This window comes from Arachnia rubra (assembly GCF_019973735.1).
Lineage (GTDB): Bacteria > Actinomycetota > Actinomycetes > Propionibacteriales > Propionibacteriaceae > Arachnia > Arachnia rubra.
The window spans coordinates 2733907-2790645 of record NZ_AP024463.1; the positions used below are offsets into that span (position 1 = coordinate 2733907).

Annotated in this window: 52 protein-coding genes, 1 tRNA gene and 1 pseudogene (2 of these 54 cut by a window edge); 21 read left to right on the plus strand and 33 right to left on the minus strand. The window is 65.3% G+C overall.

Annotated elements, in window-relative coordinates:
• Nucleotides 1-872: the 5' portion of an NmrA/HSCARG family protein gene (locus tag SK1NUM_RS12475; protein ID WP_212322494.1), read on the minus strand. The gene continues 82 nt to the left of window position 1, outside the view; the window shows 872 of its 954 coding nt (coding positions 1-872); it begins with the start codon at nucleotides 870-872; its stop codon lies off the left edge, out of view.
• 121 nt (nucleotides 873-993) lie between these two features.
• Between SK1NUM_RS12475 and SK1NUM_RS12480 the strand changes: the two genes are divergently transcribed.
• The 4 genes from SK1NUM_RS12480 to SK1NUM_RS12495 all read left to right on the plus strand — a co-directional run bounded on the left by SK1NUM_RS12480 (nucleotide 994) and on the right by SK1NUM_RS12495 (nucleotide 4081).
• Nucleotides 994-1359 (plus strand): winged helix-turn-helix transcriptional regulator, encoded by a 366-nt coding sequence (locus SK1NUM_RS12480; protein WP_212322498.1) that lies wholly within the window; start codon nucleotides 994-996, stop codon nucleotides 1357-1359.
• A gap of 192 nt (nucleotides 1360-1551) precedes the next feature.
• Nucleotides 1552-1839 (plus strand): transposase, encoded by a 288-nt coding sequence (locus tag SK1NUM_RS12485; protein ID WP_212320937.1) that lies wholly within the window; start codon nucleotides 1552-1554, stop codon nucleotides 1837-1839.
• Nucleotides 1830-2720: an IS3 family transposase gene (locus SK1NUM_RS12490; protein ID WP_212327380.1), complete on the plus strand. Its 891-nt coding sequence runs from the start codon at nucleotides 1830-1832 to the stop codon at nucleotides 2718-2720. Before SK1NUM_RS12485 ends, SK1NUM_RS12490 begins: the two co-directional genes overlap by 10 nt.
• A 239-nt stretch (nucleotides 2721-2959) precedes the next feature.
• Complete coding sequence (locus SK1NUM_RS12495; protein WP_212322501.1) at nucleotides 2960-4081, plus strand: DUF4185 domain-containing protein; 1122 nt, start codon at nucleotides 2960-2962, stop codon at nucleotides 4079-4081.
• Between the two features lie 110 nt (nucleotides 4082-4191).
• On the opposite strand, the gene SK1NUM_RS12500 is transcribed toward SK1NUM_RS12495, so the two are convergent.
• The 7 genes from SK1NUM_RS12500 to SK1NUM_RS12525 form a co-directional block, all read right to left on the minus strand.
• Nucleotides 4192-4671: a GNAT family N-acetyltransferase gene (locus SK1NUM_RS12500; RefSeq protein WP_212322504.1), complete on the minus strand. Its 480-nt coding sequence runs from the start codon at nucleotides 4669-4671 to the stop codon at nucleotides 4192-4194.
• Nucleotides 4672-4752: 81 nt separating this feature from the next.
• Entirely contained in the window at nucleotides 4753-5160 is a 408-nt protein-coding gene (locus SK1NUM_RS12505) for a type II toxin-antitoxin system VapC family toxin (protein WP_212322507.1), read from the minus strand.
• Entirely contained in the window at nucleotides 5157-5438 is a 282-nt protein-coding gene (locus tag SK1NUM_RS12510) for a type II toxin-antitoxin system Phd/YefM family antitoxin (RefSeq protein ID WP_212322511.1), read from the minus strand. The genes SK1NUM_RS12505 and SK1NUM_RS12510 overlap by 4 nt, the downstream gene beginning before the upstream one ends.
• A 128-nt stretch (nucleotides 5439-5566) precedes the next feature.
• Nucleotides 5567-5809 carry a PIN domain-containing protein gene (locus tag SK1NUM_RS15485; protein WP_338579725.1) on the minus strand — a complete coding sequence of 81 codons (243 nt, stop codon included), beginning with the start codon at nucleotides 5807-5809 and terminating at the stop codon, nucleotides 5567-5569.
• 165 nt (nucleotides 5810-5974) lie between these two features.
• Nucleotides 5975-6202: a type II toxin-antitoxin system VapB family antitoxin gene (gene vapB, locus SK1NUM_RS12515; protein WP_212322514.1), complete on the minus strand. Its 228-nt coding sequence runs from the start codon at nucleotides 6200-6202 to the stop codon at nucleotides 5975-5977.
• A 278-nt stretch (nucleotides 6203-6480) separates the two neighbouring features.
• A complete protein-coding gene (gene ychF, locus SK1NUM_RS12520; RefSeq protein ID WP_212322534.1) occupies nucleotides 6481-7554 on the minus strand; it encodes a redox-regulated ATPase YchF in 1074 nt (357 codons plus the stop codon).
• Nucleotides 7555-7783: 229 nt separating this feature from the next.
• Complete coding sequence (locus tag SK1NUM_RS12525; protein ID WP_212322536.1) at nucleotides 7784-9055, minus strand: M18 family aminopeptidase; 1272 nt, start codon at nucleotides 9053-9055, stop codon at nucleotides 7784-7786.
• A 152-nt stretch (nucleotides 9056-9207) separates the two neighbouring features.
• Between SK1NUM_RS12525 and SK1NUM_RS12530 the strand changes: the two genes are divergently transcribed.
• Nucleotides 9208-10395: a DNA recombination protein RmuC gene (locus SK1NUM_RS12530; protein ID WP_212322538.1), complete on the plus strand. Its 1188-nt coding sequence runs from the start codon at nucleotides 9208-9210 to the stop codon at nucleotides 10393-10395.
• Between the two features lie 247 nt (nucleotides 10396-10642).
• Complete coding sequence (ilvA, locus tag SK1NUM_RS12535; protein WP_223927583.1) at nucleotides 10643-11911, plus strand: threonine ammonia-lyase IlvA; 1269 nt, start codon at nucleotides 10643-10645, stop codon at nucleotides 11909-11911.
• A gap of 325 nt (nucleotides 11912-12236) precedes the next feature.
• Here ilvA and SK1NUM_RS12540 read toward each other — a convergent pair whose 3' ends face one another.
• The 7 genes from SK1NUM_RS12540 to SK1NUM_RS12570 all read right to left on the minus strand — a co-directional run bounded on the left by SK1NUM_RS12540 (nucleotide 12237) and on the right by SK1NUM_RS12570 (nucleotide 20006).
• Nucleotides 12237-14639: a S8 family peptidase gene (locus SK1NUM_RS12540; protein WP_212322540.1), complete on the minus strand. Its 2403-nt coding sequence runs from the start codon at nucleotides 14637-14639 to the stop codon at nucleotides 12237-12239.
• Nucleotides 14640-14763: 124 nt separating this feature from the next.
• Nucleotides 14764-15732 carry an AAA family ATPase gene (locus SK1NUM_RS12545; RefSeq protein ID WP_212322541.1) on the minus strand — a complete coding sequence of 323 codons (969 nt, stop codon included), beginning with the start codon at nucleotides 15730-15732 and terminating at the stop codon, nucleotides 14764-14766.
• A 153-nt stretch (nucleotides 15733-15885) separates the two neighbouring features.
• Nucleotides 15886-16479: a hypothetical protein gene (locus SK1NUM_RS12550; protein WP_212322544.1), complete on the minus strand. Its 594-nt coding sequence runs from the start codon at nucleotides 16477-16479 to the stop codon at nucleotides 15886-15888.
• Between the two features lie 347 nt (nucleotides 16480-16826).
• Nucleotides 16827-17213, minus strand: a complete 387-nt coding sequence (locus SK1NUM_RS12555) for a hypothetical protein (RefSeq protein WP_223927585.1) — start codon at nucleotides 17211-17213, stop codon at nucleotides 16827-16829.
• A 406-nt stretch (nucleotides 17214-17619) separates the two neighbouring features.
• On the minus strand, nucleotides 17620-18672 hold the full coding sequence (locus tag SK1NUM_RS12560) for a 4-hydroxy-3-methylbut-2-enyl diphosphate reductase (RefSeq protein WP_212322547.1): 1053 nt from the start codon (nucleotides 18670-18672) through the stop codon (nucleotides 17620-17622).
• Between the two features lie 53 nt (nucleotides 18673-18725).
• Nucleotides 18726-19523, minus strand: a complete 798-nt coding sequence (locus tag SK1NUM_RS12565) for a YwiC-like family protein (protein WP_212322550.1) — start codon at nucleotides 19521-19523, stop codon at nucleotides 18726-18728.
• A 105-nt stretch (nucleotides 19524-19628) separates the two neighbouring features.
• On the minus strand, nucleotides 19629-20006 hold the full coding sequence (locus SK1NUM_RS12570) for a hypothetical protein (protein ID WP_212322553.1): 378 nt from the start codon (nucleotides 20004-20006) through the stop codon (nucleotides 19629-19631).
• Between the two features lie 53 nt (nucleotides 20007-20059).
• Between SK1NUM_RS12570 and xseA the strand changes: the two genes are divergently transcribed.
• The 4 genes from xseA (at nucleotide 20060) to SK1NUM_RS12590 (ending at nucleotide 23149) form a co-directional block, all read left to right on the plus strand.
• Nucleotides 20060-21277: an exodeoxyribonuclease VII large subunit gene (xseA, locus tag SK1NUM_RS12575; RefSeq protein WP_212322556.1), complete on the plus strand. Its 1218-nt coding sequence runs from the start codon at nucleotides 20060-20062 to the stop codon at nucleotides 21275-21277.
• Nucleotides 21274-21486 (plus strand): exodeoxyribonuclease VII small subunit, encoded by a 213-nt coding sequence (locus SK1NUM_RS12580; protein ID WP_212322559.1) that lies wholly within the window; start codon nucleotides 21274-21276, stop codon nucleotides 21484-21486. Before xseA ends, SK1NUM_RS12580 begins: the two co-directional genes overlap by 4 nt.
• Nucleotides 21487-21572: 86 nt before the next feature.
• Nucleotides 21573-22247, plus strand: a complete 675-nt coding sequence (locus tag SK1NUM_RS12585) for a hypothetical protein (protein WP_212322562.1) — start codon at nucleotides 21573-21575, stop codon at nucleotides 22245-22247.
• Nucleotides 22244-23149, plus strand: a complete 906-nt coding sequence (locus tag SK1NUM_RS12590) for a hypothetical protein (protein WP_212322565.1) — start codon at nucleotides 22244-22246, stop codon at nucleotides 23147-23149. Before SK1NUM_RS12585 ends, SK1NUM_RS12590 begins: the two co-directional genes overlap by 4 nt.
• Before the next feature lie 13 nt (nucleotides 23150-23162).
• On the opposite strand, the gene SK1NUM_RS12595 is transcribed toward SK1NUM_RS12590, so the two are convergent.
• The 11 genes and pseudogenes from SK1NUM_RS12595 to SK1NUM_RS12645 all read right to left on the minus strand — a co-directional run bounded on the left by SK1NUM_RS12595 (nucleotide 23163) and on the right by SK1NUM_RS12645 (nucleotide 36794).
• On the minus strand, nucleotides 23163-23963 hold the full coding sequence (locus SK1NUM_RS12595) for an isoprenyl transferase (RefSeq protein WP_212322568.1): 801 nt from the start codon (nucleotides 23961-23963) through the stop codon (nucleotides 23163-23165).
• Between the two features lie 84 nt (nucleotides 23964-24047).
• Nucleotides 24048-25685: an alpha/beta hydrolase gene (locus SK1NUM_RS12600; RefSeq protein ID WP_212322571.1), complete on the minus strand. Its 1638-nt coding sequence runs from the start codon at nucleotides 25683-25685 to the stop codon at nucleotides 24048-24050.
• Nucleotides 25685-26527 carry a PSP1 domain-containing protein gene (locus SK1NUM_RS12605; protein ID WP_212322573.1) on the minus strand — a complete coding sequence of 281 codons (843 nt, stop codon included), beginning with the start codon at nucleotides 26525-26527 and terminating at the stop codon, nucleotides 25685-25687. The genes SK1NUM_RS12600 and SK1NUM_RS12605 overlap by 1 nt, the downstream gene beginning before the upstream one ends.
• 52 nt (nucleotides 26528-26579) lie before the next feature.
• On the minus strand, nucleotides 26580-28100 hold the full coding sequence (locus tag SK1NUM_RS12610) for a DoxX family membrane protein (RefSeq protein ID WP_212322582.1): 1521 nt from the start codon (nucleotides 28098-28100) through the stop codon (nucleotides 26580-26582).
• Between the two features lie 109 nt (nucleotides 28101-28209).
• Nucleotides 28210-29365: pseudogene (locus tag SK1NUM_RS12615) on the minus strand (DNA polymerase III subunit delta').
• A 43-nt stretch (nucleotides 29366-29408) separates the two neighbouring features.
• Complete coding sequence (tmk, locus tag SK1NUM_RS12620; protein ID WP_212322589.1) at nucleotides 29409-30038, minus strand: dTMP kinase; 630 nt, start codon at nucleotides 30036-30038, stop codon at nucleotides 29409-29411.
• A complete protein-coding gene (locus tag SK1NUM_RS12625) occupies nucleotides 30035-31357 on the minus strand; it encodes a CYTH domain-containing protein (protein ID WP_212322602.1) in 1323 nt (440 codons plus the stop codon). The genes tmk and SK1NUM_RS12625 overlap by 4 nt, the downstream gene beginning before the upstream one ends.
• A gap of 78 nt (nucleotides 31358-31435) precedes the next feature.
• Complete coding sequence (gene topA / locus SK1NUM_RS12630) at nucleotides 31436-34147, minus strand: type I DNA topoisomerase (protein WP_212322604.1); 2712 nt, start codon at nucleotides 34145-34147, stop codon at nucleotides 31436-31438.
• Nucleotides 34148-34328: 181 nt separating this feature from the next.
• The gene (locus SK1NUM_RS12635) at nucleotides 34329-35471 is read right to left on the minus strand and encodes a DUF7926 domain-containing protein (protein ID WP_212322606.1); all 1143 of its coding nucleotides are present in this window, start codon (nucleotides 35469-35471) and stop codon (nucleotides 34329-34331) included.
• Nucleotides 35472-35690: 219 nt separating this feature from the next.
• Nucleotides 35691-36587, minus strand: coding sequence for a hypothetical protein (locus tag SK1NUM_RS12640; protein WP_212322608.1), 897 nt, complete (start codon nucleotides 36585-36587; stop codon nucleotides 35691-35693).
• Between the two features lie 136 nt (nucleotides 36588-36723).
• Nucleotides 36724-36794 (minus strand) — tRNA-Gly (locus SK1NUM_RS12645).
• A gap of 112 nt (nucleotides 36795-36906) precedes the next feature.
• On the opposite strand from SK1NUM_RS12645, the gene ppgK reads away from it, so the two are divergent.
• Nucleotides 36907-37674 carry a polyphosphate--glucose phosphotransferase gene (gene ppgK / locus SK1NUM_RS12650; protein WP_212322610.1) on the plus strand — a complete coding sequence of 256 codons (768 nt, stop codon included), beginning with the start codon at nucleotides 36907-36909 and terminating at the stop codon, nucleotides 37672-37674.
• Nucleotides 37675-37907: 233 nt separating this feature from the next.
• Here the strand turns inward: ppgK and SK1NUM_RS12655 are convergent, their stop codons facing one another.
• The 4 genes from SK1NUM_RS12655 to argS all read right to left on the minus strand — a co-directional run bounded on the left by SK1NUM_RS12655 (nucleotide 37908) and on the right by argS (nucleotide 43290).
• Nucleotides 37908-38537: an ABC transporter ATP-binding protein gene (locus SK1NUM_RS12655; RefSeq protein ID WP_212322624.1), complete on the minus strand. Its 630-nt coding sequence runs from the start codon at nucleotides 38535-38537 to the stop codon at nucleotides 37908-37910.
• Between the two features lie 10 nt (nucleotides 38538-38547).
• Nucleotides 38548-39783: an ABC transporter permease gene (locus tag SK1NUM_RS12660; RefSeq protein ID WP_212322627.1), complete on the minus strand. Its 1236-nt coding sequence runs from the start codon at nucleotides 39781-39783 to the stop codon at nucleotides 38548-38550.
• Between the two features lie 10 nt (nucleotides 39784-39793).
• Nucleotides 39794-41116, minus strand: a complete 1323-nt coding sequence (locus tag SK1NUM_RS12665; RefSeq protein ID WP_223927587.1) for an ABC transporter permease — start codon at nucleotides 41114-41116, stop codon at nucleotides 39794-39796.
• Nucleotides 41117-41655: 539 nt separating this feature from the next.
• Entirely contained in the window at nucleotides 41656-43290 is a 1635-nt protein-coding gene (gene argS, locus SK1NUM_RS12670; RefSeq protein ID WP_212322633.1) for an arginine--tRNA ligase, read from the minus strand.
• 69 nt (nucleotides 43291-43359) lie between these two features.
• Between argS and SK1NUM_RS12675 the strand changes: the two genes are divergently transcribed.
• From SK1NUM_RS12675 to SK1NUM_RS12685, 3 genes are all read left to right on the plus strand, one after another.
• Nucleotides 43360-44190: an aldo/keto reductase gene (locus tag SK1NUM_RS12675; protein WP_212322636.1), complete on the plus strand. Its 831-nt coding sequence runs from the start codon at nucleotides 43360-43362 to the stop codon at nucleotides 44188-44190.
• Between the two features lie 37 nt (nucleotides 44191-44227).
• Entirely contained in the window at nucleotides 44228-45568 is a 1341-nt protein-coding gene (locus SK1NUM_RS12680) for a UDP-glucose dehydrogenase family protein (RefSeq protein WP_212322638.1), read from the plus strand.
• A gap of 127 nt (nucleotides 45569-45695) precedes the next feature.
• Nucleotides 45696-45965 (plus strand): HU family DNA-binding protein, encoded by a 270-nt coding sequence (locus tag SK1NUM_RS12685; protein WP_212322641.1) that lies wholly within the window; start codon nucleotides 45696-45698, stop codon nucleotides 45963-45965.
• Between the two features lie 164 nt (nucleotides 45966-46129).
• Here the strand turns inward: SK1NUM_RS12685 and SK1NUM_RS12690 are convergent, their stop codons facing one another.
• The 3 genes from SK1NUM_RS12690 to SK1NUM_RS12700 are packed head-to-tail and all read right to left on the minus strand — an operon-like array spanning nucleotide 46130 to nucleotide 48812.
• Nucleotides 46130-47119 (minus strand): Gfo/Idh/MocA family protein, encoded by a 990-nt coding sequence (locus tag SK1NUM_RS12690; RefSeq protein WP_212327815.1) that lies wholly within the window; start codon nucleotides 47117-47119, stop codon nucleotides 46130-46132.
• On the minus strand, nucleotides 47119-48210 hold the full coding sequence (locus SK1NUM_RS12695; protein ID WP_212322644.1) for a DegT/DnrJ/EryC1/StrS family aminotransferase: 1092 nt from the start codon (nucleotides 48208-48210) through the stop codon (nucleotides 47119-47121). The genes SK1NUM_RS12690 and SK1NUM_RS12695 overlap by 1 nt, the downstream gene beginning before the upstream one ends.
• Nucleotides 48207-48812, minus strand: coding sequence for an acyltransferase (locus SK1NUM_RS12700; protein WP_212322646.1), 606 nt, complete (start codon nucleotides 48810-48812; stop codon nucleotides 48207-48209). The genes SK1NUM_RS12695 and SK1NUM_RS12700 overlap by 4 nt, the downstream gene beginning before the upstream one ends.
• Nucleotides 48813-49040: 228 nt before the next feature.
• Between SK1NUM_RS12700 and meaB the strand changes: the two genes are divergently transcribed.
• The 7 genes from meaB to pknB form a co-directional block, all read left to right on the plus strand.
• A complete protein-coding gene (gene meaB, locus SK1NUM_RS12710) occupies nucleotides 49041-50063 on the plus strand; it encodes a methylmalonyl Co-A mutase-associated GTPase MeaB (RefSeq protein ID WP_212322651.1) in 1023 nt (340 codons plus the stop codon).
• Between the two features lie 173 nt (nucleotides 50064-50236).
• The gene (locus SK1NUM_RS12715; RefSeq protein WP_212322653.1) at nucleotides 50237-50944 is read left to right on the plus strand and encodes an FhaA domain-containing protein; all 708 of its coding nucleotides are present in this window, start codon (nucleotides 50237-50239) and stop codon (nucleotides 50942-50944) included.
• Nucleotides 50945-50947: 3 nt separating this feature from the next.
• Nucleotides 50948-51409: an FHA domain-containing protein FhaB/FipA gene (locus SK1NUM_RS12720; protein WP_212322655.1), complete on the plus strand. Its 462-nt coding sequence runs from the start codon at nucleotides 50948-50950 to the stop codon at nucleotides 51407-51409.
• Nucleotides 51409-52836, plus strand: a complete 1428-nt coding sequence (locus tag SK1NUM_RS12725; RefSeq protein ID WP_223928010.1) for a PP2C family protein-serine/threonine phosphatase — start codon at nucleotides 51409-51411, stop codon at nucleotides 52834-52836. Before SK1NUM_RS12720 ends, SK1NUM_RS12725 begins: the two co-directional genes overlap by 1 nt.
• Nucleotides 52836-54224, plus strand: coding sequence for an FtsW/RodA/SpoVE family cell cycle protein (locus tag SK1NUM_RS12730; RefSeq protein ID WP_223927590.1), 1389 nt, complete (start codon nucleotides 52836-52838; stop codon nucleotides 54222-54224). Before SK1NUM_RS12725 ends, SK1NUM_RS12730 begins: the two co-directional genes overlap by 1 nt.
• Complete coding sequence (locus SK1NUM_RS12735; protein ID WP_212322659.1) at nucleotides 54221-55648, plus strand: peptidoglycan D,D-transpeptidase FtsI family protein; 1428 nt, start codon at nucleotides 54221-54223, stop codon at nucleotides 55646-55648. Before SK1NUM_RS12730 ends, SK1NUM_RS12735 begins: the two co-directional genes overlap by 4 nt.
• 63 nt (nucleotides 55649-55711) lie before the next feature.
• Nucleotides 55712-56739, plus strand: the 5' portion of a protein-coding gene (gene pknB, locus SK1NUM_RS12740) for a Stk1 family PASTA domain-containing Ser/Thr kinase (protein ID WP_212322661.1). The gene runs 1015 nt beyond the window's last position; only the first 1028 of its 2043 coding nucleotides appear in the window; its start codon is at nucleotides 55712-55714; the stop codon falls past the right edge of the window.

Below are 56739 nucleotides of genomic sequence, written 5' to 3' on the forward strand. Positions count from 1 at the left end.
ATGCTACGGCTCCACTCCAGGTCACGCTCCGGTTTGAAATAGCCGTAGTCCACTGCGTAGTTCACCATGCCCAGCACCTCTCGCAGATGTAGTTCATCATTGGCGATCTCAGGAAGATTCCGGAGCATGCCCTCGCGGGTGAATGCATCTCTATATTCGGCTTTTATTCCAGTTACTTCCTGGAATGTCTCCACCATCTCACGCGGTGAGATGACATCTCCCACCACGGCGAGCGTCTCACCCTGGTATCTTTCGGGATTTGAAAAGATCTCCAGTACCGCAGGGCCTGTTGCCGTCAGCGGATCCACGAAGGGCGCGCGGAATTCCTCGGGCAGATAGATGGGAAGCAGGAGCGTATCTCCCATCATACGCGGAGTGTAATATTCCAGGAGATTTGTGTAGAAGAAGGAGAGGATCACGAAGGTGTGCGTGACGGGCAATGTGCGAATATAGTCCGCGACCCGCGCCTTATCGGTGAAATGTGGGGCGAACTGCCGCCCACCCGAGATGTCCTCCACGTTCTCAAGAGTGCTGAACACGAGGTGCCTGACGCCTGCCTGGGCGGCAGCATCGGCCAAGCGGCACCCGAGCTCGTACTCCCGTGAATGCTTCGGCGGGGTGGGTGGGGTCACCAGGAACGCTCCCGCGGCCCCAGCGAAAGCCGCAAGCCACTGGTCATCATGCCCCAGCTCAAGAGGAGCCACGATGATCTCCGCACCCATACGCGCGAGATGTTGCGCCTGCCGGGAAGAGGGACTACGCGTGAGAGCACGCACCTGGAAAAGCCCGCTGCCCAACAGCGCCCTGACAACGCTGCGGCCCTGCTTGCTGGTGCTACCGGCAACGGCAATAATCGGCTTGGGGGACGTCACGGGGGTTCTCCTTAGGCGTCGAGAGGCGAGCTTCTTTACAAGCCCCACCTTGGGACCACCATCCGACTGGGTCAAGAACTATCCTCTGCGATAGGTACCCTCAAGAGAGCAGGTGCACGGTATGAAAACGGAATGTATCAGCGACTTCGTCAGTTTGAATGGGAAGAAATACCCCTGCCCGATCAGCGTCGTCATGGACCTGGTGGGCGGAAAATGGAAAGCAGTCATCCTCTACCATCTACAGGAAGGCCCGAAGCGTTTCAGCGATCTGCGGCGCGCTCTCATATCACCGACAGAGACAGTATTGAGCAACCAGCTCAAGCAGCTAGAACAGGACGGATTAATATCACGACAGGTCTTCGGAAGCAAACCACCTCTCAAAACGGTGTATTCGCTCACCGATTTCGGACTCACCTTCCTACCAGCACTGAAGGCGTTGACACAGTGGGGCAACCAGGTGGTGTCGGAGCGAGGACGATTTGAGTGACCATACCCGAATAGCTATTGGCTCATTTAGATAATCACAGAATTTATCAAAGCCACAGAAAACAGAACTCCACACGATCGCAGATCATATGGACAAAACCCTTGGATAATAGTCTCATTGGAGTGCCCGGCGTTTCGTGGACAGTGGTGAAAAACCTGAGTTTATTCGAACATGTGAGGTAAAATCTGTACTATGCCGGCTTCGAAATTTAGTAAAGAGTTTAAAGAACAAATCATCGCGGAGGTTCTTGAGGGGTCTCGGCCGATAGCGGAAGTGGCGAAGTCCTACAATCTGGTTCCGCAAACTGTGGGTAACTGGGTGAGAATATGGCGGAAGCAGCATCCCGACCCAGGTATGGTAGAAGCCTCGTCGGATCAGGTGGCGGAGAACAAGCGCTTGCAGGCTGAGTTGCGTGAAGCGAAGATGGAGATCGAGTTTTTGAAAAAAGCGGCGGCCTTCTTCGCGCAGGAATCCCGGTAGCAGCGAAATATGTTTATATTCACCGCGAGGAAGGCAGCTATCCTGTGTATCTGATGTGCCGCTGGGCCAGAGTGTCTCGTTCCGGCTACTACAGATGGCGGAATCAGGGTTTATCCGAGACGCAGAAACGCCGGGAAGAACTCACTATTTTAATTACGCATTTCTTCCACGAGTCTGAGCAAACCTACGGGTATCGACGTATCCACGCAGCTCTGGTTGAACGGGGAATCCACGCGAGCCCAGAGCTGGTGCGTCAGCTCATGCACCGGGCTGGCTTGGTGGCCTGTCAGCCCCGGAAACGGGTCCGTACCACCATCCCGGCCCAGGATCTTCACCACCGCCCGGATCTGGTGAAAAGGAATTTTACCGCCAACAAACCAGGGCAGAAATGGGTAGGCGATATCACCTACATCCCCACCTGGGAAGGATTCACTTATCTAGCAACCGTCATGGATTGCTACTCGAAAAAGATCATCGGTTATGCGATCGCCGGGAATATGCGCACCCGGCTTGTTGCCGAGGCTTTACACATGGCAGTCAGAAATTGCCCAGTAACCCGAGGTGAAACCGTCTTCCATTCGGATCGTGGTTCGCAATACACCTCAGCTGATTACGCGGAAATCATGAACACATATGGTATCCGTGCCTCGGTAGGTAGAACTGGGTCGTGTTACGACAATGCCGCAGCGGAATCATTTAATGCCACCTGCAAGAAGGAGGTAGTGAACCGGAAGATCTACCCAACACGGAAACATGCTATAAAGGATGTGACAGCCTGGATCGAGTTACGTTACAATCAGAAACGACTTCACTCGGCGTTAGGGTACCGAACCCCCAACCACGTCCACCAAGAATGGAGCCAACACCAGAAAGCAGCCTAGAAATCCCATTTTTCAGTAGTGTCCACAAAACCCATAGCACTCCACATCAATGCGCCGTGTTGACATCACACCATGACACAAACTTGCTGAAAATAGAACGGCATGAGCGATGAGGATTCTCGTACTCACCACCTGGAAGCGCTGGTGCAAGATTCCATCACATGACACCACGCCTCCCAGAGCGTAGGCTTAAAGCGCATCCGGTCTTTGTCAAATTATAAAATAATAGGGAGGGTTTTATGCCTTTCGTTGATCGTCGCGGCTTCGGCAAGATCGCTGCTGGCAGTGCTGTGCTGGCTGGCGCCTCGCTCGTTGCCCCGGTCGGACCAGTACCGCAGGCATCCGCTTTTGGCCTTGCCACCTCGAAAAAGCGTCTGACAGGCGCAGACATGTACACCGCGTCCAACTGGAGGGTGGCAGGCACCGACCTCGGGATCCCCTACGTGCTTGAGAATGGGTCGATCGGGTATCTCTTCGGGGACACCTTCAGCAGCGCCTGGCCGGAAGGTGGCAGCGATCACCGCTCTCCGGTCATGCTCCGTTCCGCCTCCGCCCCAGGTTCCAGCGAGGGCATCGTCTTCGACAGCGCCGCGAAGGTATATGGCAACGGCTTCGCCCCTGAGCTCATGTACAACGCCCACGGAGGCAGAGTCGGGAACACCACCGAGCTCACCGTGATCCCCAATGACGGCATCTCGTTCCCGGAAACAGGACGGCAATTGGTCTCCTTCATGAGCATGGAGAGCTGGGATAGCGGCCAATCCGGCGCAGGCATCTTCAAGTCGGGATTCGCCGGGCTGGCCTACTCCGACAACGGCAACGACTTCCAGCGCACGAATCTACGCTGGGACAACAATGCCGACAACACAGATCCCTTCCAGATGTGGACGATGCAGCGAGATGGCGAATACGTGTACATCTTCTCAGTGCGCGCCGGCCGCCAGGACGGCCCGATGATGCTTCGCCGCGTCAAATGGGAACGCATGTTCTGGCCTAATGAGTACGAGGGCTGGGGATGGAATGGGACAGACTGGGGCTGGAGACGGCCCTGCACCCCGATCCTCACCGCCCGCTTCGGGGAGCCGTCGGTGAAGAAACTTCGTGACGGCACGTGGGCCATGGCGTACATGGATTACAAAGAAAATAAGCTGGTGACCCGTACCGCGAGCCGCCCCGACGGCGTGTGGAGTGATCCGAAGACCCAGGTCGAGAACATCGCAAACTGGAATCTCTACGGCGGTTTCATCCATCCCTGGTCGACCCGCGGATTCGGCGGGCTGCACCTCATCGTGTCCCGCTGGGCTCATGAGGGGAATAGGAGCACCGCTTATCATGTCGAGCAATACCAGGGAACCCTCTGACCAACAGGGTACCCATCACGATCCCGTGGCGGCATTGGGAATCAATGACGCCACGGGATTATGTGGTATTTTCCAGTCTCTATTCGACCCCCGCAAGACCATTTCCTGATCTATTCCTGGATTTTCTCCGACCCCAGCACCATGAGATTCTGCGGCTCAGGAAACGGGATGAATCCCGTCTTTGCATATAGCTCGTGGGCATCTTTCGTCGAAAGCATAAAACGCCTAAGACCCAGCGGCCGGATGAAATCGACGATCACCCTCGACAGAGCGGTGCCGAGCCCACGACCTCGTATCTCCGGCACGAGGTAGACATCGCACAGCCAACCCGATGTCACACCATCGGTGACCACACGCGCGTACCCGGCCTGCGTACCGTCCGGGCCATACAGGCCAAAGTTGATGGAGGCATCAGCCGCCCGCTTCACAACCTCAAAGGACCGCCCCATTGCCCAGAAGGCATCTGTCGACAACCACTTATGGACCCGGACGAGATCGAGCCGGGAACGATCAGTGTCTACGACGAAGTCATCGCGCAGGTTCACTCTTAGGCGCGGACCTGATGTGATCACATTTATCTCAGCAGACATCGCGGCTTCCTCTCGCTGCTGGAGCGGACATTGAGCTAGAGCCTCACCCACAGTACCCACTTCGCTACCGGGGGGAGGGAATCACTCACGCGTTACTCCAGGTGCGATCACCTGGAGTCCCAGGGAGCGGGCCGCGTCGCTGAGCCTGCAGTCGTAGGTAAGGATGGCAGCAGCATCAAGTCGCAGGGCTGCCTCCAGGTGTATTGCGTCAAGAGTCCGCAGATAAGGCATGGGCAAAAGACCTGCGCTGCGGTAGACGGCCCGGTCAAGGGCGGCTAGCGCGACACCGTCGAGAATCCGAGTCACATCAGCCTGGTCGATGTCTTCCCTGACGGCGAGGCGACGCAGTTCGGTTTCAAGCAGATCGCTGGAGACCAGTATGTCCGAGGATCGGTCAAGCCACCTCAGCACAGCGTCGCTCTCGGACTGTTCGATCAGCAACGCCCCGAGGGCCGAGGGGTCCACATAGACAACCCGCTGTGAGGTCACTGCCTATCCTCACGCAGGTCATCGAGAGTCTCGGCAAGGTTCCGCACGCCAGTCTTCCGCGCAATCCCCAAAGCCGCCCATCCGCCCTGACGCCGCGCTGGACGAACGATCCTCAGCGCGGGAGCGGGCTGCTCAAGCGGCACGATCCGTCCCACAGGAACCCCGCTATTGGTCAAGATGAAAGACCGTCCCCCACTCACCGCACGCAGCACCCGGCCGGACTCATTGCGCAACTTGCGCTGCGACAAACTCTTGATCGGCGACTCGGCATCACTCATGGCATACGACCGTAGCGCATGCGCTACGAATACTGCATATTACCAAAATTTATCTTCACCTACCGGAAGCCTGAAAGCCCATTTAGCAATGCGATTAAACCTCCCATTCTGGCCAAGGTATTACTCTATTAGGGTGATGACAACCCAAGCTGCTCCACTGGCTGTTTCGTAACCTCGGAGATAGGATCAAAATCCTTATCAACTGCAAGCACTGTCAATCCTAGCCTCTCCGCCGTAGCCGCAATGAGAAGATCAGGGATTGACGGTGCGCGATGCTGCCCACGATCGGCAAGCAGCATTTGCACTTCCCATGCCCGCTCCTCCAATGTGGGCGTCAGGAATTCAAGCGGCATAAGCGATAGAGGTGGCATGGCGAACGCCTTCCGGGCGGCCTGAGCAGAGCGCGCGGAAAACCCAATTCAAGCCTTGTGACGGTTGACAGCCGTACTAGGCCACGCTCGCTGCCCCATTCCTCAAGCTCGGCGGCTTGCCCCAGCTGCATCCGCACATACGCCGACTTATCGACAGCCATCCCCTTACTGCCATGCTGACTCCATGACATGAGGATCCGCAAGATCCTCGAATGCGGCTGCCGATCGACTCCAATCCTCCGCAGTCACCGATACGCCAACAGCAGGTGCCACAGCGCCCCCTTCAAGCCTGCGTCGCAGGAACTCGTTGCGCGACAGCCCCAGGGAACACGCCTCGGCATCAATGCGCTCAATAGCTATTTCACTGAGACCACGAATGATGACATCTGCCATATAGCTCACCTCCCATCCCGGTGATATCACATGATATCACCGTAGTGTTAAACACTTCTCTATGAAGATTCTATTTGCATAGATAATTTAAATAGAATAAAGTCATTTGCGAGCCACTCGCCTGGATAACCAGACTGGTCAGAATTTACGCAAAAAGCTCTTTGAGTTTCATCAGCGCCGCAGGTCCAGGATTTGCCGCTGCCTCCGACGGCAGCGAACTGGCCGGGCTGGGAACCTGCTGTTGATGACCAGGCACCCTGCGGCTGTTGCGAGATACTTCACACGTTGAACCGGAACTCCACGACGTCGCCGTCTTGCATGATGTAGTCCTTGCCCTCCAGGCGGACTTTGCCTGCGGCTTTGGCGGCTGCCTCGGAGCCTGCGGCGATGAGGTCGTCGTAGCTGATCACCTGGGCTTTGATGAAGCCCTTCTGGAAGTCGGTGTGGATGACGCCCGCGGCCTCGGGGGCCGTCGCTCCCTGCGGAATGGTCCAGGCCCTGGCCTCCTTCGGACCCGCCGTCAGGTAGGACTGCAGACCGAGGGTGGCGTAGCCGACGCGCGCCAGCACGTCGAGACCGGGTTCGTCGACGCCGGCGTCGGCCAGGAACTCCCGTGCCTCGTCCTCGTCCATCTCCACCAGCTCGGATTCGAACTTGGCGTCGAGGAAGATCGCCTCCGCGGGGGCGACGACCTGGCGCATGCGGTCCTTGAGGTCGTCGTCGGCCAGCTCATCCTGGTCGCAGTTGAACACGTACAGGAAGGGCTTCGCGGTGAGCAGGAACAGTTCGCGCAGCAGCTCCGTCTCAAGACCGGAGCCGTGAATCCGCCGGCCGTCCTCCAGGACCTTCACAGCTGCCTGCATGGCCTCCAGCTTCGGCCGCGTCTCCTTCTTGATCCGGGCCTCCTTCTCGACGCGCGGCAGCGCCTTCTCCAGGCTCTGGAGGTCGGCGAGGATCAGCTCCGTGGTGATCGTGTCGATGTCGCCCGCCGGATCGACCTTGCCGTCGACGTGCGTGACGTCGACGTCCTCGAAGACGCGGGTGACCTGGCAGATGGCGTCGGCCTCGCGGATGTTGGCGAGGAACGCGTTGCCCATGCCCTCGCCCTTCGAGGCGCCCCGCACGATGCCCGCGATGTCCACGAAACTCACCGTCGCGGGCAGGATGCGCTGCGAGTCGTACAGCTTCGCCAGCACCGGGAGCCGGGTATCCGGCACCCCGACCACACCGACGTTCGGCTCGATCGTCGCGAACGGATAGTTGGCCGCCAGCACATCATTGCGGGTCAGCGCGTTGAACAGAGTCGACTTGCCGGCGTTCGGGAGACCGACGATTCCAATGGTGAGAGCCACGAGCGACGAGTCTACGGCACACCACCCCCCCAGAACCGCGGCGTCGCACCCAATATTTACGGACCCCTTGCCTTTCCCAAATCCGCTGAGTTAGGGTTGCCTCAGTGAGAGACATTGTTGATCACAGGTGTTCAGGACCACCGCATTGCGCTCTGCCACAAGCGCTCAGCAGGCCCGTCACACCGGCCTTTCTCTCCTTGGGCTGGTTCCGGCGGGCCTGTATGATGTTTCATCCTGCCAGATAGGCGCGCAGCGCACCCGCCAGGTGATGCGGATCATCCGCCCCGCACATCTCCCGGGCCGAATGCATCGACAGCAGCCCGATACCGACATCCACCGTCGCGATCCCCAGCCGGGTGGCCGTGATGGGGCCGATGGTCGACCCGCACGGCATCGCATTGTTCGAGACGAACACTTGGGACGGCACCCCGGCAGCCTCGCAGGCCCGCAGCCAGAGGGCCTCGCCCACGGCGTCCGTCGCATACCGCTGGCTGGCGTTTACCTTCAGCATGGGGCCGCCGCCCGGCACCAGCTGGGCGCGTGGGTCGTGGTGCTGGGGATAGTTGGGATGCACCAGGTGTCCGGCATCCGCCGAGATGCAGGAGCCCCGGGCGAGCAGGGCCTTCGTCGCATCAAGGCCGAGGCCGGCGACGGCGGCGATCCGCTCCAGCACGTCCCCGAGGAATGGCCCGGCCGCCCCGGAGCTGGTCGCGGACCCGATCTCCTCGTGGTCGAAGGCAGCGAAGATCACCAGGTCATTCCCATCCGCCAAGTCCTCCATGGCCGTCAGCCCGGCGTGGGTGCTGGAGAGGTTGTCCAGGCGTCCCGACGCGAAGAACTCGCCGTGCAGCCCGAAGCGGGCGGGCGGCTGGGAAGAGTAGGTGAACAGGTCGTAGCCCAGGACGTCGCTGGCCTTCACCCCGGCCTGCTCGGCGAGGGCCGCCAGCAGATCGGGTTCGGCGTCGAGGGTGAACACCGGCTGGGTGTTGGCCTGGCGGTCGAGCGTGAGGCCGTCGTTGACGCCCCGGTCCAGGTGAATGGCCAGCTGTGGGAGGCGAGCGACGGAGTCGAGCCGCACCAGGTGCTGGGCGCCGTCGCGGGTGACGATGCGCCCGGCGATGCCGAGCTCCCGGTCCAGCCACGAGTTGAGCAGCGGGCCGCCGTAGATCTCGACGGCTATCTGCCCCCAGCCGCGGCAGCTGAAGCTGGCCTCGGGCTTGACCTTCAGCGCCGGGGAGTCGGTGTGGGCTCCGATGATGCGCAGCCCGGTGGTATCGCCGATGCGCTCCGGCTGCCGCCAGGCAATCACAGCACCGTGCCGGACAACGAAGAACCGGCCGGCCCCTTGCGGGAACCGCGCCCGCTCGTCTACCGGATTGAAACCGGCATCGACGAGGCGCAACGCGATGCTCTGGGCCGCGTGATAGCTCGTTGGGGAGGCTGTCACGAAAGCAGCTAGGTCATCCAAGTGGGAGGTGGGATCCGCGAACACGGTATCCATTCAACACCCAGCCCCTGACATTCCCGCACCGGCGTCGAAGGTTCACTGGCCTCGTTGCCGTCTGTCGGCATCACGACAGGCAAAAGTGCATAAAGCCAGCGACCCAGGACCAGGGAAAGAAAAATGTCGGTGGCATCTGCGAGGCTTCCGCCATGGACACTTCCTCACTGCTTCTGGCCCTGGTGATGCTGCTGGTCGGCATCGCCCTGGGCTACCTGCTCGCCCGTCAGGGCGTTGCCTCCCGCACGGCCCGCGCAGAGGCGGAACGTGACGCCGCGCAGCAGCGGGCTGCGGAGGTCACTGCAGACCGCCAGCAGCTCGCCCACCACTTCCGGGTCTTGTCAGCGGACACTCTGGAGCAGCAGACCCGGCAGGCCGACCGGGCTGCTGACATCCGGCTGACCCCCATCTCCGAGGCCCTCCGACAGCTGCAGCAGCGTCTCGCGGAGGTGGAGAGGCAGCGAACCACCCTGGCCGCGGAGCTACGGCAGCAGGTGGAGGGGGTGCGGGTCTCAGGCGAGGCGGTGCGCAAACAGGCGGCAGCCCTGGAGACGGCGCTGCGTGTCCCACAGGTGCGGGGCGCCTGGGGTGAAGCCAGCCTGCGGCGGATAGCGGAGATCTCGGGCCTGGTGGAGCACTGCCATTTCGAGACGCAGACCACCTACACATCTTCCGACGGCAGACGTCTTCGTCCCGATATGCGCGTCGACCTCGCTGGCGACCGGGTGGTGTTCGTGGACTCGAAGGTGCCGCTGGCCGCGGTACTGGAGGCCTGCCAGGCTGACGACGAGGAGCAGCAGACCATGCACCTGCGGCACTTCGCGAAAAACGTGCGCGCCCACATCGACCAGCTCTCCGCGAAGGAGTACTGGGCGCTGGACGCGGGCAGCCCTGAGTTCGTGGTGTTGTTTCTGGGCAGTGACGAGTTCTACCGGCTGGCTCTCGAACAACAGCCGGACCTGCATGAGTACGCGGCTAGCCGCCGGATCACCCTGGCCGGCCCGGGGCTGCTGATCCCGTTGCTGCAAATCATCTCGCACGGCTGGCGGCAGTCGCAGCTGGCGGAGTCGGCGGCGGAGGTCAGCGCCCTTGGACGTGAGCTGTACTCGCGGCTGGCTACGCTCGGAGCACACTTCGAGAAGCTGGGGTCGGCCATCAACAGCACGGTCCGGAACTACAACGCGGCAGTGGGCACCTTAGAGGCACGGGTGCTGGTGTCGGCGCGGCGGTTCCACGCGTTGAAGGTGTCCACAGACGACCTGCCGCGGCTCGGCACCGTCGATGAGGGGGTCCGGGTTCCCGTGGCACCGGAGCTCGTGGAGTCCCCTGACGCAGGGTGAGGAGCGTCGCCGCCCGGACTGTGGTGTCAGGTGTCGTTCATTCGCCGGTGTTTTCCTTCCCCGGATGCGGCGCCTGGCCTCGCTCACCTTATTCAGGTGCGACCCGGTAGCGTTTCACTAGGCTGCCGTGGCCACAGTATCCGCCCCGGAACCGTCTCCCATCAAACTCCCGGCGCACGACACCAGGTCGCGTGCCGCCCGGGGTTGCGGAGTGCGAATTTTGCCTCCGGCTAGCACAATGAGGGCCGTGACTGTGCTTTCCGACCTAGCGGACCTCGTACCCGACGCCCGAACCCGGTTGAACGGAGTGGCCCGCGTCACTCCCGTTGAGCTGAACCAGCGCCTCACCGACGCCACCGGATGCGAGGTGTGGCTGAAGCGGGAGGACCTCCAGCCGGTGCGCTCCTACAAGCTGCGAGGCGCCTACAACCTGATCTCGCAGCTCTCCCCGGAGGCGCTGGAGGCCGGCGTGGTGTGCGCATCGGCCGGCAACCACGGGCAGGGGGTTGCGTTCGCCGCCGCGGCGCTCGGCATCAGCGCCGTGGTCTACGTGCCCACCACCACGCCCCGCCAGAAACGGGATCGCATCCACGCGCTGGGGCGCGGGCACGCTCAGCTCGTGATGGAGGGCTCCACCTACGACCAGGCCTCGGAGGCCGCCGCGCGATTCGCCGCGGAGACCGGACGCACCGTCGTCCCCGCGTTCAACGATCCGCGCACCGCCGCGGGGCAGGGCACGGCGATCGCGGAGGCGGTCGAGCAGCTTGGTTCCGTGCCGGACGTCGTCGTGCTGCCCGTCGGCGGGGGTGGCCTGATGTCGGGGGCGGCAGCTTGGCTGCGGACCCACCACCCGCAGGTCCGGATCATCGGTGTGGAGCCGGACGGGGCGCCGTGCGTGGCGGCCGCGATCTCGGCGGGCCGTCCGTTCCCGCTCACCAACATCGACACCTTCGTTGATGGCGCCGCCGTCAGTCTCGTCGGCGACTACACCTTCGAGGTCATCAGGGAGGCCGAGATCGAGCTGACCCGTATCCCGGAGGGGCAGGTGTGCTCCGAGATGCTGGAGATGTACCAGAGCGATGGCATCATCGCCGAACCCGCCGGTGCGCTCGCCGCTGCTGCCCTGCCCACCGGGGGCGTAGGGTCGCGCGTGCACATCCCCCACGGGTCGCGGGTCCTGAGCATCGTCTCGGGCGGCAACAATGACGTCGCCCGCTATGCGGATGTCGTGGAGCGTTCGCTGCTGCACGAGGGTCGCAAGCACTACTTTCTGGTCAACTTCCCCCAGGAGCCGGGGGCGCTGCGGCGCTTCCTCGACCAGGTCCTGGGTCCCGAGGACGACATCACCTATTTCGAGTACGTGAAACGCTCCAGCCGGGAGGTCGGTCCGGCGCTGGTCGGCGTCGAGCTCAGCAACCCCGGCGACTACCGCTTCCTCCTGGCCCGCATCACCGACTGCGGCATGGAAGTCAACGAAGTGGACTCCACCAGCCCATACTTCCGTTTCCTGGTGTGAATTCAGTCGACCGTAATTAGCCGGTACATCCCACTCAGAATCGAGATTTCCAGAGTAAGGGTGGATCTGGACTCCAATCATCATGAGTGGCCTGGTGGTAATCAGCGTGGCTGTTATTTCCCATTTCGCCACGATCCTCGTGATTTTCTCAGCTAGAACAACCTGGAACGGTATCCGACTCGATACTGACACCCTGAGACGCGGCATCGGAACACTGAGCACTGGCACCACAACTTACGAAGTCACCTGCTGGCAGTCGGCGGCACAATGTGATATTGCTCCATGGATATTTACAGAACATGCGATCACCGTCAGCAGACAATCGTTACGAACCCAGGATCTGCGTAGTCACGGGGATACGGAGCTGGGTAGCGATTGGGGTGTAGAGGTCGATACCTTGTTCCTTAGTCTGTAGAGACAATATCAGCGCATATCGAATCGGTAGGTCACGGCGGTCTTTTCGGCTGTTGTTCTTCCACCAGCCGCCGACCGGGTAGACGGCGATGTTGTTGCAGTGGGCCAGTTCAGCTCCTGTACCGGTCCACTCATCTTGATGGAGGGAGCCCAGATGCCGGCCTCGTTCTCCTAAGAACCATCGGTCAGACTCGCTCAATCGTGAGCCGCCCTCTTCGTTCTGCGCTTGGCGGTTGATACGCTGAACAAACTCAGTTTGGTTTTCCAGTCTTCCTTGCAGGTCAAATCGGAGGCCATGAGATGCGTAGGCGTATTTGTTGCGCCAGCCACGACGTGAGGCTGAGGGCTCAATGAAGTATGACAGCGTGATACGGAGTCGCACTGGGCTTACACCGAGACTCTGTAGAACGTCTGTGGGCCAGGGCAACGGATGAAGCCGGAAGTGCCGCATGGAATACTTGTCACCGACGAATGGCACGAAGCGATCCTGCGTGACGAGCGTTACCGCGCCCAACCCCGAATTCAGCACGGCTTCCTCCGTTGGAACGCCCCAGCCGAACTCTCGAAGTAGGTGCTGGCGGGCTCTCTTGCTCTGGTCAGCAGAAAGGCGCTGGACCATGGTTTCAGTCCATTCTGCGGAGTGAGTCAACAGCCCACGAACCGTCTCGGGCCAGTACGCCGGATACCGGATCATGACGAGGACCGCTAGCCGTGCAGCTAGCGCACTGGCGGCGCTTGTAGCATTCGCCGACGTGAGGGCGACATTGGTGTGGTGTCCAGTGGAGCGCAAAGACAATGACGGCAGCCGGGTTTCAAAGAGCCCACTACGGTCGCTGAGGACGTTGCCGCCTTCCATGCAGATGTCTGGCTTGATTGGCCATCGCGTCATGTTGAAGTAGAGCGAGGTCGTCGTGTGTGGCGAGGTGTCCCCGGCTGCCGCCACAGTCGACCACCCCGCATACTGCGGGTGAGAAGGTACCTGCGTCAGGTCGGTGTAGGCGCCGACGGTAAGGGCGTTCCATGCTTGCGCAGGGTCCTGGATAGGCGAGTTCACTGAGTTCGTGTGGTGGTCGTCGTCATACTGCGGAACATTTCCTGCAGCAACCACGATCAGACGAGCCGCGTCTGGGTTTGGCGTAGAGATTAGCTGAATAGTGCCCCCAGACCGCGCTATGTCAGTTCCCACCGCAAGGGCATCAACCGCGGCCGACCAGAGGGTCGGTTCGCCAGGCTTGTCTGGGTCAGTACTCAATGTCAAGCAGAACGCGCGCCTCCGATCACTCCGGACTGTCTCCGGGCGGGACACGGCCTCCGCGGTTGCGGTGCCGTAGTCGAGCGGATTGAGTTGTGGCGAACCCAGCGCGGGTGTCATGCGCACTGACTCCAAACAGTGCCGGAGCAAGACGCTCCCGCTGCTGGCCAGCAACGGTTCCAGATTTCCATAGAGCGCAAGCCCCGCCATCGATGTACCATGGCCGCGGCGATCAACGTCAGTGCCTGAACCGCTAAAGATGGAATGATGGTCGTCAGGCGCTAGGGATTTCCCCAACAAGATGTGGGTCCGAAAGACGCCGGTGTCGAGGTGGCAAACGGCAGGCGCATCACCAGGAGCAGGGGTGACGCGTGAAACGAGGTCTTCAACATACTCAGTCTGTTCGTCCGCGGGAAGGTCTTCGACAGTGTCGACAAACTCCGGACGCCGGATCTCGGTGAGCGGAACTGAAGTGAAAGGCAATATTCGCAGTTGTGCCCAGGTCGCTTCAATCCAAACGATGAGCCGATCACCGAAACGCAGTTCCCTGCGAAGAGACCGCAGCCTGCAGGAAGCGACGAAGGTCTCCCAAGCATCGATATGGGGACTGTTCGCATCAAGCCATAACTCCCACCAATGCCGGCCAGAGTTCGGCGGGGCTGAATCAGACGTCCAGAGGTCATTGAGAACCGCGTCGCGAATCCGGCAGATATTGGCGACGAGGGTCTGATTCCTTGGACGACCATTCTTGCTGTTTTTCTTGTCATCCAAGTAGTCTTCGAAGAGCTTCAAGAACTCTTGCCGGTATGCGTCAGAAACCCACACGGTTGCCGTTTCCGGCGCTTCATCAATAGCCTCGCGCACGGAGAGCAGCAGCCATTTTGGCTTGCTGACTCGCCCGCTGGCGCGCTGGTTGAGGGAATCGAGCTTCAGCGGGTGCGCGGCACCTTCACCTTCGAGGACGATCACCGTTCCTGCTGCACGGAGTTCTTCATCACTCGGCACCATGACCATGCGCTGCCGGTCGCAGTTCTCAAAGACTCGTTCGGCTGAATGCTTCAAGCTCGCCCCATGCGTGTAGCGGTCGACATCGCGGGGTGACTTATCCGGTCCCCCACCTTGTCGGTGGAAGTCGACTGATTCTGCGTGACCTTGAACGTAGAGGTGGTCGAGGCCTCGTGAAACCTTAGCCAAGGCTCGCCGCTCTTCGCGAGATCAGTGCAGTGATAAGATCCTCTCGGCGAACATGGGTCTCACCTCGCATCAAAACGGTTTTGGCTGCTGTCTCTGCCGCTTTAACGAGTTCTGCGTGACTCAAGCCCACTGTGTATTCTCCAAGCTTCACCATGCTCGTACCCGCAGCGAGCGTCCCTAGACGTGCTTTCATCACAGCAGTTGCTTGCCTCGTATCGGGTAGCGTGTAGGTCAAGACAGCGTCAAAACGGCGAAACAACGCGTGATCCAAGATCGCTCGATGATTCGTCGCCGCCAGCACCAAAGACTCAGTACTCGCCTCTTCGAGAAAGACAAGGAAAGAATTGAGAATACGGCGGGCTTCGCCAACATCATTGCTACTACGGCCCGCACCAAGTGCATCAAATTCATCAAAAAGATAAACCGCACGACGTTGATCAACAGCATCAAAAACGAGCCGTAGCTTACTAGCAGTCTCCCCCATGAATTTGCTCAGCAAACTATCTAAACGGACCGTTAGCATCGGAATTTCGAGTTCAGCGGCCAGTACCGCCGCGGTCATTGTTTTACCTGTTCCTGGGGGACCCTCCAGGAGAAGACGGTGCGCAGGAGCAAACCCGTAGTCCAAGAGGTTCTTTCGTTGCCTCTGCTCCGCTAGTACCTGTTTAATCTGCGCTACTAGCTCGGCTGGTGCGACCAGCTGGCACAGCTTCACGCCCGGGTGCGTGGCTTCAACAAGTTCAGCCAGCTCTCCGCGTGGTTGCGCCAGCGTCGTAATCTTGCCTAGGGGCTGACGTTCGCGTGAAGCGTCCACCGCTTTCTTGATGTCGTTAGCGAGGACATGGTGCCCGGCCTTGGCTTCTCGTGCAGCGACCTGAAGCGCAACAGAGTAGAAGCTGGCGTCATCGCCAGCTGCGTGGCTGCGCACCATCGCGGCGATGTGCTGTCCTGTGCCAGCCATAGTGCACCTCTTCTTCGCTAGCAAGTACGTCAACTGTGGACACAAGCCTACTGGCCAAGAGACGATGACAGGGAGTGGGCACGCATGCAATACGACTGGGGATGGAACCGGCGCGACCAGGAAACCCTGACAGGCAGTATCCGGTGTTCCGGTTTATCGTCGTCGGGTGGGTGTGGTGGTGGGGCGGCTATTACGGTCGGGGATGGTGACGACGTGGGCTTCGATCACATTCACCTCCAGCTGGGACGACAACTCAAGCTTGATGGTGCCGGTTTGTCCCATCCCGGACCAGACAACAGTCCAATAACTAGTAGCCGTCACCGTATACGTGCCACGCTTGGGGTACTGGTAGCCGCAGAACGGTGATGCTTCATCCCGGGTTTTATTCGCTGGGTGTGGCACTCCCTTCCCACACATCTTGTGGTGGCCATCACCCATATCCCAGTCCAGGCGAGTGACGCTGGCGGTAGCGGTGACGCTGTAGCCGTCCTGGGACGCGGTCTTGACAATTGGTCCCCAGGTGTTAGGGGCGGGATCAGTGACCCACAGCCAGTTACGCCACCCCACCAGAGTGTGCCGGCCGGGGAAGCCCTCAATCCGATCCGGCCACATCCCCATCCCCACCGGCCGCAACTCCATACGCTCCACCGCGATCTTCGCCAAAACCTCAGGATCCGGGGGCTGGGCTTCTTCTGGGCCGGGTTCCCAGTAACTATACGGGGAGTTCCCTGCGACATTACAGCTCATCACCACCCCACCACTGTGCCCGGTCCAGATCGGATCCGTTTTCGGCGGCTGCGGATCAGCCGGCCGGGCATAACACATACGCCCGGGATTCCACTGCCCACCATCAATACGGCAAGGAACCTCAGTCTTACCGTCATAGCTATAACACCTCTGCTCCCCCGACCCCCCAGAACCCTCAGACTGCGAACCACCAGACCCACCAGAACTCCCCGGAACCCCCACCTCAAGCTCACAAACACCTTCTCTACCATTCCTGCCACAGCGGACATCAGCATGAGCCTGCTGAACCGGCAAACACGACAAGATCAGCAAGAATGCCATCAAGAGACTGGACTGGATTTTCATGATCAGCACCCACCAACGACTTCATTCGTGGCATCACCCATCAACCACGCCGCCGCCGGTTTGACCACCTGCATATCCCACAACAGAAAACGCGGTCGCGTGGGATTAAGAACCTTCTCGCCAGTCTTCGAATCAACAAATTCTAGTTTTGTACCATCCGTACAAAACTGAATCATTATTACTTTTTGACCATCCACTTCAGTCGGCTCCGCAGCCCCTTTAATACTCACTCCAGTGAAACCAGTTTGCACCCAGCCTTTGCTGCGGTACTCACCAACCTGCCGCGTATCGAGTATCTGGCTCTGCCCCGTAGTGATATCCGCCAATGGCTGAATCGAAGCATCCGGATTCGTGCTCACCTCATCAAGGATCCGGAAATACTCAATCACCCGATCAGCAGCCTCCTGCTGCTCCGGACTGAACGTCTCCGACGGCTGCGGCGACACACTAGAAGGAGACGGACCAGGAAACGCAGACGTCGTCACCATCGTCGGCGACGGCGATGCCACCGACGACCTACCGAAAGTTAAGGGACTCTTCGGAGCAGAAGACCCATCACCACCACACCCTGACACCATGACCATCACCGTCACAGCCGCAGCAATCCGCATACCCGACCGAACCATCACCCACACCTCCATTGGTGCACCACAACTCATCCCACCCCCGAAATAGGGGCCGTGGGAATGATCCTAAACACAAACCACCCACCACGGCAGAGGTTTCGGGAAAGAGATTGCAGGAAATCGTCAGGGCATCCGCGGGCTTTGGTGACCCCAGCGGCCTACGGACCTATCAGTCAGCGGCCGCAGGAGGCTGCTCGTCGTCCACGGCGACCGGCTCTGAGGCACGATCAGTTGCCCGCCGCGCTGAACGTCGGGGAGCGCGCCGCTGGTCTTTCTTGCTGAGGTCGCGGCGTAGTTCCGGCGGCAGGGCAAAGGTCAGGTTCTCCTCGATGAGGCGTTCCTCGTCAGCCTGCGGGAAGCCGCGGTCCGCCAGGATGACGAGCACACCCTGCACCAGCTCGTCGGGAACCGACGCACCGGAGGTGACCCCGATCGTGGAGATCCCCTCAAGCCACTCGTCCTGGATCTCCTCCGGGTAGTCGATGCGCTCGGACCGTTTCGCCCCGGCCTCGCGCGCCACCTCCACCAGGCGCACCGAGTTCGACGAGTTCCGCGACCCGACCACGATCATCAGGTCGCAGTGCGGGGCGATCTGCTTGACCGCCTGCTGCCGGTTCTGGGTGGCGTAGCAGATGTCGTCGGACGGCGGGCTCACCAGCAGCGGGAACTTCTGCCGCAGCCTGGAGACGGTCTCCAGGGTCTCGTCGACGCTGAGCGTGGTCTGCGACAGCCAGACGAGGGGCTTGTCGGTGGGAAGTTCGAGGTCGTCGACGTCGTCGGGCCGCTGGACGAGGGTGGTGCGCTCCGGCGCCTCCCCCATGGTGCCCTCCACCTCCTCGTGACCGGCGTGCCCGATCAGGAGGATGTCGGTGTCCTGGGCGGCGAACCGCTTGGCCTCGCGATGCACCTTCGTCACGAGCGGGCAGGTGGCGTCGATGGTCCGCAGCTCACGGCGCGCCGCCTCCTCACGGACCGCCGGCGAGACCCCGTGCGCGGAGAACACCACCAGGGCGTCGGCGGGCACCTTGTCCAGCTCGTCGACGAAGATCGCGCCGCGCTCCTCCAGGGTGGAGACGACGTGCTTGTTGTGCACGATCTGCTTGCGCACATACACGGGCGGGCCGTAGGTCTCAAGGGCCTTCTCCACGGTGGCGACAGCGCGGTCCACGCCCGCGCAGTAGCCGCGTGGCGCAGCGACGATGACCCGCTTGGTGATGCTCATGCGGGCCAGTGTACGAGTTGAACACCAATCCACGGCCTCCATTCACCCACCGGTCAGGAGGTCAGCACCCCCGCTATGAGGATCGCGAGCAGCACCAGCGTGGCGATCATCTCGGTGTAACCGAGCTGTTTGGTGGTCACCTTCCGTCCGCGCATCACCCCGAGCGACGGCACCAGCCACGCCCGCAGAGTGCAGATCCCGAAGAACCCCACCAGCCACCAGCGGGGCAGGCCGAAACCGGCGACGGCGAACAGCACCGTGCAGGCCGCATGCCAGGAGACAGAGTAGACGATGTACGCCACATGCCCGCGTTCCCGGACGTTGGTCTTGACGTAGAAGACAGTGCCGAAGAAATACCCGAAACACGCCAGCGAAATCCCCAGCAGCACCGGCAGGCCGCCGAGGCTCAGCGGCCCCTCCGAACCGAGCACCAGCGGCAGCGCGCAGGCGGCCAGCACCGTCACAAGCCCCGACAGCATCGAGCGTTCCCGCCGCCGCCACGCCTCCCACAGCCCGATCCCGGTCAGCGGACCGAACACCAGCCCCCACGCCCACCAGGACGGCATCAAGATCAGCAGCAGGACCCCCAGCACGACGGTGATCATGCTGTAGGTGACGACGGCGCGGCGGTAGCGGGGCTTGAAAGCCGACTTCAGCCACGTTGCCGCCGCGAAGAAAGCGAAGTAGCCGATCACCCAGACCGGAGCCAACAGCACCAGCGCCCAGGAGAACCGGCCGGCACCGATGGCCCAGACCAGACCGGTCAGGTAGGGCATCACCAGCATCGCCCAGGCTCCGTGGTGGTTAGGCACCCAGCCCTGCGAATGCCTGGAGCCTCTCGTCCTGTTCACAGGAGGATAGTAGGCCAGCCCCGGCACGAGGACGATGGCGGGTTGGAACACAACAGCCGGGCACCCGCCACAGCACAGTTTCTCGGCGGGCCAGGCTGGCTGGGGTCAGCGTTGCTGAGTGAATGCCCCGAAGGCAGCTGCCACATTGATGCCGAGGATACAGGCCCAGGCCACCAGGCCCATGAAGAAACCTCCTATGGAGAGCGAGATCGCGGTCAGCGGCACCGCCAGGACCATCGAGACGATCGCGAGTGCCATCGGGCTGTAGGAACGGTTCCGGCGGTCGCTGCGCGCCTGCTGCGACGGGGTGAGGCTCCCGCGGGGGAACCTGCCGTCCGGGGCCTGGGCCTGCTGGCGCCGGATCTCGGCCACCACCTTTGAGGCGAACGACTCGACGAGCTCGGGCTCCAGCTGCTCCCCAAGCTCCTTGCGGGCCGAGAGGGCGGCTTCGAATTCGGACTTGTCGAGAGGTGGCTGCGTCATGGTCCCAAGCGTAGCTTCCGGGATTCACGGGAAGCATCGGTAGGCTCCCTGACATGACCCTGACGAGTTCTCCAGACAGGCCGCAGCCGCTGGCGCGCATCGTCGGAGCCGTCGCGGACTGGGTCGGCAGGCTGGGCGAGATCTGGGTGGAGGCGCAGGTCATCGAGATCAAACGCCGCGCCGCACCCACCCAGTTCCTCACCCTGCGGGACCGTTTCGCCGACGTCTCCTGTTCGGTGACCACGTCGGCCTTCGTACTGGACTCGGCAGGCCCGCTGCCAGAGGGGTCGCAGGTTAGGGCGCGCCTGAAACCACGGGTGTGGGAGCCGAACGCGTCGCTCAGTTTCGAATGCCTGGAGCTGCAGGTCGCGGGGACCGGAAGACTCCTGGCGGAGTTGGACGCGCGCCGCCGCAAGCTCCAGGCCGAGGGACTGTTCGACGCACACCGGAAGAAGCGCCTGCCGCTGCTGCCCCGCCGCATCGGCCTGATCACGGGCAAGGACTCCGACGCTGAGCACGACGTGCTGCGCAACGTCTCCCGCCGCTGGCCCGCGCGTTTCACGGTGGCGCACTCGCTGGTGCAGGGACCGACTGCCGCCGCGTCGGTGATGCAGGCGCTCCACAGCCTCGACGACGACCCTGAGGTGGACGTCATCGTCATCGCCCGCGGCGGCGGTGCGCTGGAGGACCTGCTGCCGTTCTCCGACGAGGGCCTGGTGCGGGCCGTCTCCGCCTGCCGCACCCCGGTGGTCTCGGCCATCGGGCACGAGTCCGACACCCCGCTGCTGGACTTCGTCGCCGACCTGCGCGCCTCCACCCCAACCGATGCGGCATCGCGCGTCGTCCCCGACTTCACCGCCGAGCAGGATCTCATCGCCGCCGCCCGGACCCGTCTCACCGCGGCCATCACGGCCCGGCTCGGCCAGGCCGCGCAGGAACTCGCGGAGCTGCGGCGGCGTCCCGTCCTGGCGAGCCCCGCCGCAGCACTAGAGGGGCACCGCGACCGCCTGGCGCTGCTGCGCCACCGGCTCCACAGCGCCGTCGAACGCCAGCTCACCAGCCGGCAGGCCGAGCTGGCGTCCCAGCTGTCCACCGTCCGGGCGTTGTCCCCCGCCGCCACGCTGCAACGCGGCTACGCGCTGCTGACCGACGGCGACCGCACCATCTCCAGCGTCGCCGACGCCCCCGCCGGGGGCACCCTCACCGCGCACCTGGCCGACGGCGACCTCACCCTCACCACGCAGGCCAGCCACCCGAAGGAGCCTCGATGACCAAGAGCAAGAAACCGTCCTACGAACAGGCCCGCGATGAGCTGGCCGAGACCGTCGCCAAACTGGAGTCGGGAGGCGCGACGCTGGCAGAGTCGATGGCGCTGTGGAAGCGCGGGGAGGAACTCGCCGCCATCTGCCAGGCCCATCTCGACGAGGCGAAGGCCGAGGTGGAGAAAGCTGGGGTGGAGACGCAGGCAGCCAAGGAGTGAAAGGCCCGGGCGAATCCCTTCACTGCTGATCCTGGGATGATCCTGGGAGTGTTGCAGGCCTTCCGGCAGAGGTCGGTTACGCGACAATGGGTTTCGTGGACTTCTTCGGCTGGCTGATGACCATCTGGGATGTGGCGTCGCTCCGGGTAATCGAGGACCCCTCCCTGGGGCTGCCCGATCTACTGACCTCCGGCCTGATCGCGCTGGTGGCCGGGATCTCCACCCTGCTCGGGCACTGCGCCATCCTGTTCATCAACCGGGTGCGGGGCCTGAGGTTCGTGGCGGTGCTGATCGTCGGCGGCCTCTTCCTGACGCTGCTCTACACCATCCAGGCGCTCATCCTGTGGGTTGTCGCGGGACCCATCACCCAGCATCGCCTGCACCTGGCCGAGCTCGTCTCGGTGACGCTGTCCTCCACCGCTCCCCTGGCCTATGGATTCCTCGTGTTCATCCCCTACCTCGGGGGGCTGATCGGCCGCATCCTGCAGGGCTGGAGCGCAGTGTGCCTGTGGCTGCTGGTGATGGCTGCGATGGACACCACCTGGTGGCAGGCCCTGATCGCGACCGGCCTGGCCTGGGTGATCATGCAGCTCGCCTCGCGGCTGCTCGGACGTCCTGCCGGTCTCCTCGCCGGGAAGGTGTGGACCCTGGTGACGGGCCACCCGACGATGCTCGACCCGAAGGATGTGCTGGCCGGGACGCCCTTCGTCCCCGTCGGACGGGCGGCAGCCGTATCCACCGAGCCGAGGCCCGCCCGATGATCCTGGTCCTGCTGCAGGTGACGCTGCTGGTGATCCTGGCCCTGGCTCTGCTGGCGCCCCTGGAATCCCTCGAATGGTGGTCCCGCCGCCACCCGGCGCCGTCGCTGCCACCGCCTGCCGCCGGGCAGGCCCCCGCCGCGGGGATCCGGAGGTTCGCCGTCTACCTGTCAGGCATCGCGGTCATCGACGGCGCGTCGATCTCCCGCCGCGAGCACGCGATGCTGGAGGAGGTGCGTCGGCGTGTTCCCGACGTGGTGATCACCGAGGACGTCTTCCCCTACGCGATGGAGAACCGCGGCCTGCCGCAGCGCGCCACCGCCTGGCTGTGGCGCCGCCTGGACCGGGCGCGCCGCCGGTTCCGGTGGTGGCCAGCGCCGTTCCTGATCAACCTGCGCAACATCATGCAGGTGCTGGTCTCCGCCGACCCGCGGTACGGCGGCACCTACAACTTCGGGGTCGCGTGCGTGGTGTGGCGGTCCCTCCTGAACGCCGGCTACGACCCCGCCCATCCGGTGCCCGTGACGCTGATCGGCTACTCGGGCGGGGCGCAGATCGCCTGCGGCGTCGCACGGTTCATCGCCGCCCAGGGCATCGAGGTGGATGTCGTCTCCATCGGCGGGGTGTACGCCGACGACCCGGGCCTGGACCACATCAGGTCGCTGACCCACCTCAAAGGCAGCCGCGACCGCGTCCAGGGCCTCGGCACCCTAGCCTTCCCCGGCCGCTGGGTCACAGCCCCGCTGTCCTCCTACGGCCGCGCCGTCCGCGACGGCCGCATCCACACCGTCGGCATGGGGCCGGTCCACCACAGCGGCTACTTCTCCCGGCACCCCACCCTCCCCGACGGCCGCACCCCCAAGGAGGCGACGGTGGAGCAGCTCGTCGAGGCGCTGAGATGGTGACCCCGGCCGCAGGTCAGCGACCGAAGCGACGCTCCCGCTGGGCGTAGCTGCGCAGCGCGCGCACGAAGTCGACTTTGCGGAAGTCCGGCCACAAGGCTTCACAGAAGTAGAACTCGCTGTGCGCCGACTGCCACAGCAGGAACCCGGAGAGCCGCTGTTCCCCGGAGGTCCGGATAATCAGGTCCGGATCCGGCTGCCCCTTGGTGTACAGATGCTCGGAGATCTCGTCGATCTCGACGGTGGCCGCGACCTCCTCCAGGGTGCGGCCCTGCGCGGCCCGCTCCGCCAGCAGCGACCGGAAGGCGTCCCGCAGCTCATGCCTGCCGCCGTAGCTGACCGCGACGTTGATGTGCATGCCCTCGACCGCATCGGTCCGGCTCGACGACGCCCTCAGGCTCGCGGCCCGCTCCGGCGGCAGCAGGTCGAGGTCCCCGACCGCCTGCACCCGCCAGCGTCCCGTCTCGGCGAGCGCCACCACCAGCTCGTCGATCACCTCCAGCAGCGGCTCCAGCTCCTCAGCCGCGGCACGGTCGAGGTTGTCGGTGCTGAGCACCCACAGGGTGATCACGGGAATGCCGATGTCGTCACACCACTCGACGAACTGCTGCAGCTTCGCTGCGCCCGCGCGATACCCCGCGACCAGGGGCTGCCCGGGCGCGTTCAGCCGCGCCCACCGCCGGTTGCCGTCCGCCAGCACCGCGACGTGCCGCGGCAGGGCAGAACGATCCAGCCGCTTCAGGACCCCCGCCTCATAGGTGGAGTAGAGCCACGCGGGGGGCCAGATGCGGTCGATGAATCGGCTGGTCGCAGACATGAAACCAAGGGTAGGAGATTCCACCCGCAGGGATCGATTAACTCGCAACGCCACCGTCCCGCCGGCGGAATCTCTGCGCCAGGATCACCGGCAGGTCTTGCCGTCCTCGGGGAGGGTGCCGTCCTGGAAGAAGGCGTTGATCGCGTCGGTGACGCAGCTGTTTCCCGAGGTCACGGACCCGTGACCGGGGCCGTCGTAGGTGAGCAGATGCCCGGACTCCAGCTGCTGCGCCATGGTGACGGCCTGCTGGTAGGGGGTGGCGGAGTCGCCCGTCGCCCCGACCACCAGGATCGGGGCGGCGCCCTTGCCAGTGAGCTTCAGGTTGGGCACGGAGGCGGCGGTCCAGCGTTCGCACGCCAGGTCCCCGCCCATGCTGCCGCCGAACACCGGTGCCTTCTGCCCCAGCTCGTCCTGTAGCGCGAAGTGCGCCGCCACTCCCTCGTCGGCGTGATCGAGGCACCGGGTTGCGGGGAAGGCGTAGGCCATCGTCTTCCATCCGTTGTCGTCGCGGCCCGTCAGGGCGTCAGACGCCTTGAGGAGGGCCGAACCGTCGCCTCTCATCGCCGCCGCCACCGTGGCGGTGAGCCGCGGATAGATACCCGCGCCCGAGTACAGGAAGCCAGCGACCCCTGTGGCCGCCTTTCCCTGGGTCAGCTGGCGGTCCCCCACCTGCTGGGGGCTGGCGTCCAGCCCCCGCAGGAAGGAGTTGATGGTGGAGATCACCGCGTCACGCGAATCCCCGAAGGTGCAGGCGCTGGTGCTCGCGCACCAGTCCGCGTAAAGGTTCAGGGCCAGCTCGAAGCCCTCCACCTGGGAGACTTCCTCGCTGTTGGTGATGTCCACCGCAGAGTCCAGCACCAAGCGTCCCGTCCGCTCCGGGAACAACTCCGCGTACATCGACCCGAGATAGGTGCCGTAGCTGACACCGAGATAGTTGAGCTTCTCCGCACCCATGAGGAAGCGCAGCAGGTCCAGGTCACGGACGGTCTCGATGGAGGAGATGTGATCGAGCAGCTCACCGGAGGCCTCACGGCACTGCCGCGCGAAGGCCGCCCACACATCGCTCAGCGTGGTCTTCTCGGCTTCGTCGTCGGGGGTGTCGTCCGCGGAGTAGGCTTCGTCGGTCTGCTCCGTGGTGCCGCACTCCACATGCGTGGACTCACCGGACCCGCGCGGATCCCAACCGACGATGTCGTATCCCTCCCAGGCGTCGGACCCCAGGCTCCTGGAGAAATAGACTCCCCCGACGCCGGGGCCACCGGGATTCACGAACAGCGGCCCCTTCGAGGGATTCGCCGACGGCGCCTTCATGACCTTGATGTCCAGCGATGCCTTGCCGGGATTCTCCCAGTCCAGCGGGACCTTCATTGTGGTGCACAGCCCCCCTTTGCACCTCTGCCAGTCGAGGGTCTGCTCCCAGTAGGGGGTCAGGTCCTCGCCGAGGGAGCCGGGAAGCTGCACCGTCGGGCTGGACGCCGTGACGCCGAGCTGCCGGTCCGGGTTCTCCGTGCCTGTCTGCGGCCACGTCTCGTGCTCGGACACGGGCACCGCCGGCACCCCAGGTTTCTGCTCGCCGACGGTGGGAGCCTGCTGGGCCGATGGCTCAGCCGACGGGTTCGGCTGATGTCCTGGCGCGATCATCCCCGAGAGCACAAACGCCACCACGAGGCTGACCGCGACCCCAATCAGCATGACCTGCATCCAGCCCACCCAGGTGCGCATCAGTTCTCCTTCCCCGGGGTGGCTCCGTGCACCGCCCGGTCTCTACCTGTGACGCAGACCTGCAGCAGCGGGCAGCGTCTCACTCCACCGGCGGTCCGCACCGCCACCTCATCCGTCGGCACCAGGTGCCCCACCACCCGTCCCGGACCATCGGGCGTGACTACTCTCTCGCCGATCGAGGGGGCCTGCCGCAGGAAGTCGACGTAGAGCGGGTGCTCGAACGCCAGACAGCACAACAGCTTCCCACATGCCCCCTGGATCTGCAGGGGATTCGACCCCAGGTTCTGGCTGCGCGCCAGCCTCATCGAAACGGGCTCCACCTCGTTGAGGAAAAGGGTGCAGCACAGCTCCCTGCCGCACATGCCCACCCCTCCGGTCAGCTGCGCTGTGTCCCGCCAAGACACCTGCCTGAGGTCGATGCGCGCCCCGACCGCCCGGGCCAGGTCACCGATCAGGGCGCGGAAGTCGACCCGTCCCGGCGCAGTGAAATAGACCACCGCCAGCTTGTCGTACTCCGGCGAGGAGTCGACGTAGTCCGTCGCCACCACCTTCATCGGAAGCCTGTGGGCCGCGATCCGCTCAACGGCAATCTCACGGATCTGGCGGCGCCGCTCCCGGTTGGCTTCGTCCCGTTCCAGGTCCGCCCGGGTGGCCCGTCCCGCGCACCTCGGCAGCGGGGCCGCCACCGCCGTGTCCTCGGGCGCCCACACCACGCGGGCCACCTCTGTACCGTCCTCCAAGGGATACAGCACCCAGTCACCGACGCGGTAGTCCACTTCACCCGGATCCAGGTAGTGCAGCCGTCCATACTGCTCGAAGGTGACGGCCATGACTTTGGGCATGCTCTACAGCGTAACCGGCAAGCCGAGCAGGCGCTGAACGCAGCCCCTGGGGTCAGTCGGTGCGCGCCGCCTTCGCAGCCTCCCGGGAACGCCGGAACGCTGCGTCGATGCCCCAGCCACCACCGCCGATGGTGATCAGCAGCAGGCCGACGGCCCCGAGCAGAAGATCACGATCCCCGAGGAACCCGTCCATGCCTGCGACGAAGGGACTGAAGGCCCCCCACCGGACGAACACCAGCGAGCAGAGCGCTAGCGCGAGCAGCAGGAAACCGACGACACGCTGCAGGAGACCGACCACGAGCAGCAGGGCCATGGCCGCCAGCAGGAAGCCACCGATCCACGCCACTGTCCGGGGCTCCGGCAGGTAGGTGCGTCCCAGGGCCTCGGCTGCACCGTCGATGTTCGTGAGCCCCTGGTACGCGACGATGGCCAGGATCCCCGCGGTGACGAGCCGCAGGAAGAACAGGCCGAGGCTGGGCAAGAACTCATCCGTGGTGCGGCGCTGCTTCTGCGTGATGGTCCGCGACTCGTTCTCGGGGGAGGTCGCGACGACGCCGAGCCGCTCGTTGCGGGCGGCCCGCTCCGCCTCCAGCTTCTGCTGGCGCCGGCGTTCCTCCTCCTGCTCCGCGACGGGAATGGGAGAGGCCGCCGGGGTGGGAGAGGCCGCATGCTGCACGGGAGACGACATCACCGCGGTCGTCTCGGACTGGCTGGCGGGCGCGGCGCTGGTCTCCGCACCGGCTTGCTCGCCGTCCGCCGCATCTCCCCGGAACAGGCCCGTCTGTACGGAAGTCTGCTCCGGATCGCCCGGCGACGAGGACGAGGCCGCGCTGCGCTGCGGCACGGCGGACTCGAACCGCTGGGTCGCATCCGGGTCGTTGTGTTGCGGAGCCACCTGCTCTGGCCGCGGCCTCGGCGTCTGAACAGACCGCGTGACCGCCTCACCACCGCCCGCGGGCCGCGGCGGCAGCGGATCCAGGCGCGAGGCGGGAGCCTGGGCTGGCTGTTCGGGATGCTGATATGCCGGCTGCACCGGTGGCACGATCTGGTCGGCGATGGTGTCCTCCACGTCACGGGCTCTCTCCGGCCCCTGAGCGGTGGGTCTCTGGGGCTCGGGGTGCTGCGACGCCGGCTCAGGACGTTGCGGAGCCGCCGGTGTGGCCGGCTCGGTCTGCTGGTGTGCCGGCACCTCCAGGGGCCGCACCATGGTCTCCTCGTCCTCAGGCCGGGGGGATGTCACCGGGGAGGCGGGCTCCGGCATGCGGAGCCCGGAGACCACAGTTGGCTCGTCGGCGGCATCGACGTCCTGGTCTGCGGACGAATCCGGGCTGGGCTGCGTCCTGGCGCTCCCGGACGGCAGCGGATTGGCGGGCGTGAAAACCTGGGTGCTGGCGGCGCGTGTTGCCGGGCGGGGCCGCGGGCGCGGCGTCTCGACGGGAACCGACTGCTCGGTGGCGTGGTCGTCCCATTCGGTAGGCTCCAGAGCGGTGCCGTACTCGCTCTGCTCGTCCTCCCAGTCGGCTCCGCGGGGCGTGCCCTGCCTCACCCAGTCGCTTGCGTCGTGTGAAGACATGAATCCTCCTGCATCAGTCAACGCTTGTGCCCATATTCTCACCGCAGCCGCGGCGTGCGGATGAGGCGCGCCCAGGTTGGGGCTTCCCCCACCCGGGAGGCGGGAGCTGTCAGCGGTGCGATGCCCTGCCTAGGCCCAGGAGCATGGCCTCGAGGGCCAGCTGGGGCGCGACGTTACCCTCCAGCGCCTTCCTCGCATCCAGCAGCGCATCCAGGGCCCGCACGGTCTGCTCCGGACTGGTACGCCCTGCGAAGGCGGCGATCTCGCTGGCGATGTCGGCGTTCACGAACGGCACCCCGGGAGCGGTCTGGCAGGCCAGGACGTCGCGGTAGTAGCCGGTCAGCTCCGTGAGGACCCGGTCCAGGGCGTCGCGCTGGAATCTTTTGACGCGGGCCTTCTGCTGGTCCTCAAGGTCCTTGATCGCGCCCTGGGTGCCGCGCGCCTTGACCCGCTTAGTGCCCATGCCCAGCGCCGCCTGCAGTTCCGCCATCTCCCGGGCGTCCAGCTCGGCGGTCAGATCACTGGCCTCTTGGGATGCGGAGGCGACGAGATTCTCGGCGGCGGTCAGGCAGTCGGTGAGATTGTTCAGCCGGGCCGGCAACGCCAGGATCTCGTGACGCCGCGCCCGGGCCTCGTCGTTCAGGGCCAGGGCCCGGGCGCGGCCGATGTGTCCCTGCGCAGCCCGGGCGCAGTACCGGGCCAGCACCTCGTCCACACCGTCCCGCCGGATGAGCAGCTGTGCGACCTCCTCCACGGGCGGGGTGACCAGCCGCAGCTCCCGGCAGCGGGAGCGGATGGTGACGATCACGTCGTCGGCGCTGGGCGCGCAGAGCAGCCACACGGTCTTCGGGGCAGGCTCCTCCAGAGCCTTCAGCAGGGCGTCGGCACCGCGTTCGGTGACACGGTCCGCGTCCTCCACCACGACCACCTGCCACCGGCGGTTGACGGGCGCGACGTTGGCGCGGGAGACCAGCTGCCGCATCTCCTCGACGCCGATGCTGAGCTGCTCGGTGCGCAGCAGCGTCACGTCGGGGTGAGCGCCGGACAGCGAGGTGCGGCAGTCGTTGCAGTGCCCGCAGCCGCCGTCGGGGCACTGCAGGGCCGCCGCGAAGGCGCGCGCCGCGTTGGAGCGTCCCGAGCCGGGCGGCCCGACGAACAGCCAGGCGTGGGTCATGGCGTGCCTCCCCCCCCGCCACCGCACGGCGCAGCGTCTCAACGGCCTTGTCCTGGCCCACCAGTTCGTCCCACACGCTCACGGGGTTCATCCTGCCACCTGCCACCGACTTTCCGGGCCGGCAGGATCCAGGATCAGGCGAGCAGCGACCCCACCCTGGCCGCGACCTGCTGGGCGATGGCCTCGCGCGATTCGCGGGCGTCCAGCACGAGGTAGCGGTCCGGGGCCTGGTCGGCCAGGCGGAGGAAATGCGCCCGGGCGCGGCGGTGGAAGTCCAGGCCCGCGGCCTCAAGCCGGTCCTGTTGCCTGATGGTGGCCACTGCGTCGGCCGGGTCGGCGTCGAGCAGCACGGTCAGATCGGGCCGCAGCCCGCCCGTCGCCCAGCGCGCCACCTGCTCCACCTCGGCCAGGTCCAGCACCCGCCCCGCCCCCTGGTAGGCGATCATGGAGTCGACGTACCGGTCGCACACCACCACCCGGCCCTCGGCGAGCGCGGGCCGGATCAGCGCCTCGACGTGCTGGGCCTTGTCAGCGGCGTAGATCAGCGCCTCGGCGCGTGAGACCAGCTCCGGGTGGTCCGGGCCCAGCAGCAGCTTGCGCAGCTTGCGACCGAGGCTAGTCCCGCCGGGCTGGCGCGTGACCACCGGGTCCACGCCGCGCTCCCGGAGCCACGGGACGAGCATTCTCATCTGCGTGGTCTTGCCCACCGCGTCCCCGCCCTCGAAGACGATGAAAAGCCCCGTGGACGGGTTAAGAGTTGTCATCGGCGCACCTTCGCGAGCAGTCTGCGGATCCTCGTCACCCGCTCAGGCCAGCGTTCAACAAAGCTGGCACGGGCCCTTGCCACCCGCTGGTGGGCACGCTCCATCTCACGTCCCCGTTCGAAGGCCTCCTGCGGGTCCAGCTGTGACAGGTCCGGGACCTCGGGTGAGGCAGCACACTCCCGCAGGTCGCTGGCAACTTTCGTCACGACCCCCAGCAGCTTGCGGGCCGGTTTGCCGTGCAGCTGCACCGCTACCTGCCCGCTGGCACACACCTGCTCGGCCGCTCCCAGCGCGGCCCGCCAGTCCGCGTCGATGGAGTCCGTGGTCAGTGACCGGCACCGGTCCGCCAGGATGTAAGCCCCCTGCTGGGCGCGCCGCAGCAGCAGTGCCGCGGCCGGCTCGGCGGAAACATCACCGAGGCGTGGGGCGTGCACGGCGGCCACCAGCGAGTCCACGACATCGAGGGCAGCCAGCCAGGGCGTCGAGGCCGTCACCAGCGCCGACTCCACCGCCTGCCGCCACGCCGGGTCGAGCACATTCGCCAGTCCCCTCACGTGCCGTTGCACCTCCTGCAGCGCGGCGGTCACCGCTTCCTGGCTGCGGTACTGGGCACGGACGAGGGCGTGGAGGTCGGTGGCGAACAACCGCGTCACGAAAGCCTCCATGGTGGCCTCCCGGTCCAGCGGGGCGGGCTCTGGGAAGTCGGTGCCCCCGGTGGCTGGCGCCCCGAGCCGCTGCTGGAGAGCCGGGAACTCGTCCACAGCGGTGGCCGACACCGCGTCCAGCGCCGCCCGCACATGCCGCACCTGCCGCTCGCTGAGCTGGGAGGCCGAGGTGAGCGTCGACTCCCGGTAGCGGGACGTCATCACGCCCCCCTGCCGCACCGTGACCCTCTCGTCGCGGATGGCCCCCAGGTCACCGTCGGGGCCCCGCAGCAGATACTCGGTCCGCTGGCATTCCAGCGCCGCCACCGGCCCGAGGACCGCGCGCCGCACCAGGGGACGGGTCAGGTCGGCGAATTCCTGCGGCAGCTCGGCGGTGGCGCCGATCGGGATGATGCACTCCTGGGGCAGGTAGGGAGCCCAGCCGGGCGCGGCGAGGTACCAGTCCCCCTCCCCGCCGAGCACCCGGTGCGCGAGCACCACACCGGCGCGCAGCAGCCGGTCGTCGGCGGTGTCCAGCACCGTGACGTCGATGCTGTGGCTGGTCGCGCGGCGCTCCATCAGCCCGGTGATCCCAGCGTCCTGAGACAGCAGCGGCGGCGCGTCAGCCTGGAAGGGCACGTCGAAACGCATCACCGCTGGTCGTTCGAAACCCATATGCCTCACCTTCCCACACGGGAGTGTGCACCCATACACCACCTCGCCGAGAAGGCGCGATCTCCAGCCCCGCCCCGCTCAGCTGGCGGAGGTGGTTTTCTTGCTGGTGGTAGAGGTCTTCTTGGCCGCAGGTTTCTTGGCTGTGGTCTTCTTCGCCGCGGTTTTCTTGGCCGTGGTTTTGCGGGCGGGTCTCTTCGCGGGCCCCTTGGCCCGTTTCTCGGCCAGCAGTTCGAAGGCACGCTCCGGGGTGATGTCGTCGGGCGAGTCGTCACGGCGCAGGGTCGCGTTGGTCTCACCGTCGGTGACATAGGGGCCGAACCGGCCCGACTTCAGCACGACGGGCTTGCCGCTGGCGGGATCGGCGCCGAACTCCTTGAGCGGTGCGGCCGCGGCCGCACGCCCCCGGGTCTTGGGGGCGGCGTAGATCGCGAGGGCCTCCTCCAGGGTGATGTCGAAGATCTGCTCCTCGCTGGTCAGCGACCGCGAGTCGCTGCCCTTCTTCAGGTACGGTCCGTAGCGGCCATTCTGGGCGGTGATCTCGACGCCCTCGGGGTCCGTGCCGACCACCCGGGGCAGGCTCATCAGGCGCTGGGCCGCCGCCAGGTCGACGCTCTCCAGCGACATCGACTTGAACAGCGACGCCGTCCGTGGTTTCACCGACTTCGGCGTCCCCTCCGGCAGCACCTCGGTCACGTAGGGCCCGAACCGGCCATTCTTGGCGACGACCATGTGCCCAGAGCCGGGGTCGACGCCAAGCTCGCGTTCCTCGTCGAGGGGCCGGCTCAGCAGCTCCTCGGCGACCTCGACGGTCAGGCCGTCGGGCGGCAGGTCGTCGGGGACGTTGGCGCGCCGCCCGTCCGCGGACTCGACGTAGGTGCCGTAGCGGCCGACCCGCACGTCGATGCCGGAGCCGCCGAGCGGGAAGGTGGACAGGCCTTTGGCGTCGATGTCGCCGAGCTCGGTGACGAGGGTCTCCAGGCCCTTCGCGGCGTCGCCGTCGGGGCCGCGGTAGAAGTCGGTCAGGACCTGCAGCCGCTCCGCCTTGCCGCCAGCGATCTCATCGAGGAGCTCCTCAAGCTGCGCGGTGAAGGTGTAGTCCACTAGCTGCGTGAAGTGCTCCTCAAGGAGCCGGGTGACGGCGAACGCCAGCCAGGTCGGCACCAGCGCGGACCCCTTCTTGAACACGTAGTCGCGGGCGGTGATGGTGCGGATGATGGAGGCGTAGGTGGAGGGACGGCCGATCTCCAGCTCCTCCAGCTTCGCCACCAGCGACGGCTCGGTGTAGCGGGCCGGGGGTTTGGTCTCGTGCCCGGCGGCCTTGACCCGCTCGGCGGCGAGCTCCTGCCCCTGGACAAGCTGCGGCAGCCGCGACTGCTTGTCATCGCTGGCGGAGTCGTCGTCCGTGCCCGCGACGTAGGCTTTCAGGAAGCCGTGGAAGGAGATGGTGCGGCCGGATGCGGTCAGCTCGGCGCGCTCCACCGTACCCGACGGCACCTGCACCGGGACGGTGGGGGCGGCGGAGATGGCGACGCTGACCTGCTCGCCCCGCGCGTCCGCCATCTGGGAGGCGAGGGTGCGCATCCAGATCAGCTGGTAGAGGCGGTGGGCGTCACCGGTCAGGCCGGTCGCCTCGGGGTGGGCGAAGACGTCGCCCGCGGGCCGGATGGCCTCATGCGCCTCCTGCGCGTTCTTCACCTTCGAGGCGTAGATCCGGGGTTTCGCCGGCAGGTAGCTTTCCCCGAACAGCTGTCTCACCTGGTCGCGGGCGGCCGCGATCGCGACGTCCGACAGGGTGACGGAGTCGGTCCGCATATAGGTGATGAAGCCCTTCTCGTAGAGCTCCTGCGCCACCGACATGGTCCGCTGCGAGGTGAAACCGAGTTTCCGGCCGGCCTCCTGCTGGAGCGTGGTGGTGCGGAACGGCTCGTAGGGACGGCGGGTGTAGGGCTTGGCCTCCACCTTGTCGACGCGGAACGCGGCGGCCTCGAGGGCGGCGGCGAGCGCGGTGGCGGTGGCCTCGTCGAGGACGGCGGCCGAGGTGTTGGTCGCCTGGCCGCTGGAGTCAAAGTCACGCCCCTGTGCGATCCGCACCCCGTCGAGGGCAGTCAGCCGCGCCGGGAAGGTGCGCGGGTCGGCCTCAAGGCCGCCGTCGAGGATCACATCGAGGTCCCAGTAGCTGGCGGGCACGAAGGCGATGCGCTCCCGCTCCCGGTCGACGACGAGACGCGTGGCCACGGACTGCACCCGGCCCGCCGACAGCTTCGGCATCACCTTCTTCCACAGCACCGGGGAAACCTCGTAGCCATAGAGACGGTCCAGGATGCGGCGGGTCTCCTGCGCGTCGACGAGGTCGGCATCGAGCTGGCGTGGATTAGCGACCGCCTCCGCGATCGCCGCCGGCGTGATCTCGTGGAAAACCATGCGGTGCGCCGGGACCTTGGGTTTGAGCTCCTCCATCAGATGCCACGCGATCGCCTCGCCCTCGCGGTCACCATCAGTGGCCAGGAAGAGTTCGTCAGCGGCCTTGAGCTTCTGCTTCAGCTCCCGGAGGGTGGCCTTCTTGTCGGCCGCCACCACGTAGAGGGGCGCGAAGTCGGCGTCGATGTTGACGCCCGTGCGAGCCCACTTGAGGCCCTTGTACCTGGCCGGCACCTCAGCAGCACCGGTCGGGAGGTCACGGATGTGCCCACGGCTGGACTCGACCACGTATCCATCACCGAGGTACCCCGCGATCTTCGTCGCCTTGGTTGGTGACTCCACGATCACGAGCCGCTGCCGTTTGTCCGCCATGTCCTTCTGCCTCCCGTCGTCCGATTGGGAACAATAGCCCAAGGTTCAACACGGAATCTCCCGGTCGGCTCAAGGGGCAAGTCAGCGGCAAGTCAGCGCGAGGGCATTCCCTGACAGGGAGACTGGCCCGGCAGGCGGACGGCACCGCGCCGACGAGAGGTCAGGACGGGCGCGACGGACGTCAGGCGTCCTCCGAGGCCACGGTCTGCTCGGCTCCCGGGGACTGCTTCGTCTTGCCGCCATCCTGGTAGCTGGCGGTCCCGGTGAACGATTCGAGGTACGCACGTTCGGTCTTCACCTGCGTGCCGGCAGCGACGAAGGTGGCGGTGTTCTCGTAGGTGACGGACTTGTCGATGGTCTTGTTGTCGGCGAAGGTGGAGCGCAGCTTGACGTGGTAGTTGCACTGGCTGCTCCAGGGGCCGCTCATGGTCAGGGTGATCTCCTGCTGGGGGGTTGCCTCCACCTTCAGCCTGAACCCGTCGACGCTCTTGCCGGCGCCGTCGGCGACGACGCGGGAGATGCCGGCCTGGGGGTTCCGGGGATCGACGCACTCCTCGATGATGCGGTTGTAGGCGCGGTACTCATCCAGCACCAGCTTCCCGGCCATGAGAGTATCCTGGACCACCACCGCGGAGCCGGCCGGGTAGTGCTCGTTCAGCCAGGCGCCGGGTGCCAGGATGCTCCAGTTGATGCCCTTGGAGTTGGAGGTGACCTGCTCGGAGTATTCGCTGGGCTCGCTGGCTACCTGCCAGGGCTCGGCGGGCCGGGCGGCGACGGGCTTCCCGTACGGCAGCGCGACCGTCTGGGTCTTGCCGCTGAGACCGACCTCAACGCTCGGGGCGGTGGTGGTTTCGGCGACCTGGAGGGTCATCTTCAGGCCTCCCCTGACGTCGCTCTTGCCGAGGATCGCGTCAGTGAAGACGCAGGCCAGGGTCGAGTTGATGGTGGTGTTGCTGAGCGTGCACTCGCCTGCCGTAACCCCGTCGGCGGCCAGCAGCGGTTTGCGCGCCGCGGTGTCCTGGAGGTCGAGGAAGGCGGGAAGCTCGACCGTGAACTCATCACCGGGCGTGAGGGTGGTGTTTGTGGCGTCGTAGTTGACACTGAACTCCAGGTGGTCGCCCTGCCAGACCTCCTGACGCCCGTCGACGGGATTGCCCAGCTGATCCACGTGGCTGAGGGAGGCATCTGTGAGGACGATGCCGGAGTTGATCCCCGCCGAGGCGGGGGTGGCCGCGGAGACGAGGAAGGCCGACGCCGTGGCGAGGAGAGTGGATGCCGCAGCCACGGCACGCCACCGCGCTGTGCGCAAACGTTTCATTCCCATGGCTCTCCTTCCCACAGCTTTCGATCTTCACGGCCGGATGACAACCGGTGTCCCGGCGGCAACACTCAATACAACACTGACGATAGCCGTTCGGCTGACATTCGGATAGTCCTCAGCCGAACGAACAAAAAACATGCGCGATCCAGCGATCACGCCACGGGCCAGGCGGCCCGCCAAATACCCAGTATCACCCGTCGTTCAACGTCAAGCGTCGCGGCCTCACCCCTGAGGCCAGGACGGCATGGAGAGCAGGGTGAAGGTGGTCTGTGCCTCCTGCGGGTCGATGATGGCGCTGTAGACCCCCGCCTCGACGCGCCGCATGCCGCGTTCCTGGGCGGCGAGGGCGTCGTGTGCCAGCGACATGATCTCCCAGCGCTCCCCGTCGTCAGCGATGCCCATGGCACGCACCGGGATTCCCTTCCAGGTCCCGTGGACCTTGACGATGCCGGCTTGGGCGATCTGGTCGAGTTCGATGATGGTCCGCCGCTGGGAGCCGTTGTCGGCGCGGCGCAGCCCGATCACATCGCGTATCGAGCCGTCGTCGCTGAAGTTGAACTGTCCCGGGGAGAGGGAGTCGGCCTCCCTGACCCGGAACGCCTGCATGCTGAGCGGGTCGGGCCTGCCGGGAGACGTCTTGGACCCGTCGGGCCTCTTCCAGCCCAGGAACAGGCCCCGGTAGGTGGCCACGACGTCCGCGGCCTCGCCGTTGGAGGTCCGTTGGAGGATCTGGGCTCCTGCGCGCAGGATCGTCGGGTCGACGTAGAGCCGCGCCGCCTCTGGGTCGCCAGGCAGGGCCACGGTGCCCCTGCCGTCGAAGGGCGGCAGTTCGAGGAAGTCTCCCCTGGCGACGGCCCGTTCCTCCTCGGTGACACCGCCCATGGCAGGGTAGACGGTGTCGGTCGGCAGCAGGGGGAAGCGCAGCGTGTGGACGGTATCAGCCCCGGCCAGGGGGCCATCGGGGCCATCGAGGTCGAGCGCGGCAACGAGTTCCCTGGCAGAGTCGTCGGCGCTGATCGAGTCCGCGGAGACGGCGTAACCGAAGTTCAGCGCGTATCCGCCATCAAGGTAGGCCTCGACCAGGTCAGGGACAAGCAGCTTTTCAAGCCAAGTTGTCATCGGTCTCTCTCTCCGTCACGGAAACCTGTCATCAGGATCATGTCACTTCTTGGACCTTCGCGCAGAGAACCAGTATGTCGAACAGATGGACATCACCTTCAGCGGGAAGCCGAGCCTATCGGTACCGACATCATCGAGCGGGCGACGGGAGTCGAACCCGCCTCTGAAGCTTGGGAAGCTTCCATTCTACCGATGAACTACGCCCGCGCGTCGCTCAGGACGGCCCCATTCTAGCCAGGTCGGGCGCCGCATTGGCAACTACGTCCCGCTAGCTGCCGTCACGGGCACCGCCTGGCTGCGGAGCCTCTAAGCTTGCGCCATGAATATCCTGGGCATTGACGTTGGTGGTTCTGGCATCAAGGGCGCTCCTGTTGACCTAGAACTGGGAGACTTCGCCGAGTCCCGGCTGCGCATCCCCACCCCGTCGAAGTCCAGCCCCAAGAACGTGGCCGCGGTGGTCGCGGAGGTCATCGAGAATTTCAAGGACCAGGTCGCCGACGGGACCCGCATCGGGCTGACCATCCCCGCGCCTGTCGTGCATGGGCGGGTGCCGTTCATCGCGAACCTCCACAAGTCCTGGGCGGGGCTTGAGGCGTCGAAGTTCTTCGAGGACCACCTGGGCCGTCCCGTCACGCTGGTCAACGACGCCGACGCCGCCGGGCTGGCCGAGGTGTACCACGGGGCAGCCAAGGGCAACGACGGCCTGGTCATCATGACCACCCTGGGCACCGGCATCGGCAGCGCCATCATCTACCGAGGTGTGCTGGTGCCGAACGCCGAGCTGGGGCACGTGGAGCTCGACGGCTCCGACGCGGAGACCCGCGCGGCCTCCTCCATCAAGGAGAAGGAGAAGCTCAGCTACAAGCAGTGGGCGGTGCGCCTGCAGCGCTACTACAGCCACATCGAGATGCTGTTCTCCCCCGACCTATTCGTCGTCGGCGGCGGGGTGTCGAAGGACTCCGAGAAATTCCTGCCGCTGCTGGACCTACACACCCCCATCGTTCCCGCGAAGCTGCGCAACCGGGCGGGGATCATCGGCGCCGCACTCGCTGCCCATGACGCGGATGAGCACCCGGAGAGCCGCTGAGTCGATCCGGAGGATCCGGAACACACGCAGGATTCCGCGAGGTCCCGCCAACAGTGACGCGCTTCTCTTAGTGTTGTGTCCGGCGCCCCGCGGTCTGCTGGATGGCGGTGGCGCCGGAACTGGGCGGCTGGGACCTGGGCAGTCAGGTCCCAGCCGCTTCCGGTCGCATGTGGCCTATGCCATTCCGGCCGGTATGGCGGTGTGGCCGGAAATGACATTCTGGGACCGGAGTGTCAGGCCACAAGCTTCCGGTTTCTCAACCGCAGGACAACGTCGGCGGCCTTCGCCACCTGCTTGCTGTGGGTTACAACAATGACGCATTTGCCTTCGTCGTGTGCGGCAGCCTTCAGGATGTCGATGATGTCGCCGGCGGTGTCCTCGTCGAGGTTTCCCGTCGGCTCGTCTGCAAGAATTATGGGAGCGTCCGAAACCAGGGCTCTTCCGATAGCCACTCGCTGTTGCTGGCCTCCCGAAAGTTTCATGACGTTCCGGTTGATCTCCTCCTTCTCAAGCCCCATCGTCTCGAGAACTTTAGCATCAGCATCGCGCTTGACCAGCCGCAGATTCTCCAGAGGCGTCAAATAGTCAATCAAGTTGTAATTCTGGAACACCAGCGACACATTGCGCTTGCGGTGCCGGGGAAGGCCCTCCTCCAGGATGTCCTTCCCATTGCAGAGAATGCGGCCGCCCGTCGGCACATCGAGCCCTGCGAGCAGCCCCAGCAGAGTCGACTTCCCTGCCCCAGAGCCACCGAGAATGGCATAGAACCTGCCTGCCTCGAACTCGATGCTGACATTTTCAAGGAGTTTCCGGACCGCCTTTTCATAGGCGTAGTTGACTTTTTCCAGCGCGAGAACGCTCATCTGTGGATTCCTAACTCATCTTAGAAAGAATCTGCTTTGGCTTGAGCCTCAGCATGGGGACCATCGCGACCACTGCGGACAGGAGGACGACGCCGTAGCCGAGCAGCCAGGCGCGGCCGAGTTCAGGCAGTGATGCCGCCGTAAAACTGGGATCCGGGGCGGCCGGGCTCTCACCGCTTCCGGATGCCTGGCCGAGAACGAAGTCACCGAGCAGGTGGGAGGCCTGGCCCGCGGCCAGGGAGGCCAGGAGACCAGCTGCGATCGCGATCATCGTCAGCTCGATCACGAACTGCGCCAGCAGCCGCGCCTTGGAGGTTCCCATCGACAACAGGATCCCGATCTCGTGGATCCGCCCCCGGACCCAGAACACCAGCACGAACACCAGGATCACCATCCCCGCCAGGCTGACTCCCGCCAGCAGCAGGTTCAGTAGGCCTTCGACGGTGGCCATACCGGCCAGTACCCCGGCGTAGGACTTGGCGTTGTCCTCGATCTGAAGGCTGTCCCAGGCCAGCGGCAGCTGCTTGGCCCGGCTGATCGCAGGCTCCAGCTCATCGGCGCTCGAGACCAGGTAGTGGGCTTCGCTGAGCCCCGGTGACGAGGCCAGTTCCCCGCTGGATTCGAGGTCGGTGTAGAAGGTGTTCTCCGCCATCTCGGCTGGGAGCGTCGCCCCCGACGCGGTACCGGTGTAGAGACCGGCAATGGTGACCGTGACGGTCTTGTCCTGACGGGTCAGCGTGAGCTGATCGCCCACCTTCAATCCGTTCCGGGCGGCGAAATCCTGGTGCACCACGGCTGAATGCCGGTCCCCAGCCTCCAGGTGCCGGCCCTCGACGAGGGTGTAGCGCTTGCTCGCGAAGCCCTGGACCAGGTCGGTCCGGGTGACCCCGGTCACGGTGCCCTCAGGCATCACGTCATCCGAGAGCTGCACGCCGCTGGCGGGCATCTCGATGAGTTTAAGGTCTTTCGCCACGGCCGTGAGGCTGCGCACGTAGTTGTGAGAAGTCACACCGGCCACTGCGCTGACTGAGTCGGCGTCGGTAGTCTTCAGCTCGCTGCTGCCTGGACGGACCACAAACCCGGCGGACACCCCCCGGCTGATGTTGTCGCGGAGGTTCTGCATCGCGGCCCGAACGCTGGTCTCGGCCATCAGAGCGCTGAAGATCACCGTCATGATGAGCAGCAGCACCACAGTCTTGCCGACCCGGCGGCTGACAGACAGCCAGGCACGTTTCATCAGGGACATGTCCGGCGCCTCAGGAGAGCTGGGTGAGCAGGGCCTTGGGCTTGGCACGCAGCACCGGCACCGAGGCGATCAGCACAGCGACGCAGACCAGGGCCAGCGAGATCCCGCAGACCAGGCCCCATTGCCCGAGGTCCAGCATCACCTGGACATGGTCCAGGGTCTTGCCCGACAGCGCTGACTCCTGGTTGGCGCCGAGATTGTTGCCGAGCTGCTGGGCCATCTCCTTGGTGGTCGCGCTGGCGGCCTGGGAGACCAGCTGATTGCCGATGAACTGGGCGACGCCCTGGGCGGCGAACCAGGCCGCTCCGAAGGCCGGGATGGCGATCAGCACCAGCTCCAGGATGTGCTGCGTCACGATTCCCGGCTTGGAGCTGCCTATCGACAGCAGGATCCCGGTCTCCCGGCGTCGCTCCCGCGACCACAGGATCAGCACCAGGGACAGCACGATGACCCCGAAGATGACCGTGGCCACCACCATGCCGTCGACGAGCCGGTAGATGCTGTTCACGGTGCCGGTGACCCCGGCCAGGACCTGGTCGGTCTTGGAGAGCGAGAAGAGTTTCCAGTCGATGCCCAGCTTCTGAGCCTCCTTCATCAGGCCATCGACCTTGTCAGGCGAGTCGACGAAGAAGGTGGCGTCCTGATAGATCTCCTGGCCCTCGGAGAATTTGGCGAGCTTACGGCTGGTGTCAATGTCGGTGTACACCTGGTTCTGCAGCAACTCGATACGATTCCTGGCCGGTTTGATGTTGTCACCGGAGAAAAATCCCACGATCTCAGGCTCAACCTGCTCCGATGACTTATTGACGTTGTCCGGGTCGCTCGCAATGGCCTTCAGCTTGATTTTGTCGCCGATCTTCAGGCCATTCGCCTTGGCGAGGGACTCGTGAATGATGGCCTTGCCGACGTCGGATTCCCTGATATGCCGGCCCTGGGTGAGTTTCAGCCCACCGGAACGGAAGTTGATGTCCAGTTCGCTGTTGTTCTCCCCATATCCTGAGAGCACATTGCTGAAGTCCTTCTTGTCCGCACCGTCGTAGGGATCCTGAGCAGAGCCCGGCAGTTTCAGCACCTTGGCGCCGACCAGCTCAGAGGTCAGGGTCATGCGGCGGAAGTTGTCCTTCAGGCCGGCCAGACCCTTGATCGCGTTGATGTCGGCCTCCTTGACGACACCTCCGCCACGCGGGGTTCCCTTGTTATTCTGCCGGTTGTTCTCCAGGGTGAAACCGGAAAGCAGCTGTTGGCCCGCCTCCCCGGCAGCCGCGTCCGTCGACTGCTTGACCGCCACCATGCTCAGCATGACCGTGGCCAGGCAGAGCAGAATGCCGAACATTATCAAGGTCTTTATCTTCTTGCGCACCACAAAGCGCCACGCACAGGTCAGGGCCCGCATCGTCCGTTTCTCTCTCACTTCCAGGCCGCATGGACAGGACATTCTCATCCAGGCAGCCTCCGTTTGCCGCACAAGTCGGCTCCTACAGATTCCAGGTCTGTGAACGATTCACAAGGCCATTGCCGGGAATTGCCGGATTCCCCAGGTCAGCCATCGCCCAGCCACTTCATCGGACTAGGTGACTGACCCGTCGGGCCCACTCATCCGGCAATTCCCAGAAATCAGAATCGCTCAAGACCTGCCAGGAGCCTAGCACCGCGATAACGGTCTTTCCGGGGCCTGCTAGGGACCTTTACATTGCTTCTACAACCCAGGTCTTGGGGCCGGCGACCCCGGGAAACCAGGGTCCGGCCAGCCCTGGGAGGCCCCTTCCGGCCCTGCGGCCAGCACCCAGGTAGGACCAGGGTCGGGTCCATCCCGCAGAACTGGGCCGAAAGGCCGATCAGCCAGGGCCAGCGGTCGGAGAGAAACCACCGGGATCACATACGCTCGGGGGCCTTGATGCCCAGGAGGTGGAGGCCCTGGGCTAGGACGTCACGGGTGGCCGCCACGAGGGCCAGGCGCGATGAGCGCACTTCTCCTTCCGAACGCAGCACCGGGCAGGCCTCGTAGAACGCCGACAGGGCCCCGGCCAGCTCATAGAGGTAGCCGCACAGCTTGTGGGGGGTGAGAGTGCGCGCGACCTCGTCCACCACCTCGCCGAAGCGGCTGAGCGCCAGCGCCAGGGCCTGCTCAGCCGGCTCTTCAAGCACGACGACCGCACCCCAGCCGATTCCCTCCGCCTCGGCCTTGCGCAGGATCTGGCAGGTGCGGGCGTGGGCGTACTGCAGGTAGGGCCCGGTGTCCCCGGTGGTCTGCACCATGCGTTCGGCGTCGAAGACGTAGTCCTTGTGGATCGCACCCGACAGGTCGGCGTATTTGATGGCGGCCAGTGCGATCTCGGGTGAGGCCTCCTGCTCCGCCAGGTCCAGCAGGCTCATCAGTGAGACCGTCCCGCCGTCGCGGGTCTTGAAGGGACGCCCGTCAGGGCCGAGGACCATTCCGTATCCGACGTGCTGCGCCTCGACGTCCTCCGGCAGGTAGCCGGCCTTGCGGGCCGCCGCGAAGATCTCCTGGAAGTGCTGCGACTGGCGCACATCGGTGACGTAGACGATCCGGTCGGCCCTCAGCTCGCGGACACGGTGACGGATGGCCGCCATGTCGGTGGTGTCGTAGCCGTAGCCGCCGTCCGATTTGCGGATGATCAGCGGCGCGTCGAAGCCCTCCACCCAGAGCACCAGCGCCCCGTCGTCAACGACGGCGATACCGCGGGCGGCCAGGTCCTCAGCCACCTCCGGCAGGGCGGTGTTATAGGTCGACTCCCCCGCCAGGTCGGCGTCGGTCAGCAGCACCCCGAGCCGCTGGTAGGCGGCGTTGAAACCGGCCAGCGACACCGTGATCAGCTGCCGCCAGATCGCCAGGGTCTCCTCGTCGCCGCCCTGGAGCTTCACGACGCGTGCCCGGGCCCGGGTGGCGAACTCAGGGTCGTTGTCGAAGTGCCCCTTCGAGTCCTTGTAGAGCTGCTCGGCGCCGGCCAGGTCGAGGGCGGCGACGTCGGTGCCCGTTTCGATGATGTGCTCCACCAGCATGCCGAACTGGGTTCCCCAGTCGCCGATGTGGTTCTGCGGGACCACCTCATGCCCGAGGGCGGTGAGAATGCGGTTGAAGCAGTCGCCGATGATGGTGGTGCGCAGGTGCCCGACGTGCATCTGCTTGGCGACGTTCGGGGCCGAATAGTCGATGACGACGCGCTGCGGATGCGAGGTGCGGCTCACCCCGTGGTGCGGATCCTCCAGCACGGCGGTGGCGGCCTGCGCCAGCACGTCAGCACGGATCCGGAAGTTGATGAATCCCGGCCCGGCGATCTCCAGGGGCTCGCACAGGTCGGAGACGTCGAGCTGCTCGACGATGCCGGCCGCCACCTCACGCGGGGGACGCTTCTGCTCCTTGGCCAGGCGCAGCGCCACGTTGGACTGGAAGTGTCCGAACTGGGGTTTCGTGGCCGGGCGCATCTCCGGATCCACTCCCGTGACGGCACGCAGACGGGCATCAAGTAGGGCAGGCAGCGATTGCATGGGGGACATTCTCTCACCCCGTTCCAGTGATCAGTCACGATCCTTCGGCAAGGGTGTTCAATTGAGGCCATGACCAGCGCTCCGCTTATCGAACTGAACGACGGAAACTCCATCCCCCAGCTTGGCCTCGGGGTGTGGCAGCTGACGGATGAGGAGGCCACTGCCGCCGTCAGCGACGCTCTCGAAACCGGGTACCGGCACATCGATACCGCCGCGATCTACCGCAACGAGACCGGGGTTGGCCGCGCCATCGCAGCCTCCGCACTGCCCCGCGACGAGATCTTCGTCACCACGAAGCTATGGAACAAGGCGCAGGGCCGTGACCTGGCCCGGTCTGGCCTGGAACGCAGTCTTGAGAAGCTCGGGCTCGATCACGTGGACCTCTACCTGATCCACTGGCCCTGCCCCGCTCAGGACAAGTACGTGGAGACCTGGGAACAACTCATCGACTTCCGCTCCGAGGGCCTTGCACGCTCCATCGGGGTGTGCAACTTCCTGCCCGGGCATCTCGACGCCATCGTCGACGAGACCGGCATCACCCCCGCCATCGACCAGATAGAGCTGCACCCCACCTTCCAGCCCGACGACCTGATCAACCACTGCGCGGACCTCGGGGTCGCCGTGGAGAGCTGGTCACCGCTGGGCCAGGCCGCCGACCTGGCTGATCCCGTCATCACCGGCATCGCCGGGCGGCTCGGCGCCACCCCCGCGCAGGTGGTCATCCGCTGGCACCTGGACCGTGGTTTCATCGTGATCCCCCGGTCGAAGAACCCGGAGCGGATCGCCTCAAACTTCGGAGCCCTCGACGTCCAGTTGTCAGCTGAGGACCGGGCCGCCATCGACGCCCTGAACGCCAGCAACCGGCTCGGCCCCGATCCCGCCACCTTCAACGAGGCCTGACGCGCCATCCGCGGACCGGAGGCATTAGCCTTCCGCCATGCGGATTGCAGTGATCGGTTGCGGCTATCTCGGAGCGGTGCACGCGGCGTGCATGACTAAGATCGGCCACGACGTGACGGGCCTCGACACCGACCAGGAGAAGGCGGAGCGCCTGGCCCGGGGGGAGGCACCCTTCCACGAGCCGGGGTTCCCGGAACTGCTCGCCCAGGGAGTGGCCTCGGGCCGGCTCACGTTCACCACCGACCCGGAGCGGATCGCCGGCGCTGAGCTGGTGTTCATTGGCGTCGGCACCCCGCAGCTGCCAGGTCGGCTCGGCGCCGACCTCAGCCAGGTCGATGCCGCCGTCGACACCATCATCCGGTACGTCGTCCCGCGTCCGGGGTCCGCGGCGCTGGTGGCGGGAAAGTCGACGGTGCCGGTCGGCACCGCCCAGCGAGTCGCAGAACAACTGGCGGGCAGCGGCAGGGACCTGTTGCTGGCGTGGAACCCCGAGTTCCTCCGCGAGGGCCACGCGGTGACCGACACCCTCCGCCCCGACCGCATCGTCTACGGCCTGCCGCGGGACCGTGCCACCGGCGAGCGGGCCAAGGCCCTCCTGGACGAGTGCTACGCCCCTATGCTCGCCGCGGGGACTCCCCTGGTGGTGGCGGATTACCCCACCGCCGAGCTGGTGAAGGTGGCGGCAAACGCCTTCCTGGCGACGAAGATCTCCTTCATCAACGCCATGGCCGAGCTGTGCGACGCTACCGGCGGGGACGTCACCCGCCTGGCCGAGGCCATCGGCCACGACGACCGGATCGGCCCGAAGTTCCTGCAGGCCGGCATCGGTTTCGGCGGCGGCTGCCTCCCCAAGGATCTGCGCGCCTTCATGGCGCGGGCCGGGGAGCTGGGCGTCGACCAGGCCCTCACCTTCCTGCGTGAGGTGGACGCCATCAACCAGCGCCGCCGCGACCACGCCGTCACACTGACGGAGCGGGCCGTCGGGGGACGGCTGGCCGGACGGAAGGTGACGGTGCTCGGCATCACCTTCAAACCGGACACCGACGACCTGCGCGACTCCCCCGCCCTCGACATCACCTCGCGGCTGTGGGCGCGCGGCGCAGAGGTCCGGGTCGTGGACCCTGCTGCCGGTCCCGAGCTACGGCGGCGCCAGCCGGAGATGCAGGTCTGCGACACCGTCGAGGAGGCGGTGGCGGGGGCGGACGCGGTCCTGCTGCTCACCCCCTGGCAGGAGTTCCTTTCCCTGGACCCGGTAAGGCTGAGAGAAATCGTCGCCTCCCCTGCCATCATCGACGGGCGTAATGCACTCAACCCGAAACTATGGCAGGATTCCGGCTGGAGGTATTACGGAATGGGTCGCGAAGTCCCGGCCTGGTGACCGTTTCAAGCGCTTGCTTGCCCTCCAAATGGCTATTTCTGGGGGTTTCGGTGCGTCCTGGCTTGACTTCCTCCTCAGATGGGTCAAAGTATGTTTTCGTACTCGAATTCTTTGAAGGAGACACCCCATGACTAAGCGTGAACTGATCCAGGCCATAGCGGCCAAGGCGGGGCTCACCAACGCACAGGCCGAGGCCGCGCTTGATGCCTTCGGTGCCGTTATCACTGAGGCTCTCGTCGCCGACAAGAAGGTGCAGCTTCCCGGCGTTTTCACCGCCGCCACCACCCAGCGCGCCGAGCGCGAGGGCCGCAACCCCGCTACCGGCGAAGCCATGACTATTCCGGCTCGCCGTGTCGCGAAGTTCACCCCGGCCACGGCTCTCAAGAACGCACTCTGAGCCATCTCACTCAAAGAATTGAAGCGCCATACACGGGATTGTGTGTGGCGCTTCAATTATCCGGCTCTGCGAGTAAATGGGTGATGATTTATCCGGCTGATTCACAAGAGCAAAAACTGGCCGCGACCTGAGGTCGCGGCCAGTTTTCTGCTACAGGCGTCAGTTCACCGGACATCCACGAACTGGTTCGTCGCGGCCGACTCGATCATCGCCTCACAGACCCGCACCACCTGGGCGCCCTGCTCCAGGGTGACGATGTCAGAGGCCTGCCCGAGGACCGCGTCGCGGAAGTTCTCGTGCTCAGTGCGCAGCGGCTCCGGCTTCGCGATGGCGAACCGGGTGACGTCGCCCTCCGAGACGCCGCGGAACTGGGCGATGTCGTCCCAGGTCGTCTGGATCTGGCCGTTGGCGTAGAACGTCAGGTCCGCGGTGAGGGTGTCCGCGATGAACATGCCCTTCTCGCCGGTGACGAGCGTCAGCCGTTCCTTGGTGGGGGTCAGCCAGTTGACAAGGTGGTTAGACATGAGGCTGCCCGACAGCTGGCAGGTGGCCGAGACCATGTCCTCGTACTCGCGTCCCGCCTTGAACATGGTGCGGGCTGCCACCAGCTCGTAGTCGCGCTGCGTGACCCAGGCGGTCAGGTCGATGTCGTGGGACGCCAGGTCCTTGATCACGCCAACGTCCGCGATGCGAGCCGGGAACGGGCCCTGCCGCCGGGTGCAGATCTGGTACAGGTCACCCAGCTCGCCCGCCTCCAGGCGCCGCCGCAGCTCCTGCAGCGCAGGGTTGTAGCGCTCGATGTGGCCGACGGCCCCGACAAGCCCCTGGGCGGCGAAGGCCTTGGCGAGACGCTGGGCGTCCTCGAAGGTCTTCGCCAGCGGCTTCTCGATGAGCGCATGCACGCCGGCCTCGGCCACTTTGAGGCCGATCTCCTTGTGGTACATCGTCGGCGCCGCGATCACGACGTAGTCGAGGTTCTGCTCCAGCAGGGCCTCGATGCCAGGAAGGACGGGAAGCCCCTCGGCGACGCCATGCGGATCGCCCTGGGCATCGGCGACAGCGACGAGGTCGACCCCGTCGATGGCGCGCAGGTTACGGGCGTGGTGCCGCCCCATCATTCCGAGGCCGATCAGCCCCGCACGAAGATTGCTCATCATGCACCTGCCTTGGCCAGGGCGTTGACGGCCGCGACGATGCGTTCCAGGTCCTCCTGCGTGAGCGACGGATGCACCGGCAGCGACAGGCATTCCTGGGCGGCGCGCTCGGTCTCCGGCAGCTCGACCGGCGACTGGAACGGCTTCAGGCGGTGGTTCGGCACGGGGTAGAACATGCCGGAACCAACCTGGTATTCCTCCTTGAGGGCTTTCGCCAGGCCGTCGCGATCCTCGGGGACGCGGACGGTGTACTGGTGGAAGACGTGGACGGCGCCGTCGAGGGTGGGTGGCGGGGTGACGCTCTCCAGGTTCGCGGACAGGAACGCGGCGTTTTCCTGGCGGGTCTTCGTCCAGCCGTCGACCTTCGTCAGCTGCACGCGGCCGATGGCGGCGTGGATGTCGGTCATGCGGTTGTTCAAGCCGACGACCTCGTTGTGGTACTGCTGCAGCATCCCCTGGTTGCGGTACAGGCGGACGTTGCGCTCAATGGTGGCGTCGGAACAGGAGACCATGCCGCCCTCACCGGAGGTCATGTTCTTGGTGGGGTACAGCGAGAACATCGCGAACTCGCCGAAGGCACCGACCGGGGTGCCGTTCAGCGACGCACCATGAGCCTGGGCGGCGTCCTCGAACAGCAGCAGGCCATGCGAGTCGGCGATGGCGCGCAGCTTGTCCATCTTGGCCGGGTGACCATACAGGTGTACCGGCATGATGGCCTTGGTGTGCTCGGTGATGGAGGCCTCGACGGAGGCTGGGTCGAGGGTGAAGTCGTCGGCGGCGATGTCCGCGAACACCGGGGTGGCGCCGGTCAGGGCGACGGAGTTCGCGGTCGCGGCGAACGTGAACGACGGCACGATCACCTCGTCACCGGCACCGATGCCGCAGGACAGCAGGCCGAGATGCAGGCCGGAGGTTCCCGAGTTCACGGCGACGCAGGCGCGGCCGAGCTTGAAGTGGTCGGAGAACTCGGTCTCGAAGGCAGCCACCTCGGGGCCCTGCGCGATCATGCCGGAACGCAGCACACGGTCGACGGCGGCGCGTTCCTCCTCACCGATGATCGGCTTGGCTGGGGGGATGAAGGACTGGGTCATCGGGTTTCCTTTACGAGGTTGAGGGTCTCGCCCACCTGCTCGAACTCGTCGCCGGTGTGCGGGTCACGGAAGGTGTTGGGGCCGGTCTCCTCCAGCGGGAAACCGGAGCGGCCCACCCACTTGATGCGGCGGGCCGGGACACCGGCGACCAGCGCGTAGGCGGGAACGTCACGGGTGACGACGGAACCAGCGGCGACCGTCGCCCATTCGCCGATCGTCACAGGCGCGACACAGACGGCGCGCGCACCGACCGAGCAGCCGCGCCTCAGGGTCACCCCGACGGACTCCCAGTCGTGGGCGCTCTTGGAGGTGCCGTCGGGGTTCACGGCGCGCGGAAAGGTGTCGTTGGTGAGCACCGCTGCCGGGCCGACGAACACCCCGTCCTCCAGCTGGGCAGGCTCGTAGACGAGAGCGTAGTTCTGGATCTTGCAGTTGTCCCCGACGTGAACCCCACTGCCTATGTAGGCTCCCCGCCCTACAATCACGTTCTCGCCGATCTCGGCCCCGCCCCTCACCTGGGCGAGATGCCAGATGGAGGACCCGTCGCCGATGTCGACGCCGTCGTCCAGGTCCGCCGACGGAAGGATTCGTGGTTCAGGCATATGCGTCCTATCGGTGGCTAACAGATGAATTTGACGCGGACAGTCTAGTGCTGCGCCTCTGCACTGGCCTAGTGCCGCTCAGAAGCCCGTCCACAACGGCCACGCCCTACGGGCCAGTAAGTAGCAACATATGGCTGGTCTGCCCACCAAAGATGGCTACCTACCGGGACGTAGGACCATACGACGTCCGGTCCTCGTCCCCGACGGGTGGGGGATAGGGTTGCTCACATGCGGAATCTCAATGTGGCGGAGCTGGCGGCCAAGGTCGTTGAGGGGTCCAGGGGGCATGTGGCGAAGGCCATCACCCTGGTGGAATCAACGAAACCGGAGCATCGCGCGCAGGCACACGAGCTCCTGCAGCTGATCAATCCCCACACCGGGAAAGCTTTCCGGGTCGGTGTCTCCGGGGTGCCGGGCGCGGGCAAGTCGACTTTCATCAACGCGATGGGCGTCAAGCTGATCGACGAGTACCAGCACCAGGTCGCAGTGCTGGCCGTCGACCCGTCGTCGACGCGCACCGGCGGCTCCATCCTCGGGGACCGCACCCGCATGGGTGACCTCGCCAACCGGTCTGAGGCCTTCGTCCGCCCGTCCCCATCGGCGGGCCACCTGGGCGGTGTCGCCCGCGCGACGCGGGAGTCGATGCTGGTGCTGGAGGCCGCGGGCTACGACGTCGTGATGGTGGAGACCGTGGGCGTCGGACAGTCAGAGGTGGCGGTCGCCGGCATGGTCGACACCTTCCTGTTCCTGCATGTCGCCCGTACCGGCGACCAGCTACAGGGCATCAAACGCGGCATCCTGGAGCTGGCCGATGTGATCTCCATCACCAAGGCCGACGGCGACAACGAGGGCGAGGCCCGGGTGTCGGCCCGGGAGCTCAGCATCGCGATGAAGCTGATCTCCAGCGACGAGACGAAGCGGCGCGCCCCCGTCCTGACGTGCTCCTCATACACCGGCGCAGGCCTGGACGATGTCTGGGCCGCGGTCACCAAGCACCGCGCCGACCTGGAGCAGGACGGCGAGCTCGCGGGCCGGCGCAGGGCGCAGCAGCGCGCCTGGCTGTGGAACATGGTGGAGCAGGAGATCATTCAGTCGCTGCGGACCTCCCCAGAGGTCCGTCAGGTCGCCGAGCGCGTCGAGGCCGATCTCGCGGCGGAGCGGGTCAGCGCCGTTGAGGGCGCCACGGACATCCTCGATGCCTTCGCCCGCACCTTTCACGCCCCTGCGTCTCATACCCCCGCCTCACACTGAGTCCCGGAGGCACGACAGCCCGGCGGCCTCCCCGGACCCCCGCAAGGGTCCCGCGCAGGCGGCCGACTGCCGATCACAGTCCGATTCAGGGGCTTTTCAGGGGCTTCAGGCAGGCGAGTCAGGTGACCGCGATTGGTGCTTCCTCTAAGCTGGTTTCGTTGAGAGGAGGGTGAATGGGCGTGTTCGACCGCGCTGAGAAGAGGATCGGCGCTGCCGTTGACAAGGTTTTCGCCCGTGCCTTCAAGGGCGACGTGCAGCCTGTCGAGATCGCGGCGGGCATCCAGCGGGAGCTGGACTCCGAGGCCAAACTGTTGAGCCGTGACAAGCGACTGGTGCCGAATGTGTTCACCGTGTCCCTCTCCCCTCATGACTACAACAGGTTGTTCCCCTACACCAAGACGCTGAACGCGGAGATCATCCCAGGGCTCAGGGAGCACGCGGCAGAGCGGTCGTATGTCTTCAGTGGCCCCATCCAGATCCTCTACATGCTGGAGCAGAGCCTGCCGACGGGTCAGTTCCGGATCGCCAGCCAGGCCATCGCGTCTGCCCCCGACCAGCCGCCCGCGCCCAGGCCGCGGGCCTCGCAGCAACTGGTGCTCGAGGTCGGCGGGGTAAGGCATCCCCTGGTGCCGCCAGGCCTGGTGATCGGACGCGGCTCCAGCGCGGATCTGCGCGTCAACGATCCCGGGGTGTCGCGCCGCCACGCCATGATCTCGGTCTCCGGCCCGCTGGAGAACCGCACCATACGCATCGAGGATCTCGGGTCCACCAACGGGATCGTCGTCGACGGCTCGCGCGTCCAGACCGCGCAGCTGCGCGACGGCTCCCGCATCGAGATCGGCAACACGAGGATGCTGGTGCATTCGCCTTCGGAGGCGTGAACAATGTCGGATCTCATCGCGGCGGCAATCAAGATCGTCTTCCTTGCCCTGCTCTGGCTCTTCATCGGCATAGTCGCCGACGTGATCCGCAAGGACATGTTCGGGCGGAAGGTCTCGGCCTCCGACCTGCCCGCGACCGAGCTGGCGCCGGTACGCCGCGGCCGGTCGAAACGCCAGCCCACCCGGTTCGCTATCACGCAGGGCGCGCAGCAGGGCCTGTCGGTGCCCCTGGAGCCGACGATCAACCTGGGCCGCACCTCCGACTCCACTATCCTGCTCGACGACGACTACGCGTCGTCGCGTCACGCCCAGCTGGTGCAGCGTGACCCGGAGACCTGGATGGTCACCGACCTGGGCTCCACCAACGGGACCTACGTCAACGGCAAACGCATCACCGAGCCCACGCCGCTGACGGTGAACGACATCCTGCGAATCGGCCGCACCATGATGAGACTGGAGGTGTGATGCAGGCGTTCTCCCTCGACTTCCGCATCCACTCCGAGGTGGGGCGTGTCCGCAAGAACAACCAGGATGCAGCCTTTGCCAGCCCCAACCTGCTTCTCGTCGCCGACGGCATGGGCGGGGCGGCGGCGGGTGACCTTGCCTCGGCCGTCGCGGCGAGGGAGGCCAGCGACGGCGACCGCCGTCTCGGCAACGAGCACCTCGTGGAGCACATGGCGGGCATCATGCAGCGCGCCAACGACAAGCTGTCCGACCTGATCGAGAACGACCCGGAGCTGGACGGGATGGGAACCACCTTCTCGGGTGCCGCATTCTCGGGCACGATGCTGGGCATCGCACACATCGGCGACTCACGCGGCTATCTGCTGCGCGACGGCGAGCTGAGGCAACTGACCCACGACCACTCCTGGGTGCAGTCGCTGATCGACGAGGGCCGCATCACCCCGGAGCAAGCCGCCACCCACCCGCACCGGTCGCTGATCCTCAAGGTCCTCAATGGGTCCGGGGACACGGAACCGGACTTCTTCGAGCTGGAGCCGAAGGAGGACGACCGGCTGCTGTTCTGCTCCGACGGCCTGTCGGGGCTGATGACCGAGGCAGACCTGAAGAGACTGATGGCCCTCGACGATCTCGACGAGTGCGTCTCCCGTCTCGCGGCGCTGGCGAACGAGCACGGCGGCCACGACAACATCTCCATGGTGCTGGCGCGCGTGGTCCCGCAGGACGACGCGCTCGACGCGGCCCCGTCGCAGCTGGCCGGGTCTGCCCTGGAGCGCACGATCCCGAGCATCACGCGCGGCGAGGACAAGGGGCAGGGCTACCCCGAGCCGGAGAAGCCACCCGAGGACCCGGACCACGACTCCCTGGAACAGGCCCGGTACGCCCCGCAGGAGAGCAAGCACCGCTGGCCCACCGCACTGGCGGCGATCCTCGCGGGGGTGATCGTCGTGGGAGCTGCCTTCTGGGGAGTGAAGGTGTACAGCTCAACTCGTTATTTCATAGCCGACGCCGACGGGCAGATCGGCATCTACAACGGTCTTCCGGGCGCGTTGCTCGGCTACCGGATGAATCAACTCATCGAGCGCCGCAATACGCTCATATCGGACCTGCCCGTGTTCTATCAGCGGCAGGTCACAAACACGATTGCTGTCGCCGACCTCCAGGCGGCCGGCGAGACGGCAGATGTCCTGGACGGCTATGCGACGCGCTGCGCGGCCGCGCGCCAGCAGCGGCGCGGCGCGGAGGCGACACCGCCACCCGACAGCCTGCCGACCGTGGCCCTGCCGACGGAGACGACAGCGACTACGGAGACGGCAGCAACTGCCGAGGCCAGCCCGCTGCCGAACTCCACGGAGCAGGCGAACTACCCGACGATGCTGGCGCCGATGACTCCCACGTCCACCGAAGAAGCAAATCCTGAGGCCTGCTGATGTCCGTCGTCCAACAGCCCTCAGCAACGGGCGAATACATCATCTTCCGGCAGCGGCGCGGCGTCGAGCTCGCGCTGACGCTGGCAGCATGCACCTTCGGGCTGGTCGGCTGGGTCGTCTCCTACCTGAACCTGCGGGGCTCGCTGCCACCCGAGCTGATCCCGGGGACCATCATCTGGTTCGCGCTGGCCTTGGGCGCCCACGCCATCGTCAGGTGGCGGATCCCCTACGCGGATCCCGTGATCCTTCCCGTGGTGTTCCTGCTGAACGGGCTCGGCCTGGCGATGATCGCCCGCCTCGACCTAGCGAAGAATGCGCACGCGGCCACAAACCAGATCATCTGGACGGGGCTCGGGATCGCGCTGTTCGCCGCGGTCGTGTTCTGGTTGCGTGATCACCGCCGGCTCCAGCGGTTCCCGTACCTGCTGTTCCTGGGTGGCCTGCTGATGCTGATCCTGCCCCTGGTGCCGCTGGTCGGACGTGAGCTGAACGGCGCCCGGATCTGGATCGGGGTGGGCCCGTTCAGCTTCCAGCCGGCTGAGGTGGCCAAGATCCTCCTGGCGCTGGCTTTCGCCGCTTATTTCTACGAGAAACGCGACCTGCTGGCCCTCGCTGGGAGGCGCTTCATCGGCCTGGAGTTCCCCCGGGCCCGTGACCTCGGGCCCATCGCGGTGATGTGGCTGCTGTCGCTGGCGATCATGGTCTTCCAGAACGACCTCGGAACCGCGCTGCTGTTCTTCGGCCTGTTCACGTTCATGATCTACGTGGCGACGCAGCGGCCAGCCTGGCCGATCCTGGCGGGGATCGCATTCGTCATAGCCGGCCTGCTGGCCTACAACTTCACCAACCACGTGCCGCGCCGCGTCAACTCCTGGCTCAACCCGTTCAGCGACTACGACGGCAACTACCAGATCATCCAGGCGCAGTTCGGCTTCGCCTGGGGTGGGTTGTTCGGCCGCGGCTGGGGGCAGGGATCACCCTGGCTGACGCCGATGAACGAAAGCGACTTCATAGCCGCTAGCCTGGCCGAGGAGATCGGGATCGTGGGCCTGATGGCGATCGTGCTGATGTACGGGTTCATCGTGGCCCGTGGCATGAAGACCGCCCTGACCTGCCCCGACGGCTTCGGCAAGCTCCTCGCGGGCGGGCTGGCGTTCACGTTCGCGGTACAGGTGTTCTCGATCATCGGCGGCATCACGCGGCTGCTGCCGCTGACCGGCCTGACCACACCCTTCATGTCGCAGGGTGGTTCCTCTCTGATCGCGAACTGGATGATCATCGGGATCCTGATGGTGATCTCCCACCGGGCACGCATGCCTCAGCGTGCCACGGCCACCCCGCAGGAGTTGCTGACTCCTGCCCAGTCGACGGCGGTGATTGCAAAATGAACGGCCCCCTGAGGAAAGTCAGCATCTTCATCTCGCTGCTGATGGCGGCTTTGTTGTTGAACATCACCTGGATCAGCGTCGGCCAGTCCGACGCGCTGAACGCGGATGTGCGCAACCGCCGCGTCCGCGACCACGAGTTCACCACCAACCGCGGTGCAATCCTCGTCGGCAACGACGCGATCGCCACGTCGGTGCCGGGGACGGACCAGTTCCCGTGGCAGCGCACCTTCCCGAAGGGTGAGCTGTATTCCTCAGTAACGGGCTGGTATTCGTACTCCTACGGCCGCCAGGAGCTGGAACGGAGCTGGAACTCGGAGCTGTCGGGCACCGCCTCGTCGCAGATGTTTTCCCGGGTCCTGGACCTGCTCACCGGGAAGAAGCCGCAGGGCGCCAACCTGAACACGACGCTCAACCCGAAGGCACAGGCAGCCGCCGTGAAGGCGCTGGGCAAACAGCAGGGTGCCGCCATCGCGATCGACTACACAACCGGCGAGATCCTGGCGCTGGCCTCGACCCCCACCTACGACCCGAACCTGCTGGCCACCCAGGACACGTCGGCGGAGAAAGCGAACTGGGACTCCCTTCTGAACAATTCGGAGGAGCCACTGAAGAACCGGGCCGTCCGCGAGGTCTTCCCACCCGGGTCGACCTTCAAGCTGGTGACGTCCGCGGCGGCCCTGGAGTCGGGATACGCGCCGGACACCGTCGTCGCCGCACCGAACACGTACCAGCTGCCGGGCTCCAGCCACTCCGTCGGGAACTCGACGAACTGCGGCGGCACCGAGATCACGCTGGAGCATGCGCTGGCGACGTCCTGCAACACCACGTTCGCGAAGCTGGGCGTGGACCTGGGCAAGGACAAGATGGTGGACATGGCCAAGAAATTCGGCTTCAACGCGGAACCGGGCATCGACCTGCCGGCGTCGACGTCGAGGTTCCCGGAGCAACTGGACGCGGCGCAGCTGGGCCAGTCGAGCATCGGACAGTATGAGGTGGCCGCCTCGCCCCTGCAGATGCTGATGGTCGCCTCCGCCATCGCCAACGACGGGGTGCTGATGAAACCCCACCTGGTCAAGAGCGTCACCGGCAGCGACCTGAAGGTGATCCAGACGGTGCAGCCTGAGCAGATGAGCCGCCCGATCGGCGAGGGCACCGCTAAGCAGCTCAGGCAGATGATGGAGAATGTGGTGAGCGACGGCACCGGCTCACCCGCGGACATCAGTGGCTTGACGGTCGGGGGCAAGACCGGTACCGCCCAGTCCGATCCGAACCGTCCGCCCTATGCATGGTTCGTCGGCTATGCTTCCGAACCGCATGTCGCCGTCGTGGCCTTCGTGCAGAGCACCGCGGTCTCGCGCGACGACATCTCTGGCGGCAAGGTCGCTGCGCCGATTTTCAAAGCCGTGGTGGAGGCCGTCAAATGAGGACGGGCGAAAACTGGATCGATGGGCCACAATGGTTCTCGATCAATCGAAAGGACCAGTGCGATGACTGAGCGAGGCACCCTGCTGGGCGGGCGCTACGAGCTCGATCAGATTATCGGGCGTGGCGGCATGGCAGAGGTCTGGCGTGCCCGTGACCTCCGTCTCATCCGCGACGTGGCCATCAAGCGCCTGCGCATCGACCTGGCCAGCGATCCCACGTTCCAGGCCCGGTTCCGCCGCGAGGCCCAGTCCGCGGCGGGCCTGAACCACCCGAACATCGTCGCCGTCTACGACACCGGCGAGGAGCGGGACACCAAGTCCGATGTCATGGTGCCGTACATCGTGATGGAGCTCGTCGAGGGTGTGACGCTGCGCGAGGTGCTGCGCGACGGCCGCAAGATCGTGCCGAACCGGGCGCTGGAGTTCACAGCCGGGGTGCTCGACGCGCTGTCCTACAGCCACCGTGCCGGGATCATCCATCGCGACATCAAACCGGCAAACGTGATGCTCACCCCCGCGGGAACGGTGAAGGTGATGGACTTCGGCATCGCCCGCGCCGTCGCCGACACCTCCGCGACGATGACGCAGACGGCCGCCGTGATCGGCACCGCCCAGTATCTGTCGCCGGAGCAGGCGCGCGGCGAGAAGGTCGACCAGCGTTCGGACCTGTACTCGGTGGGCTGCTTGCTCTACGAGCTGCTGTGCTCGGAGCCGCCGTTCAAGGGGGACTCCCCCGTCTCCGTCGCCTATCAGCACGTCCGGGAGACGCCCGTACCACCCAGCCAGCGTGACCCCGAGGTGACCCCGGCGATGGACGCCATCGCCTTGAAGGCGCTGGCCAAGTCGCCTGCAGACCGCTACCAGGACGCCCGCGAGTTCCGCGAGGACATCCTGCGGGCCCTGAACGGGCAGCCGGTGATGGCAGCCTTCTCCTCCCCCACTGAGATGCCGACCACGGTGATGCCATCCTCCGCGCGGCGCGCCGCCCCGACCACCGCGATGCCAGCGGCGGCCGACAGCCCGGCGGATACCTCCGTGAACGGCGCAGTGGACACCCTGGAGGATGAGGACCAGAAGAAGAAGCGCAAGAG

Coding starts and splice junctions, on each gene's coding strand:
- SK1NUM_RS12480 (WP_212322498.1), top strand. CDS start 994: ATGAAAACGGAATGTATCAGCGACTTCGTCAGTTTGAATGGGAAGAAA.
- SK1NUM_RS12485 (WP_212320937.1), top strand. CDS start 1,552: ATGCCGGCTTCGAAATTTAGTAAAGAGTTTAAAGAACAAATCATCGCG.
- SK1NUM_RS12495 (WP_212322501.1), top strand. CDS start 2,960: ATGCCTTTCGTTGATCGTCGCGGCTTCGGCAAGATCGCTGCTGGCAGT.
- SK1NUM_RS12500 (WP_212322504.1), bottom strand. CDS start 4,671: ATGTCTGCTGAGATAAATGTGATCACATCAGGTCCGCGCCTAAGAGTG.
- SK1NUM_RS12510 (WP_212322511.1), bottom strand. CDS start 5,438: ATGAGTGATGCCGAGTCGCCGATCAAGAGTTTGTCGCAGCGCAAGTTG.
- SK1NUM_RS15485 (WP_338579725.1), bottom strand. CDS start 5,809: ATGCCACCTCTATCGCTTATGCCGCTTGAATTCCTGACGCCCACATTG.
- vapB (WP_212322514.1), bottom strand. CDS start 6,202: ATGGCAGATGTCATCATTCGTGGTCTCAGTGAAATAGCTATTGAGCGC.
- SK1NUM_RS12525 (WP_212322536.1), bottom strand. CDS start 9,055: ATGGATACCGTGTTCGCGGATCCCACCTCCCACTTGGATGACCTAGCT.
- SK1NUM_RS12530 (WP_212322538.1), top strand. CDS start 9,208: ATGGACACTTCCTCACTGCTTCTGGCCCTGGTGATGCTGCTGGTCGGC.
- SK1NUM_RS12545 (WP_212322541.1), bottom strand. CDS start 15,732: ATGGCTGGCACAGGACAGCACATCGCCGCGATGGTGCGCAGCCACGCA.
- SK1NUM_RS12550 (WP_212322544.1), bottom strand. CDS start 16,479: ATGAGCTGTAATGTCGCAGGGAACTCCCCGTATAGTTACTGGGAACCC.
- SK1NUM_RS12560 (WP_212322547.1), bottom strand. CDS start 18,672: ATGAGCATCACCAAGCGGGTCATCGTCGCTGCGCCACGCGGCTACTGC.
- SK1NUM_RS12570 (WP_212322553.1), bottom strand. CDS start 20,006: ATGACGCAGCCACCTCTCGACAAGTCCGAATTCGAAGCCGCCCTCTCG.
- xseA (WP_212322556.1), top strand. CDS start 20,060: ATGACCCTGACGAGTTCTCCAGACAGGCCGCAGCCGCTGGCGCGCATC.
- SK1NUM_RS12580 (WP_212322559.1), top strand. CDS start 21,274: ATGACCAAGAGCAAGAAACCGTCCTACGAACAGGCCCGCGATGAGCTG.
- SK1NUM_RS12585 (WP_212322562.1), top strand. CDS start 21,573: ATGGGTTTCGTGGACTTCTTCGGCTGGCTGATGACCATCTGGGATGTG.
- SK1NUM_RS12590 (WP_212322565.1), top strand. CDS start 22,244: ATGATCCTGGTCCTGCTGCAGGTGACGCTGCTGGTGATCCTGGCCCTG.
- SK1NUM_RS12595 (WP_212322568.1), bottom strand. CDS start 23,963: ATGTCTGCGACCAGCCGATTCATCGACCGCATCTGGCCCCCCGCGTGG.
- SK1NUM_RS12600 (WP_212322571.1), bottom strand. CDS start 25,685: ATGCGCACCTGGGTGGGCTGGATGCAGGTCATGCTGATTGGGGTCGCG.
- SK1NUM_RS12605 (WP_212322573.1), bottom strand. CDS start 26,527: ATGCCCAAAGTCATGGCCGTCACCTTCGAGCAGTATGGACGGCTGCAC.
- SK1NUM_RS12610 (WP_212322582.1), bottom strand. CDS start 28,100: ATGTCTTCACACGACGCAAGCGACTGGGTGAGGCAGGGCACGCCCCGC.
- tmk (WP_212322589.1), bottom strand. CDS start 30,038: ATGACAACTCTTAACCCGTCCACGGGGCTTTTCATCGTCTTCGAGGGC.
- SK1NUM_RS12625 (WP_212322602.1), bottom strand. CDS start 31,357: ATGGGTTTCGAACGACCAGCGGTGATGCGTTTCGACGTGCCCTTCCAG.
- topA (WP_212322604.1), bottom strand. CDS start 34,147: ATGGCGGACAAACGGCAGCGGCTCGTGATCGTGGAGTCACCAACCAAG.
- SK1NUM_RS12635 (WP_212322606.1), bottom strand. CDS start 35,471: ATGGGAATGAAACGTTTGCGCACAGCGCGGTGGCGTGCCGTGGCTGCG.
- SK1NUM_RS12640 (WP_212322608.1), bottom strand. CDS start 36,587: ATGACAACTTGGCTTGAAAAGCTGCTTGTCCCTGACCTGGTCGAGGCC.
- ppgK (WP_212322610.1), top strand. CDS start 36,907: ATGAATATCCTGGGCATTGACGTTGGTGGTTCTGGCATCAAGGGCGCT.
- SK1NUM_RS12655 (WP_212322624.1), bottom strand. CDS start 38,537: ATGAGCGTTCTCGCGCTGGAAAAAGTCAACTACGCCTATGAAAAGGCG.
- SK1NUM_RS12660 (WP_212322627.1), bottom strand. CDS start 39,783: ATGTCCCTGATGAAACGTGCCTGGCTGTCTGTCAGCCGCCGGGTCGGC.
- SK1NUM_RS12665 (WP_223927587.1), bottom strand. CDS start 41,116: ATGTTCGGCATTCTGCTCTGCCTGGCCACGGTCATGCTGAGCATGGTG.
- argS (WP_212322633.1), bottom strand. CDS start 43,290: ATGCAATCGCTGCCTGCCCTACTTGATGCCCGTCTGCGTGCCGTCACG.
- SK1NUM_RS12675 (WP_212322636.1), top strand. CDS start 43,360: ATGACCAGCGCTCCGCTTATCGAACTGAACGACGGAAACTCCATCCCC.
- SK1NUM_RS12680 (WP_212322638.1), top strand. CDS start 44,228: ATGCGGATTGCAGTGATCGGTTGCGGCTATCTCGGAGCGGTGCACGCG.
- SK1NUM_RS12685 (WP_212322641.1), top strand. CDS start 45,696: ATGACTAAGCGTGAACTGATCCAGGCCATAGCGGCCAAGGCGGGGCTC.
- SK1NUM_RS12690 (WP_212327815.1), bottom strand. CDS start 47,119: ATGAGCAATCTTCGTGCGGGGCTGATCGGCCTCGGAATGATGGGGCGG.
- SK1NUM_RS12695 (WP_212322644.1), bottom strand. CDS start 48,210: ATGACCCAGTCCTTCATCCCCCCAGCCAAGCCGATCATCGGTGAGGAG.
- SK1NUM_RS12700 (WP_212322646.1), bottom strand. CDS start 48,812: ATGCCTGAACCACGAATCCTTCCGTCGGCGGACCTGGACGACGGCGTC.
- meaB (WP_212322651.1), top strand. CDS start 49,041: ATGCGGAATCTCAATGTGGCGGAGCTGGCGGCCAAGGTCGTTGAGGGG.
- SK1NUM_RS12715 (WP_212322653.1), top strand. CDS start 50,237: ATGGGCGTGTTCGACCGCGCTGAGAAGAGGATCGGCGCTGCCGTTGAC.
- SK1NUM_RS12720 (WP_212322655.1), top strand. CDS start 50,948: ATGTCGGATCTCATCGCGGCGGCAATCAAGATCGTCTTCCTTGCCCTG.
- SK1NUM_RS12725 (WP_223928010.1), top strand. CDS start 51,409: ATGCAGGCGTTCTCCCTCGACTTCCGCATCCACTCCGAGGTGGGGCGT.
- SK1NUM_RS12730 (WP_223927590.1), top strand. CDS start 52,836: ATGTCCGTCGTCCAACAGCCCTCAGCAACGGGCGAATACATCATCTTC.
- SK1NUM_RS12735 (WP_212322659.1), top strand. CDS start 54,221: ATGAACGGCCCCCTGAGGAAAGTCAGCATCTTCATCTCGCTGCTGATG.